Annotated in this window: 54 protein-coding genes and 1 tRNA gene (1 of these 55 only partly in view); 34 read left to right on the forward strand and 21 right to left on the reverse strand. The window is 57.5% G+C overall.

Annotated features, from left to right (window positions below; translation table 11 throughout):
- Together B3K78_RS15200 and B3K78_RS15205 are read right to left on the reverse strand one after the other, a co-directional pair.
- Positions 1–59, reverse strand: the start of a protein-coding gene (locus B3K78_RS15200) for a DUF2157 domain-containing protein (protein WP_286696112.1). Its footprint begins 1,255 nt before the window's first position; only the first 59 of its 1,314 coding nucleotides appear in the window; the start codon lies at positions 57–59; its stop codon lies off the left edge, out of view.
- 38 nt (positions 60–97) lie between these two features.
- A complete protein-coding gene (locus B3K78_RS15205; protein ID WP_286696113.1) occupies positions 98–1,669 on the reverse strand; it encodes a cation:proton antiporter domain-containing protein in 1,572 nt (523 codons plus the stop codon).
- 179 nt (positions 1,670–1,848) lie between these two features.
- Between B3K78_RS15205 and B3K78_RS15210 the strand changes: the two genes are divergently transcribed.
- Positions 1,849–2,724 carry an LOG family protein gene (locus B3K78_RS15210; RefSeq protein ID WP_286696114.1) on the forward strand — a complete coding sequence of 292 codons (876 nt, stop codon included), beginning with the start codon at positions 1,849–1,851 and terminating at the stop codon, positions 2,722–2,724.
- 70 nt (positions 2,725–2,794) lie between these two features.
- Complete coding sequence (locus B3K78_RS15215; RefSeq protein WP_286696115.1) at positions 2,795–4,249, forward strand: ATP-binding cassette domain-containing protein; 1,455 nt, start codon at positions 2,795–2,797, stop codon at positions 4,247–4,249.
- 3 nt (positions 4,250–4,252) lie between these two features.
- On the opposite strand, the gene mrcB is transcribed toward B3K78_RS15215, so the two are convergent.
- On the reverse strand, positions 4,253–6,550 hold the full coding sequence (gene mrcB, locus B3K78_RS15220) for a penicillin-binding protein 1B (RefSeq protein ID WP_286696116.1): 2,298 nt from the start codon (positions 6,548–6,550) through the stop codon (positions 4,253–4,255).
- A gap of 79 nt (positions 6,551–6,629) precedes the next feature.
- Here mrcB and B3K78_RS15225 point away from each other — a divergent pair, with 79 nt between their 5' ends.
- The gene (locus B3K78_RS15225) at positions 6,630–7,631 is read left to right on the forward strand and encodes an adenosine kinase (RefSeq protein ID WP_286696117.1); all 1,002 of its coding nucleotides are present in this window, start codon (positions 6,630–6,632) and stop codon (positions 7,629–7,631) included.
- 47 nt (positions 7,632–7,678) lie between these two features.
- Here the strand turns inward: B3K78_RS15225 and B3K78_RS15230 are convergent, their stop codons facing one another.
- The 3 genes from B3K78_RS15230 to B3K78_RS15240 are packed head-to-tail and all read right to left on the reverse strand — an operon-like array spanning position 7,679 to position 9,771.
- On the reverse strand, positions 7,679–8,272 hold the full coding sequence (locus B3K78_RS15230) for a YajG family lipoprotein (RefSeq protein WP_204996700.1): 594 nt from the start codon (positions 8,270–8,272) through the stop codon (positions 7,679–7,681).
- 3 nt (positions 8,273–8,275) lie between these two features.
- A complete protein-coding gene (locus tag B3K78_RS15235) occupies positions 8,276–9,313 on the reverse strand; it encodes a DUF2333 family protein (RefSeq protein ID WP_286696118.1) in 1,038 nt (345 codons plus the stop codon).
- The gene (locus tag B3K78_RS15240) at positions 9,313–9,771 is read right to left on the reverse strand and encodes a copper chaperone PCu(A)C (RefSeq protein ID WP_204996698.1); all 459 of its coding nucleotides are present in this window, start codon (positions 9,769–9,771) and stop codon (positions 9,313–9,315) included. Before B3K78_RS15240 ends, B3K78_RS15235 begins: the two co-directional genes overlap by 1 nt.
- Positions 9,772–9,905: 134 nt before the next feature.
- Here B3K78_RS15240 and B3K78_RS15245 point away from each other — a divergent pair, with 134 nt between their 5' ends.
- The 12 genes from B3K78_RS15245 (at position 9,906) to coq7 (ending at position 23,906) form a co-directional block, all read left to right on the forward strand.
- Positions 9,906–11,597 (forward strand): protein-disulfide reductase DsbD family protein, encoded by a 1,692-nt coding sequence (locus B3K78_RS15245; protein WP_286696119.1) that lies wholly within the window; start codon positions 9,906–9,908, stop codon positions 11,595–11,597.
- A gap of 173 nt (positions 11,598–11,770) precedes the next feature.
- The gene (gene aroQ / locus B3K78_RS15250; RefSeq protein ID WP_027874283.1) at positions 11,771–12,211 is read left to right on the forward strand and encodes a type II 3-dehydroquinate dehydratase; all 441 of its coding nucleotides are present in this window, start codon (positions 11,771–11,773) and stop codon (positions 12,209–12,211) included.
- Between the two features lie 33 nt (positions 12,212–12,244).
- A complete protein-coding gene (gene accB, locus B3K78_RS15255; protein ID WP_204996695.1) occupies positions 12,245–12,712 on the forward strand; it encodes an acetyl-CoA carboxylase biotin carboxyl carrier protein in 468 nt (155 codons plus the stop codon).
- Between the two features lie 44 nt (positions 12,713–12,756).
- Complete coding sequence (gene accC, locus B3K78_RS15260) at positions 12,757–14,097, forward strand: acetyl-CoA carboxylase biotin carboxylase subunit (RefSeq protein WP_027874281.1); 1,341 nt, start codon at positions 12,757–12,759, stop codon at positions 14,095–14,097.
- A gap of 74 nt (positions 14,098–14,171) precedes the next feature.
- A complete protein-coding gene (gene prmA, locus B3K78_RS15265; RefSeq protein ID WP_286696120.1) occupies positions 14,172–15,065 on the forward strand; it encodes a 50S ribosomal protein L11 methyltransferase in 894 nt (297 codons plus the stop codon).
- A 74-nt stretch (positions 15,066–15,139) separates the two neighbouring features.
- Complete coding sequence (locus B3K78_RS15270) at positions 15,140–16,003, forward strand: zinc-ribbon and DUF3426 domain-containing protein (RefSeq protein ID WP_286696121.1); 864 nt, start codon at positions 15,140–15,142, stop codon at positions 16,001–16,003.
- A gap of 111 nt (positions 16,004–16,114) precedes the next feature.
- Complete coding sequence (gene dusB, locus B3K78_RS15275; protein WP_483375122.1) at positions 16,115–17,098, forward strand: tRNA dihydrouridine synthase DusB; 984 nt, start codon at positions 16,115–16,117, stop codon at positions 17,096–17,098.
- The gene (gene fis / locus B3K78_RS15280; RefSeq protein WP_027874278.1) at positions 17,095–17,394 is read left to right on the forward strand and encodes a DNA-binding transcriptional regulator Fis; all 300 of its coding nucleotides are present in this window, start codon (positions 17,095–17,097) and stop codon (positions 17,392–17,394) included. The genes dusB and fis overlap by 4 nt, the downstream gene beginning before the upstream one ends.
- Positions 17,395–17,427: 33 nt before the next feature.
- Positions 17,428–19,008 (forward strand): bifunctional phosphoribosylaminoimidazolecarboxamide formyltransferase/IMP cyclohydrolase, encoded by a 1,581-nt coding sequence (gene purH / locus B3K78_RS15285; protein ID WP_204996692.1) that lies wholly within the window; start codon positions 17,428–17,430, stop codon positions 19,006–19,008.
- A 152-nt stretch (positions 19,009–19,160) separates the two neighbouring features.
- Positions 19,161–20,438 (forward strand): phosphoribosylamine--glycine ligase, encoded by a 1,278-nt coding sequence (gene purD, locus B3K78_RS15290; protein ID WP_286696122.1) that lies wholly within the window; start codon positions 19,161–19,163, stop codon positions 20,436–20,438.
- 22 nt (positions 20,439–20,460) lie between these two features.
- A complete protein-coding gene (locus B3K78_RS15295; protein WP_286696123.1) occupies positions 20,461–23,235 on the forward strand; it encodes a hybrid sensor histidine kinase/response regulator in 2,775 nt (924 codons plus the stop codon).
- A 35-nt stretch (positions 23,236–23,270) separates the two neighbouring features.
- Positions 23,271–23,906: a 2-polyprenyl-3-methyl-6-methoxy-1,4-benzoquinone monooxygenase gene (gene coq7 / locus B3K78_RS15300; protein WP_204996689.1), complete on the forward strand. Its 636-nt coding sequence runs from the start codon at positions 23,271–23,273 to the stop codon at positions 23,904–23,906.
- Positions 23,907–23,924: 18 nt separating this feature from the next.
- Here coq7 and B3K78_RS15305 read toward each other — a convergent pair whose 3' ends face one another.
- Together B3K78_RS15305 and B3K78_RS15310 are read right to left on the reverse strand one after the other, a co-directional pair.
- Positions 23,925–24,326, reverse strand: coding sequence for a VOC family protein (locus tag B3K78_RS15305; protein ID WP_239547814.1), 402 nt, complete (start codon positions 24,324–24,326; stop codon positions 23,925–23,927).
- 5 nt (positions 24,327–24,331) lie between these two features.
- Complete coding sequence (locus B3K78_RS15310; protein WP_204996815.1) at positions 24,332–24,754, reverse strand: OsmC family protein; 423 nt, start codon at positions 24,752–24,754, stop codon at positions 24,332–24,334.
- A 145-nt stretch (positions 24,755–24,899) separates the two neighbouring features.
- Between B3K78_RS15310 and crp the strand changes: the two genes are divergently transcribed.
- The gene (gene crp / locus B3K78_RS15315; protein WP_027874271.1) at positions 24,900–25,538 is read left to right on the forward strand and encodes a cAMP-activated global transcriptional regulator CRP; all 639 of its coding nucleotides are present in this window, start codon (positions 24,900–24,902) and stop codon (positions 25,536–25,538) included.
- Positions 25,539–25,571: 33 nt separating this feature from the next.
- Here crp and trpC read toward each other — a convergent pair whose 3' ends face one another.
- From trpC to B3K78_RS15330, 3 genes are read right to left on the reverse strand one after another with little or no spacing between them, the layout of a single operon-like run.
- Positions 25,572–26,369 carry an indole-3-glycerol phosphate synthase TrpC gene (gene trpC / locus B3K78_RS15320; protein ID WP_286696124.1) on the reverse strand — a complete coding sequence of 266 codons (798 nt, stop codon included), beginning with the start codon at positions 26,367–26,369 and terminating at the stop codon, positions 25,572–25,574.
- On the reverse strand, positions 26,366–27,403 hold the full coding sequence (gene trpD, locus B3K78_RS15325; protein ID WP_286696207.1) for an anthranilate phosphoribosyltransferase: 1,038 nt from the start codon (positions 27,401–27,403) through the stop codon (positions 26,366–26,368). Before trpD ends, trpC begins: the two co-directional genes overlap by 4 nt.
- A gap of 8 nt (positions 27,404–27,411) precedes the next feature.
- A complete protein-coding gene (locus tag B3K78_RS15330) occupies positions 27,412–27,996 on the reverse strand; it encodes an anthranilate synthase component II (protein WP_204996687.1) in 585 nt (194 codons plus the stop codon).
- Between the two features lie 139 nt (positions 27,997–28,135).
- Here B3K78_RS15330 and B3K78_RS15335 point away from each other — a divergent pair, with 139 nt between their 5' ends.
- From B3K78_RS15335 to B3K78_RS15355, 5 genes are all read left to right on the forward strand, one after another.
- Entirely contained in the window at positions 28,136–28,402 is a 267-nt protein-coding gene (locus B3K78_RS15335) for a Trp family transcriptional regulator (RefSeq protein WP_204996686.1), read from the forward strand.
- 13 nt (positions 28,403–28,415) lie between these two features.
- On the forward strand, positions 28,416–29,819 hold the full coding sequence (locus B3K78_RS15340; RefSeq protein ID WP_286696125.1) for an anthranilate synthase component I family protein: 1,404 nt from the start codon (positions 28,416–28,418) through the stop codon (positions 29,817–29,819).
- Positions 29,816–30,481: an anthranilate synthase component II gene (locus tag B3K78_RS15345; protein ID WP_286696126.1), complete on the forward strand. Its 666-nt coding sequence runs from the start codon at positions 29,816–29,818 to the stop codon at positions 30,479–30,481. Before B3K78_RS15340 ends, B3K78_RS15345 begins: the two co-directional genes overlap by 4 nt.
- A 227-nt stretch (positions 30,482–30,708) precedes the next feature.
- Entirely contained in the window at positions 30,709–32,103 is a 1,395-nt protein-coding gene (locus B3K78_RS15350; RefSeq protein WP_286696127.1) for an alkaline phosphatase PhoX, read from the forward strand.
- Between the two features lie 45 nt (positions 32,104–32,148).
- Positions 32,149–32,739, forward strand: a complete 591-nt coding sequence (locus B3K78_RS15355) for a DUF488 domain-containing protein (protein ID WP_286696128.1) — start codon at positions 32,149–32,151, stop codon at positions 32,737–32,739.
- Here the strand turns inward: B3K78_RS15355 and B3K78_RS15360 are convergent.
- From B3K78_RS15360 to B3K78_RS15375, 4 genes are read right to left on the reverse strand one after another with little or no spacing between them, the layout of a single operon-like run.
- Positions 32,736–33,422, reverse strand: a complete 687-nt coding sequence (locus B3K78_RS15360; protein WP_286696129.1) for a phosphoglycolate phosphatase — start codon at positions 33,420–33,422, stop codon at positions 32,736–32,738. The genes B3K78_RS15355 and B3K78_RS15360 overlap by 4 nt on opposite strands.
- A complete protein-coding gene (rpe, locus tag B3K78_RS15365) occupies positions 33,419–34,087 on the reverse strand; it encodes a ribulose-phosphate 3-epimerase (RefSeq protein WP_286696130.1) in 669 nt (222 codons plus the stop codon). Before rpe ends, B3K78_RS15360 begins: the two co-directional genes overlap by 4 nt.
- Positions 34,088–34,126: 39 nt before the next feature.
- Positions 34,127–34,783, reverse strand: a complete 657-nt coding sequence (gene murU, locus B3K78_RS15370) for an N-acetylmuramate alpha-1-phosphate uridylyltransferase MurU (protein ID WP_307682347.1) — start codon at positions 34,781–34,783, stop codon at positions 34,127–34,129.
- Positions 34,784–34,788: 5 nt separating this feature from the next.
- Positions 34,789–35,829 (reverse strand): aminoglycoside phosphotransferase family protein, encoded by a 1,041-nt coding sequence (locus tag B3K78_RS15375; protein WP_286696131.1) that lies wholly within the window; start codon positions 35,827–35,829, stop codon positions 34,789–34,791.
- Positions 35,830–35,945: 116 nt separating this feature from the next.
- Here B3K78_RS15375 and lptD point away from each other — a divergent pair, with 116 nt between their 5' ends.
- From lptD to B3K78_RS15410, 7 genes are read left to right on the forward strand one after another with little or no spacing between them, the layout of a single operon-like run.
- Positions 35,946–38,336 carry an LPS-assembly protein LptD gene (gene lptD, locus B3K78_RS15380; RefSeq protein ID WP_286696132.1) on the forward strand — a complete coding sequence of 797 codons (2,391 nt, stop codon included), beginning with the start codon at positions 35,946–35,948 and terminating at the stop codon, positions 38,334–38,336.
- Entirely contained in the window at positions 38,329–39,594 is a 1,266-nt protein-coding gene (locus B3K78_RS15385; protein WP_286696133.1) for a peptidylprolyl isomerase, read from the forward strand. Before lptD ends, B3K78_RS15385 begins: the two co-directional genes overlap by 8 nt.
- Positions 39,594–40,586 carry a 4-hydroxythreonine-4-phosphate dehydrogenase PdxA gene (pdxA, locus tag B3K78_RS15390; protein WP_286696134.1) on the forward strand — a complete coding sequence of 331 codons (993 nt, stop codon included), beginning with the start codon at positions 39,594–39,596 and terminating at the stop codon, positions 40,584–40,586. The genes B3K78_RS15385 and pdxA overlap by 1 nt, the downstream gene beginning before the upstream one ends.
- A complete protein-coding gene (rsmA, locus tag B3K78_RS15395) occupies positions 40,583–41,371 on the forward strand; it encodes a 16S rRNA (adenine(1518)-N(6)/adenine(1519)-N(6))-dimethyltransferase RsmA (RefSeq protein WP_286696135.1) in 789 nt (262 codons plus the stop codon). The genes pdxA and rsmA overlap by 4 nt, the downstream gene beginning before the upstream one ends.
- A gap of 11 nt (positions 41,372–41,382) precedes the next feature.
- Positions 41,383–41,760 carry a Co2+/Mg2+ efflux facilitator ApaG/CorD gene (gene apaG / locus B3K78_RS15400; protein ID WP_027874255.1) on the forward strand — a complete coding sequence of 126 codons (378 nt, stop codon included), beginning with the start codon at positions 41,383–41,385 and terminating at the stop codon, positions 41,758–41,760.
- Positions 41,761–41,767: 7 nt separating this feature from the next.
- Positions 41,768–42,583: a symmetrical bis(5'-nucleosyl)-tetraphosphatase gene (locus B3K78_RS15405; RefSeq protein WP_286696136.1), complete on the forward strand. Its 816-nt coding sequence runs from the start codon at positions 41,768–41,770 to the stop codon at positions 42,581–42,583.
- A 45-nt stretch (positions 42,584–42,628) separates the two neighbouring features.
- Positions 42,629–43,735, forward strand: coding sequence for a tRNA nucleotidyltransferase/poly(A) polymerase-related protein (locus tag B3K78_RS15410; protein WP_286696137.1), 1,107 nt, complete (start codon positions 42,629–42,631; stop codon positions 43,733–43,735).
- On the opposite strand, the gene folB is transcribed toward B3K78_RS15410, so the two are convergent.
- Together folB and tsaD are read right to left on the reverse strand one after the other, a co-directional pair.
- Positions 43,736–44,092 carry a dihydroneopterin aldolase gene (gene folB, locus B3K78_RS15415; RefSeq protein ID WP_204996671.1) on the reverse strand — a complete coding sequence of 119 codons (357 nt, stop codon included), beginning with the start codon at positions 44,090–44,092 and terminating at the stop codon, positions 43,736–43,738.
- Between the two features lie 5 nt (positions 44,093–44,097).
- Entirely contained in the window at positions 44,098–45,129 is a 1,032-nt protein-coding gene (gene tsaD, locus B3K78_RS15420; RefSeq protein ID WP_286696138.1) for a tRNA (adenosine(37)-N6)-threonylcarbamoyltransferase complex transferase subunit TsaD, read from the reverse strand.
- Between the two features lie 193 nt (positions 45,130–45,322).
- Here tsaD and rpsU point away from each other — a divergent pair, with 193 nt between their 5' ends.
- The 5 genes from rpsU (at position 45,323) to B3K78_RS15445 (ending at position 50,576) form a co-directional block, all read left to right on the forward strand.
- Positions 45,323–45,538, forward strand: a complete 216-nt coding sequence (rpsU, locus tag B3K78_RS15425) for a 30S ribosomal protein S21 (protein ID WP_027874250.1) — start codon at positions 45,323–45,325, stop codon at positions 45,536–45,538.
- A gap of 131 nt (positions 45,539–45,669) precedes the next feature.
- Positions 45,670–46,116 (forward strand): GatB/YqeY domain-containing protein, encoded by a 447-nt coding sequence (locus B3K78_RS15430; RefSeq protein WP_204996669.1) that lies wholly within the window; start codon positions 45,670–45,672, stop codon positions 46,114–46,116.
- Between the two features lie 64 nt (positions 46,117–46,180).
- Complete coding sequence (dnaG, locus tag B3K78_RS15435; protein ID WP_286696139.1) at positions 46,181–48,070, forward strand: DNA primase; 1,890 nt, start codon at positions 46,181–46,183, stop codon at positions 48,068–48,070.
- A gap of 123 nt (positions 48,071–48,193) precedes the next feature.
- Positions 48,194–49,981: an RNA polymerase sigma factor RpoD gene (gene rpoD, locus B3K78_RS15440; RefSeq protein WP_204996667.1), complete on the forward strand. Its 1,788-nt coding sequence runs from the start codon at positions 48,194–48,196 to the stop codon at positions 49,979–49,981.
- A gap of 175 nt (positions 49,982–50,156) precedes the next feature.
- A complete protein-coding gene (locus tag B3K78_RS15445) occupies positions 50,157–50,576 on the forward strand; it encodes a hypothetical protein (protein ID WP_286696140.1) in 420 nt (139 codons plus the stop codon).
- Positions 50,577–50,580: 4 nt separating this feature from the next.
- Here the strand turns inward: B3K78_RS15445 and B3K78_RS15450 are convergent, their stop codons facing one another.
- From B3K78_RS15450 to B3K78_RS15460, 3 genes are read right to left on the reverse strand one after another with little or no spacing between them, the layout of a single operon-like run.
- Positions 50,581–52,809, reverse strand: a complete 2,229-nt coding sequence (locus tag B3K78_RS15450; protein WP_286696141.1) for an ATP-binding protein — start codon at positions 52,807–52,809, stop codon at positions 50,581–50,583.
- Positions 52,806–53,177, reverse strand: a complete 372-nt coding sequence (locus B3K78_RS15455) for a response regulator (protein ID WP_204996664.1) — start codon at positions 53,175–53,177, stop codon at positions 52,806–52,808. Before B3K78_RS15455 ends, B3K78_RS15450 begins: the two co-directional genes overlap by 4 nt.
- Positions 53,178–53,197: 20 nt before the next feature.
- Positions 53,198–55,066 carry an adenylate/guanylate cyclase domain-containing protein gene (locus B3K78_RS15460; protein WP_286696142.1) on the reverse strand — a complete coding sequence of 623 codons (1,869 nt, stop codon included), beginning with the start codon at positions 55,064–55,066 and terminating at the stop codon, positions 53,198–53,200.
- Between the two features lie 169 nt (positions 55,067–55,235).
- Here B3K78_RS15460 and B3K78_RS15465 point away from each other — a divergent pair.
- Positions 55,236–55,312, forward strand: a tRNA-Ile gene (locus tag B3K78_RS15465).
- A 59-nt stretch (positions 55,313–55,371) separates the two neighbouring features.
- Here B3K78_RS15465 and B3K78_RS15470 read toward each other — a convergent pair.
- Positions 55,372–56,100, reverse strand: a complete 729-nt coding sequence (locus B3K78_RS15470; RefSeq protein ID WP_286696143.1) for a hypothetical protein — start codon at positions 56,098–56,100, stop codon at positions 55,372–55,374.
- Positions 56,101–56,147: the final 47 nt, after the last annotated feature.

A 56,147-nucleotide genomic window follows, 5' to 3' on the forward strand; every position in this document is an offset into this window, starting at 1 on the left:
AGGCCATCGCGCAACCACTGTGCAATTTCAGCACGCAACCAAGGTTTGTGACTGTCCATCCGTTGAAATTCGCTCCCTGCTCACTCGCCGCCGCGTGTTAGCGCGTGGCAATCTCTAACTCTTCTAATACCCGCTCGGCAAAGCCATAACCCGCCTCGGCGTACAAATTGAAGCTAATGCAGCCCATCGCTTGCAGCTCCCGCTGCTGATCCGGGAAGCGAGAAATCGCCGCAATTTTCCCGGTATAGCCAAGGCTTTGCAGCATTTTCACAACCTGAACGTTTTCACTGTGGTTGCTCAAACACACTAAAATTACCTGGCGGCGCGCCAATGCGGATCGCTCCAAAAAGTCGCGATCGCTGGCATCTCCCGCGACACAGCGCAGGCCCTCACCACGCATTTGCTGGGCTTTGTCGGCACTTTCTTCCACACCCACGATCCGCCCCGGATAGTGGCGTCCCAGATAATCGTAGGCGCCGCTGCCGATACGCCCCATGCCCAGAATCAATATATCGGCGTCGCCCAAGTCAGCCGGACGCTCAGACGGCAACAAGCAGCGGCGCTCATAACGTTGCAACAATTCGCCAAAGCGGCTGTATAGGTCACCGGCGCGACGGTTTAACGACGAGGCAATAAAGAGAGACAGCGCCATCGCCATTGCCAAAATCGTCAACCACTGCGGCTCCAGCATATTCTCCTGTACCGCCAATGCAGCAACAATCAGGCCAAACTCGCTATAGCTGCTCAACGACAGGCCGGCCAACAAGCCGGTGCGGGCTCTAAGCCGAAACAACAATAGCAAGCCGAAATAGAGAAAGGGGCGGATCAACACCAGCGCCGCCAGCAACATAGCGATCAGTGCCATGTCCCACGACGGTAGCCCGTAATAACCGATGCTGAGGAAAAACGCCGTGAGGAAAATGTCTTTAAGACTTACCAGGCTCTTATACAGCTCAACACTCTTGTCGCTATTCGCCAGCAGTATGCCAAACAGCAGCGCGCCCAAACCGGCCTTTAAATGCAGCGTCTCAAACAACCACGCCCCTGCCAGTGCCATCGACAAACCGTAGAGCACCAGCAGCTCACCGTGCCCCGCCCAGTTCAACAAACTCAGCAGAGGCCGGCGCAACAGCGGCAATGCCAGCAGCGCAAGCGCCCAAATACTGGGCGGATGGTCGGCAGAAAATAACAGGAACGCCACCGCCATCAGATCCTGAACGATCAGGATGCCCACTGCGATCTGCGCATGCAGGGCCGCGCCCTCACCGCGCTGTTCAAAAATCTTTACTGCAAAGACCGTGCTCGAAAACGACAGCGCGAAAGCAAGAATCCATGCCGTTTGACTCGGCAGTGCTGAATAATGGGGCAGTAAGTAATGCAGGCTGAGCAGCACCACGGTGGTTAACGGAACCACTAGCAGAGCGTGCAAACTGGCGCTCGCCCATATTTGCGGGGCCAATAGTTCGCGCAATTTCAGTTTCAGGCCAATGGTGAACAGCAGCAGCACCACCCCGATATCGGCCATCAGTTTTACGACATCCGGGTCTCCCAGCTCCAATGCCCCGGCGAGAAAGCCCGCAACCAGAAAGCCCAGCAACGGCGGCATATCCATCCGGCGAAAAACCAAACCAGCCAAAAATGCCAGCGCCAGTAGTAGGGGCTCAATCATTCCATCGTTCCATTGTTTACAACTCGGTGGTGCGACCCGTGCGCGGCAGCGATACGTCGCAAGACACTATCATACCGTGGTAAATCACTCCGCTCCTACCGTCCATTCTATGTCGGCTGACGTATACTCAATATGAAAGTGTGGCAATTTCGCCTCACGAGGACGACAGGAAGCACAATATGTCCGACAAACACCGCCTGCACGATGCCAATTTTCCTTCAGCACGGGAAGAGCTTGATCACAGCGAAACGGACCATCCGCCGGCCTATAAGCTCGCGTTCACCGACCAGGATTTTCTACTCAGTGAAGAGCTGCGCGGCGTGCGCTTCCACCTCGAACTGCAAAAACCGGAAATGATTCTGCGCCAACACGGCATCGAATCCACCATTGCGGTATTTGGCAGTGCGCGCTTCCCTTCACCCGAAGACGCCAAGCAAAACCTTGCAGCCGCCGAAGCCAGTGGCGACCCCGCAGCCATTCGCGCCGCCAAGCGCAACCAACGCAACAGCCGCTATTACGAACAGGCGCAGCGCTTTGCCAAACTGGTTACCGAACATTCGCTGAATTGCCCGAGCGCGGAACAGTTACATATCGTCACCGGTGGCGGCCCCGGCATTATGGAAGCCAGTAATCGCGGCGCCAGTGACGCTGGCGGTCGATCGCTAGGTCTGAATATCGTCCTTCCCCACGAACAGCACCCCAACGCCTACATCAGCCCCGAATTTTGTTTCCGCTTCCACTACTTCGGCATACGCAAAATGCACTTTATGATGCGCGCCAAAGCCGTGGTGGTATTTCCCGGCGGCTTCGGCACCCTCGACGAGCTGTTCGAAGCGCTGACATTAATACAAACCGGCAAGTCCAGAGATGTACCCATTATTCTGGTGGGACACGAGTTTTGGCAGCATGCGATTAACCTGGAGTTTCTCCGCGACGAGGGGGTGATCAGCCCCGACGACGTCAATATGATCAGCGTTGTCGACAACGCCGACCAAGCCTGGCAAACCATTATTGATTTTTACGACCTCAGCCCCGGAAAATGCCCAAGCTGCTAGCGCCTTGCCGGACAGCGACTATGGTATAGTCGCTGTCCGCTGTTTTTAGTCTGAAAGTCGCTTGCTGCCCATGTCTGACAACCTCGTTTGCCTCAACAACGTCCGCTTTGCTCACCAACTCGAGCCAGTTCTGGATGACTTCAACTGGTGCTGGCCCAAGGGAAAACACCTCGCCATTCTCGGCAGCAATGGCTGTGGTAAAACCACCCTCGCGCAGCTTATTACCGATACACTGCGCCCCAACCGCGGCCAATGCAGCTACGGCGAGCATATAGGGCCAGGGGATATTGCGCATATCTCCTTCGACCAACACCGCCAGCTGATGGAGCATGACCGCCGCTTTGACGATAGCGAAACCCGCGCAGATGCCTTTGATGTTGGCACCCGCGTGCGCGACGCCATTTTGCAGGGCGGGGTTGCCGACGAGAACTTTGATCAGCTGTGCCAACGCCTGCGCATCGAGCACATCCTCGACCGGGGAATACGTTTTATCTCCACCGGCGAGAGCAGAAAAACCTTACTTGCCCGCGCCTTGCTGGCAAAGCCCGCCGCGCTGATTATCGACAACCCGCTAGAAGGGCTGGACGCTCAGGCGCAGGCGGATATTCGCCAGTTACTTGACGAGCTGGTCGCCTCACCGACCCCGGTACTGCTGCTCACCAAAAGCGCCACAGACATTCCCGACGGCATCGACGAGGTACAGATCATGTCTCAGGGCAGCATTACCGGCCACTGCTCACCCGCTGAGGCGAGACGCAGGTTTGCACCGCGCCAACATTTCAGCCGCGCGCTGCCACTGGCAGAGATTGCGCCCTGGCCCGAAGATGAAGCGCTTTTCGAGCTGCAACATGTCGATGTGAATTTTCGCGGTACGCCGGTGCTAAGCGACATCAACTGGCGCTTTATGCCCCACCACCACTGCTGGATAAGCGGCCCCAACGGCGCGGGAAAGTCGACCCTGCTCGGGTTGCTCTGCGGTGAAAACGACAAGGCTTATGGCCAGAACATTCGCCTGTTTGGCAAGACCCGCGGCAGCGGCGAAAGCCTGTGGGATATTAAGGCGCAATTTGGCCTGCTCAATACCAGCATGCAATTGAACTCCCTCAAACGAGTAAAGGCCAGCGATGTGATCGCTTCCGGCTTCTTCGACTCTGTCGGTCTTTACGACCAACCCAGTCCCTCGCAGCAGCAATGCTTGCGCGAGTGGCTCGCCGCACTAGAACTCAGCGACTTTGCCGAGCAGCGCTTTGAACGGCTTTCCTTTGGCCAGCAACGCATGATTCTTTTGGCCCGGGCAATGGTTAAATCGCCCCGCATCTTGATTTTGGATGAACCCTGCATCGGCTTAGACGAAGAACAAAAAGCCCGCCTGCTTGGCGCCGTCGATTACATCGCCGAGCACAGCCAGACTCGCATCTTGTTTGTCAGCCACCGGGAAGAGGAGATTCCGGCCTGCATCAATCAACACTTGATGTTACAAGCCGCCGAGGTGGGTGGCTACACCGCGGTTATTCGCGAGCGCTGAACATCAATCAAAGATACCCTTAAACCAATTCCACATCTTCTCGCCGTCGGGTGCGCAGCCGCCACTTTGCCGTGGCTCACTGCCTTTGATGAACGGCACATAGCGGGCGTTCTCGCACCACGATTGCGTGCGCAGGCCCGACTCGGCATCCACCCATAGGTACTCCATATTGCTACGCTGAGCGAAGGGCATTTGCTCCGTGCTGGCCTCGGCCATAAATTGCCGCCACACACGCAGGGCGCCACTGGCGCCGGTCAGGCCGGTTGACGCATTGTTATCCAGCCCCATCCACACAACCGCCAGATAGTCACCGGCAAATCCGGCAAACCAGCTGTCGCGCGTGTCGTTACTCGTGCCGGTTTTGCCGGCCACGCGGTAGTCTTTGGGAAGAACCCGGTAAACCGACTTACCAGTTCCCTCTCGCACCGTTTCCAGCATGGCGTATTGCAGCAAGTGCACCGGCGCGGCGTCGATCACCTGCTTGGGTTGCTGAGGATAGCGCGCCAGCGGTTTGCCCTTGGCGTCGGATACGGCGTAGATCGTACGCAACGGCGTATAGCGTCCATCGGCGGCAATGGTTTGATACATCGCGGCCACCTCAATCGGAGCCAACTCAGCCGCGCCCAGCAGCATGGACGGCACCTCCAGTAGTGGCCGGTGTACACCCAGGCGCTGAAACATATCCATAACATCACTCAAGCCCAGGTCCAGGCCCAAGTTTGCTGTTGCCAGGTTGTAAGAGTGCGACAAGGCCTTGTGTAAGGGCACCATACCGTGCGCTTTGCGACCGTAATTCGACGGTCGCCACAGCGTGCCATCGGCATTGGGAACACTCAGTGGCTCGTCGCGTAACTTGGTTAACAAGGTGTATTTATCAGGCTGGTTTAACGCGGTTAAGTAGACCGCCGGCTTCGCTAGCGAGCCTATCGGTCGCAGCGCGTCAAGGGCGCGATTAAACCCGGCATAGCGAGGTTGCCGGCCGCCGATCACTGCCACCACATCACCACTATCAACGGCGGTCACCACCATCGCGACTTGCAGATCTTTCTTGCGTTCAGCCAATTGCGAGAGCGCCTTGGCGGTTGCCGCTTCAGCGCGGCGCTGCAACAGCGGGTCGAAGGGCGTAAAGATCCGCAGGCCATTTTTCTGTAAATCCTGACGCGCGTAGTCACGACTCAGCTGACGCCGAACCAAGTCGACATAGGCAGGGTACACACCGGCCAGCGCCGAACTTTTGGAGAGGCTCAGCGGTTCTTTTTTCCACGCTTCAAGTTGCTCGGCGTTCAGCCAACCCTCTTCGGCCAGCTCGGCCAATACGGTGTTGCGGCGCGACGTGGCGCGCTGCGGATGACGCCAGGGGTCGTAATAGGAAGGGCCTTTCACCAGCCCTACCAGCATCGAGACCTGGGCGAGATCCAGCTCTTGCAGGGGGCGGTTAAAATAATGCCTGGCCGCGAGGCCAAAACCATGAATCGCGCGATTGCCCTCCTGCCCGAGATAGACCTCATTGATGTAGGCTTCAAGGATGCGGTCCTTGCTGTAGTGCAGCTCGGTGAGCAATGACATCGCCGCTTCTTTGAATTTACGCCACAGGCTTCGCTCATTGGTGAGCAGGGTGTTTTTCACCAGCTGCTGCGTCAGGGTGCTGCCGCCCTGCACCGTGCGCCCGGCTTTAATATTCACAATCAGGGCGCGGGCAATACTGCGCGGCGACAAGCCAAAGTGGGAATAGAAATGCCGGTCTTCCACCTGTAACAGGGTTTCCACCAACATCTCCGGCACCTCGTCCAGAGACAGCATCAGGCGGTCTTCGTGACGCCCGGGATAGACGCCACCGATAACCGTTGGGTCCAGCTGTTCTTCAGCAATACGCTCGCCCAGCGCGTTGCGCACGACGCGCACCGTGGTCGCCGCCATTTCCACGGTGATTTTTTTCGCTTTGCGATGACCATCAGCAAAATCGAACGGCCGCAGGTAAATCGTAAACATGTCGCCTTGACGCAAATAGCTGCCGGGCTCATTCACCAGGCGCAGCTGGCGGTAGCCTAAATTTCGCAGCTCTTCTTCCAGCTCGTAACTGGTAAGCACCGCCCCGGATGCCAACACCAAGGGCCGGGCATATACCTTTGCCGGCTGGTCATAGCGCTGAGGGTCGAAGGCGCCGCGCACCTTGGCGTCGCAATAGGCAAAGAAGACAAGCAGCGGAACCAGTCCGGCGATTGCCAGTTTGACAAACAGCCCTCGCCAGCTGGTGGGGCGAGGTAGCCGAAAGCGGCGCCGATGGTTATTTTTCTTGGGCATGAAAACTCTCGTTGAATTGCAAATCCCACGTGGGCGCGGATAATAGCGCGCACTTTACTGCAAGTTATTGGCAAATAAGATGAAAAAATATCACGTTTACGGCATCGGCGCGGCATTGGTCGACACGGAAATTCAAGTCCAAGACAGTGAACTCACTGAAATGGGCGTTGAAAAAGGCTTGATGACACTGGTCGATGAGGCCCGCCAACAGGAATTGTTGGACAAGCTTGAAGGCCACCTAGTTCACTCTCGCCAGGCCAGCGGTGGCTCGGGCTGCAACTCGGTTGTTGCCGCTGCCTACTTTGGTGCCAAGGGCTACTATTCCTGCAAGGTCGCCGCCGACAGTCACGGCGACTTCTTCCTAAACGATATACGCGACGCCGGCGTTGATTCAGGTTTCGACGCTGAGCGCGATGGCGGTATTACCGGAAAATGCCTGGTATTGATCAGCCCGGATGCCGAGCGCAGCATGAATACCCACTTGGGCGTTAGCGCTGAGCTCTCGATCAAAGAGCTCAACGAAGCCGCCCTTGCCGACTCTGCCTACTATTACATGGAAGGCTACCTGGTTACCTCTGACTCAGGGCGCGCGGCGGCAATTCGCGGCCGTCAGGTTGCAGAACAAAACGGCGTTAAAACCGCGCTGAGTTTCTCTGACCCGGGCATGGTGGAGTTTTTCCGCGACGGCCTCAGCGACATGCTCGGCGACGGCGTCGACCTACTTTTCTGCAACGAAGCCGAGGCCTTGCAGTGGGCCGGTAGCGAATCACTTGATGACGCGGTCAGCGCAATCAAGCAGGTTGCCAAACAATTTGCCATCACCCTGGGTGCCAAGGGTGCATTGGTTTTTGATGGCGAGCAGCTGCACTCCATCGCGCCCTGCAAGGTCAACGCGGTAGATACCAACGGCGCCGGTGATATGTTCGCAGGCGCCTTCCTCTACGCTATCAGCCACGGCCACAGCGCTGAAGCGGCCGGTAAACTTGCCAGTCGCGCCGCAGCGGAGGTGGTGTCTGACTACGGCCCTCGCCTGCCTGGCCCCAAGCACGTTGAGCTGCGCCAAGAAGTACTTGGCCAGTAACAAAAAAAGGCGCCTCGCGGCGCCTTTTTTTATTTGTTTCCCGGCAATCATTTGCCAAGCAGAAAACTCTGCAACTGCGGGTCGGCAAGCATGCTTTCCAGCACATCAACCACCAGGCTGTTCACCAGTTCTTCATTGTGTGGCTCGCTGGGAGCATTGAAAAACTTCTCCTTGCGTTTTACCCGGTAACGCCCCTCGTAACGGCTGTCACTGCGCGTTGCCTCGGCCTTTACCACCGCCAACATATCCATGTCGTGCCCAACCCCTTCCTGCTCTGGGTGGTTGTAAACCAGCGACTCAAACACAATATGCAGGTCGACGGTGTCGGCACTCAGGCTATCGACTTCAAAACCCAGCGCCTTCATTCGCGCCTTTAACACCGGCTGCACAGCCAGCGACAGGCTGTTTTCCAGGGTGATCAACGCCGTCTCCCGGTAGGCACCGCCGCGGCTGCCAAGAACCTTATTGCTGCGTCCATCGCTCACGCGTACATGTACTGGCTGGCCCTGGGCAAGCTGCTGCTCCGGCGCCTGCTCAAAGCTGGGCGCAACGGTAATTTTTTGCGGACTTTGCGCACACGCGGCCAATACCAAAACGGCGAGCACCGTCGATGCGTTTACTACTGCACGAGAAAGAACCATGACTTATCCTTGAGCTAACAGATCGCGTAAATCAATAATGGCGGCGTTGGCGCGAGAAATGTACGACGCCATTACCAAAGAGTGATTCGCCAATAGGCCGAAACCACTGCCATTCAACACCATTGGGCTGAACAACAATTGTTGAGTTCCCTCCAGCTCACGAATAATTTGTCGCAAGCTGACGGTCGCATTTTTATTTTCCAGCACATCGGCAAAGTCTTGTTCGGCCGCTTTCAAAAAATGAATCAGCGCCCATGCACTGCCCCGCGATTCAAAGAACACATTGTCGATCTGCAGCCACGGCGTTTTCACCCGCTGCTCAGAGGCCGACGGCGTAGACTGGCGCGCGCTGGGATCATTTGCCAGGTCGGTGTTAACCCGCGGACGCCCGACGCTGGCGCTGAGTCGCTGTGAGAGGCTGCCCAAGCGCGACTCAACCACGGCAAGCCAGTAACGCAGGTTATCGGCGCGCGCATAGAATTGTGCCTGGGGCTGGTCGACATCACTGAGGCGGCTGCGGTAGGCCTTGAGGTAGCGAATGCCCTGGCGGTACTCCGATTCGGAAGCCGGTACCGCCCAACTGTTCGAGGAAAAATTAAAACGCGGCTCCGCCTTCGCAAGATCGGGGTCTTCCTGAGACTGGGACTGCGAACGGCTGTAACTTTCTCGCATGGCTCGACTCAGGTCGCGCACCTGCATCAACACGCCGTATTCCCATGCGGGCATATTGTCCATCAGCACGCCCGGGGGAGTAATGTCGTTGCTGAGGAAACCGCCGGGCTTGTCGAGCAATACTTCAGCAACGTCAATCAGCGCAGAGGTGGTCGCGGTGCCAACCACCGCGCGACTGCCATTGTCACGGTCGTATTGCAGGGGCGGATGATCCGGCGTCAGGCTCCAATACATACCGAAACCGGTTACCAAAAGAACATAAACGAGGCCGACAATACCGGCCAAACGCGCGACATTACGATTGCCAAGCCAATCCTGCAGCGCCTCCTTGGCAGCAAAATAACCGTCGCTTAAACGCTGTTTTAACATTAGTGCGCTCCTCCATGATGATGGTGATGCCCCGATGCAGGCTCGTTCAGTACGCTGCGCACCGGCGCTTCCACCTGCACGACATCGCCATCAATCAGTAAACTGAAATGCACCCGCTCGCCATGGCGCAGCGGCTGCTTCAAATTAATCAACATTAAATGGTAACCACCGGGCACAAAGTCCAGTGTTTGCCCCGGCGCAATCGCCACACTGTCTTCTTTGCGCATCGCCATCATACCGTTGCGCTGCGAGTTGCTGTGAATTTCCACGCGGCCGGCAACGTCACTGGTTCCGGCCCGCAGCGTCACCGTTTGCGACGACGGATTGGTAACCGAAAAAAACGCCGCAGTGTTTTTTTGCCCCGGTGGCAAGCCGCGCACCACCGGATCGCGCAGCTCAACAGCCGCTGCACTAAAGGGCAAAATTGCGGTGAGTAAAAGCAGCCATTTGCGGGTCATAACGTTCTCCAGGTTTCGCGGTGCGAGACAGCACCCTCGATCTGACTTACCATGGGCGCCGTCGGAGGCTTACGCCGAGAGGCAACGCCGCGTATTGCGCCCTATGATAACGCCACTTTGCAGCGATAGTATTTATGAACCGGTTTTTATTACTGTTTTGTATAGTCAGTGCCAGCTTCTTTAGCTACGCCAGCGACCCCTTCAGCCCCGCCAGCAATACCGACTTTAGTGCGAACGGCTTTGCTCAAGGCGCGCAGTTTTTACCGGTAGAACAAGCCTACAAAGCCAGTGTTAGCAGTGACGGCGGGCTTCGCATCGATTGGCAAATCGCCGAGGGCTACTATCTTTACCGCGAGCGTTTTTCCGTAAGCCTCAGTCGCCAAGGCCAGCCCGTCGATGCCACGGTAGAGTTTTTACCAGGCAAGGTCAAAGACGATCCGTATTTTGGTAAAACCGAAGTCTACTATCACGGCACAACACTGCAGCTGGACGTCGCCGACACCGCCAACCTCCAACTCACGGTGGTCTCTCAGGGCTGCGCTGACGCAGGCCTGTGCTACCCGCCTCGCAGTCAAACCTTCAGCAGCGATGCCCGGGGCGTGTTCACTGAAGTTGATACAGCGGCGTCTACGCCCGCCGCCCTCACTGCACCTGCCGAGAACCGCGGCCTGTTGATCACCCTGATCCTTGCCGCTATTGGCGGCGCGATCCTCAACCTGATGCCCTGCGTATTTCCGGTACTCGGATTAAAGGTGCTGAGCTTCAGCAATGCTCACCAGGGCAGCCCGGCCAGTCACGGCCTCATCTACAGCGCCGGTGTGGTACTGAGTTTTGTACTGGTCGCCGCACTATTAATCACACTTCAAAACGCCGGACAAGCAATTGGCTGGGGCTTTCAACTGCAGTCCCCGCTATTTGTTTCGCTGCTGGCCAGCCTCTTTTTTGTGCTGTCACTCAACCTGCTCGGACTCTTTGAATTGGGCGGCAAATGGATGAATGTCGGCGCCGACATCAGCCGCGAACCCGGCTATCGCGGCAGCTTCTTCACCGGCGTGCTCGCCACACTGGTTGCCAGCCCCTGTACCGCGCCCTTTATGGGCAGCGCTATCGGCTACGCCGCCAGCCAACCACCCGGCGTCGCGCTGCTGGTGTTCGCGAGCTTGGGGGCCGGTATGGCAGCGCCAGTATTGCTATTAACCCTCTTTCCGCAATGGCTGAAGCTGCTACCCAAGCCCGGCGACTGGATGTTACATCTGCGCCAGTTTATGGCCTTTCCCTTGCTGGCCACGGCCATTTGGCTGGCCTGGGTGGTAGGCCGCCAGAACGGCACCGATGCCATGGCAGCCACGCTGATTACCTGGCTACTGCTGGGCTTTGGTATCTGGCTGTGGCCCCTGGGTAAACGCGGGAAAGCGCTGGCAGCCATCACCGCGCTGGCCATCCCACTGCTGCTTCACAGCGGCCTGCAACGCCCAGCGCCCGCAAGCAGCCAAACCGGTTTCGACCGCAGCCAAATCCAAAGTCTGCGTGAATCAGGCCGCAATGTTTTCCTCGATGTCACCGCCGACTGGTGTATCACTTGCGCGGCCAATGAGGCGTTGGTTCTCAATACCGATGACATCCGCGACGCATTCGAGCGCGCCAACGTGAGCTATGTGGTTGCCGACTGGACCCGCTACGACCCTGTGATTACCGAGCTGCTGGCCGATTTCCAACGCAATGGCATCCCGCTGTACATCTACTACCCCGCCGATCTCAGCCAGCCGCCGAAGGTCTTGCCACAGATTCTCAGCAAAGACACAGTAATGGCCATTTTGCATCCTTAAAGGCGTGTTTTCAGTGTTAGCACTGAAAACACTTACTTCGGGGAAAAACCTGCCATTGTCTGCAATCTTGCGGGAAACTTGCGGCCATCTTAAAAAATTCATCAAATTCGTTGGACTCGCATTTTCAATTGCGGCAAACTACGCGAAATTTCTCTAGCAAACCCCGGTGAAACATGGCATCGATACTCGTGCTGCACGGCCCTAACCTCAATTTACTTGGCACCAGAGAGCCCGAGGTCTACGGCCACCACAGCCTCGAGGACATCAATCAGCAGCTGCAAGACGCTGCCAGCGCCGCGGGCCATCACCTCCAATGCTTACAGAGCAATGCCGAAGTAGAGCTGATCGAGCGAATTCACCAGGCCCGGCCCGAAGGCATTAATTTTATTATTTTCAATCCGGCAGCCTTCACCCACAGCAGCGTGGCCCTGCGCGACGCACTGTTGGGTGTGGACATTCCGTTTATCGAAGTGCACCTGTCGAACGTTCACGCCCGTGAACCCTTTCGCCAGCACTCCTATTTTTCAGATATTGCCCGTGGGGTGATTTGCGGTCTGGGGCCACAGGGTTACCTGCTGGCACTGCAGGCCGCACTGTCACAACTGCAGGACTAGCCCTTCACAACACATTAAAAAAAGAGAGTGACTATGGACATCAGGAAAGTAAAAAAGCTGATTGAACTGCTCGAAGAATCCAACATCGACGAGCTGGAAATCAAGGAAGGCGAAGAATCGGTACGCATCAGCCGCAACAGTGGTAGCGTGCAGATGGCGGCGCCGCAGTACGTGAGCCAGGCGGTACCGGCAGCGGCGCCTGCCGCACCAGCCCCCGCTCCCGCAGCAGCGCCTGCACCGGCCGCCGAGGCTGAGCCAAAAATTAACGGCCACGTTATTAAGTCGCCCATGGTCGGCACTTTTTACCGCTCGCCGTCACCGGGCTCTCCCGCTTTTGTTGAAGTCGGTCAGCACGTTAAAGCCGGCGATGTCGTTTGCATTGTCGAAGCAATGAAAATGATGAACCAAATCGAAGCCGACAAATCCGGTGTGGTAGAAGCTATTTTGCTGGACGACGCGCAACCCGTGGAGTTTGACCAGCCTCTGATCACCATCGTGTAAGCACACCATTCACGCACACACGATCACTGCACAGAGGACAGCACATGCTTAAAAAAGTCGTTATCGCCAACCGTGGCGAAATCGCGCTGCGCATTTTGCGCGCCTGCAAGGAGCTGGGAATAAAAACCGTGGCCGTGCACTCCATCGCCGACCGCGACCTGATGCACGTTCGCCTCGCCGACGAGTCGGTTTGCATTGGACCAGCCCCCTCACCCGCCAGCTACTTGAATATTCCTGCCATTATCAGCGCAGCAGAAATCACCGACGCCGTCGCCATTCACCCCGGCTACGGCTTCCTTGCTGAAAATGCCGACTTTGCCGAACAGGTTGAGAACAGCGGCTTTACCTTTATCGGCCCGACTGCCGACGTCATTCGCATGATGGGCGACAAAGTGTCGGCCATTCAGGCCATGAAAAAAGCCGGCGTGCCCACGGTGCCGGGCTCCGACGGCCCCATTACGCAGGACAATGACCGCACCCTGAGCATCGCCCGCAAAATTGGCTACCCGGTAATTATCAAAGCGGCTGCCGGTGGTGGTGGGCGCGGCATGCGAGTGGTGCACAGTGAAGCCGCTCTGCTTAACGCGGTATATGTTACTCAGTCGGAAGCTAAGGCGGCCTTTGGTGACGATACCGTATACATCGAGAAATTCCTGGAAAATCCACGGCACGTGGAGATTCAGGTACTCGCCGATGGCCAGGGCAACGCCATTCACCTCGGGGATCGCGACTGCTCTTTGCAGCGCCGCCACCAGAAGGTGCTGGAAGAAGCTCCAGCCCCGGGTATTCCCGATGACGTGCGCAACGAAGTAGCAATGTCTTGTGTTGAGGCCTGCAAAACCCTCAACTATCGCGGCGCAGGCACCTTTGAGTTTCTCTACGAGGACGGCCAGTTCTTCTTCATTGAAATGAACACCCGTATTCAGGTTGAGCACCCGGTTAGCGAAATGGTCACCGGCGTCGACCTGATCAAAGAGCAACTCAAGATCGCCGGCGGTGAGCCCTTAAGCCTTCGTCAGGAAGACATCGTGGTTAGCGGCCATGCTTTCGAGTGCCGAATCAACGCCGAAGATCCAAAAACCTTTATGCCCTGCCCGGGTAACATCAAGCACTTCCACGCACCCGGCGGTCTTGGTGTGCGCGTCGACTCCCACCTCTACAGCGGCTATACCGTGCCTCCCCACTACGATTCGATGATCGCCAAGATCATCACCTGGGGCGACGACCGCGAGTCGGCGTTAAGCCGCATGCGCACCGCGCTGGACGAGCTGGTCGTAGACGGCATTCGCACCAACACCGAGCTGCACCGCGATTTGGTGCGCGACAATGCCTTTGCCAAGGGCGGCGTCAGCATCCACTATCTCGAAAAGAAACTGAAAATCTGATTTACTCCGGTTTTCATTGACACCGACAAGGGGCCAACAGGCCCCTTTTTTATTTTTTGCTACCGAGACCTGACATGAGCTGGCTACAGATTCGCCTCGACGCCAACCCCGACTCCGCCTCTGCCCTCGAGGATGCCCTACTGGACTGCGGCGCCGCATCGGTGACCCTTGAAGACAATGCCGATCAACCGCTTTTTGAGCCCCCCATCGGTCACACCCCAATCTGGCAGCACACCCGCGTCACCGGCATGTTCCAGGCCGACACAGACATGGTCACGGTCCTCGCTCAATTGAACGCTCTGGTGGGCGAGCTACCCAAGCATCGCATCGAGATTCTTGAAGACCGAGACTGGATTCGCGAGTGGATGGACAGCTACCAACCACTGCAGTGCGGCAAGCAGCTTTGGATTTGCCCTAGTTGGCGCGAGCCCGTTGACCCAACAGCAGTAAATCTGCTGCTGGACCCCGGCCTGGCTTTCGGAACCGGCACCCACCCGACGACCTGGCTGTGCCTAAACTGGCTAGACAGCCAGCCGCTGACCGGCAAGACCGTCATCGACTACGGCTGTGGCTCGGGCATTCTCGGGATTGCGGCCTTGCTACTGGGCGCAGAGAAACTGATTGCCGTCGACACCGATCCACAAGCGCTGCAGGCCACCAGCGAAAATGCCAAGCGCAATAATATCGACAGCGACAAGCTGGCTTGTTACCTCCCCGAGGAGGTTCCACCTGGCCTTCACGGCGACGTGTTGCTCGCCAACATTTTAGCCGGGCCGCTGATGGAGTTGGCGCCGACCCTCGCCGCCTGCCTGGATCCTGGCGCGCCTATTTGCCTGTCGGGCATACTGGACAGCCAAGGCGACACGATTAAGCAGTGCTACCAGCGTTGGTTTGTCGGCCTGGCTAGCGAGCAGCGGGAAGAATGGCTCCGTATCAGTGGCCAGCGCAACAGCGAGTCGGCCAAGTAGCATCGACTGAAGACAGCCCCTATACTCTGCTCCACGAATTGCAGTGAGGACTGCCCAGCCCCGGCACAACCGACATGCCAGACGCCCATAACGCAAACGACAACTTGCTCGACAGCGTGTGTTGCCCAGCCTGCGACACCCGCTTTCGCTGTCAATTTTCCGACCTTGCCATCGCCGATGGCCTGCTTCGCTGCGGCGTCTGCCAACACGTGTTCAATGCCACCGAACAGCTCACCCCCGCTCAGCGCGAGACCTTTGACGCGCTAGTGGCGCCCACAGCCAACACGACACCCGCGCAGGATTCACCGGAACCGGACTCAAACGATTCGGACGAAACCGGCGCCGCTGGCTGCGATAAAAAGCTCGGCCCCGAGCTGCTAGAAGGCTTGTCCACCAACGACCATGGCTTTGAATTTCACCAACCGCGAGCGCGACGTCGCTGGCCCTGGCTACTGGTAAATAGCCTGGCGCTGATAGCCCTAGTGGCTCAGTGGGCGTACTGGCAGAGGAGCGACATACTCAGCCACCCAAACCTGCCGCCAGAGATTAAGGCGTTTGCGTTATCCCAGTGCGCGCAGCTGTCGCTGACCTGCCTGCCGAATCAAACTCCACCGGGGCCACAACCAAGTAGCGACATTATTAGCCAAAAGCTCCTAGTTCGTCCCCATCCCGACGTTGCCGATGCCCTCAAGGTAGATGCCATTTTGCTCAACAAGGCGGATAGCGCGCGCGACTTCCCCCTGCTACAACTGCGTTTCAGTAATATTCACGGTATTGAGTTAGCCAGCCGCCTGTTCTATCCAAGCGAGTACCTGGCCGGTGAGCTAAACGCCCTGTCCCAGCTCGATAGCGGCCAGCCCGTGCATATCGCCTTGGAAATCGCCGCCCCGGCGGCCGATGCGGTCAACTACGAACTCCGCCTTTTCAGTCGACCTTAGCGGGGTCGTTACACTGGTTATTTTCTGAGCGCAAGACTACCGAAAGCAAAATCTAGCGAGTAGAATAGCTGCCCTGTTTTCCCACGGTCTCTCCTTTAACGGGGCATGGCGATGATCCGGATTGGTCCTCACAAGCTCCCCGCTCGCGCTGTTTTGGCGCCGATGGCGGGCATTACCGACCTCCCCTTCCGGCAACTGTGTCTGCAGTTTGGCGCTGGCTTGACCGTATCGGAAATGCTGATTAGCAATAGCGACTTGTGGCACACACGCAAAAGCCACCTGCGCCTCGCTAAGGACGACGATGCTCTGCGCTCGGTACAAATTGCCGGCGCCGAGCCGGCCATGATGGCCGACGCCGCACGTCGCTGTGCAGACGATGGCGCCCATATTATCGATATCAATATGGGTTGCCCGGCAAAGAAAGTTTGCAAACGCGCGGCGGGGTCCGCCCTGCTACGTGAACCCGAACTTGTCGAGGCGATTCTTCGCGAAGTCACCGCCGCCGTCTCGGTGCCGGTAACGTTGAAGATTCGCACTGGCTGGTCACCCGAGCAACGCAACGGCGTTGATATAGCCCGCCTGGCAGAAGACTGCGGCATTGCTGCACTGGCCGTACACGGCCGCACGCGCGCCTGCCGCTTCAATGGCAGTGCCGAGTACGACACGATAGCGGCGATCAAGCAGGCCGTATCAATGCCGGTACTGGCCAATGGCGATATCGACAGCCCTGAAAAGGCACTCGCGGTCCTGCAGCACACCGGCGCCGACGGTGTCATGCTGGGGCGCGCCGTTCAGGGTAAACCCTGGCTGTTCCGGGAGATCAATGCAGCATTGGAAGGGGGCGAATACACCCCCGTTCAAACTGCAGAAATGCGCGAGGTCATGCTCTCGCATATCAAAGCATTACATCACTTTTACGGTGAACATCAGGGCCTGCGCATCGCACGCAAACACTGCGCGTGGTATTTGCAGGACTTTAATAACGTGGATTTCAGGCGCCACTTCAACCGCTTGGAAGACGCGAGTGCACAACTAGATGCTGTACAGAGCTTTTTTGAACAGCACAGCGACAAATTACAGGATGCAGCAGCATGAACCTCAGCCCATTAAGCGCTGCCGAGAGCAGCCCAGTCAGCACCGCTCCGGCCGATGATATTTCGCAAGCCAAAACTCTGCGCGACAGTGTCGCTATCGCCCTGAACAATTACTTCTCAAACCTCGACGGCCAGGATGTCAGCGACGTCTACAACATGGTGTTGTCTGAGATTGAAGCGCCACTGCTCGAAGAGGTGATGAAGTACACCCGCAATAATCAAACCCGCGCTTCGCAAATGCTCGGTCTCAACCGCGGGACGCTGCGCAAAAAATTGAAACAATACGACCTGCTATAAACCCGCCATCGCACCCAGAGGAACACCGCCCGGATGACTACCGAGACGACTTCACGCCCCGTTAAACGCGCGCTAATCAGCGTATCCGACAAATCTGGCATCGTCGATTTTGGCCGCCAGCTTACCGAGATGGGGGTAGAACTCCTGTCCACCGGAGGCACCTACCGCCTACTGCAAGACAACGGCATTAGCGTGACGGAAGTTGCGGACTACACGGGCTTTCCTGAAATGATGGATGGCCGGGTGAAAACCCTCCACCCGAAAGTTCACGGCGGTATTCTCGGCCGCCGCGGCACCGATGATGCTGTCATGAGCGAGCACGGCATTGACGCTATCGATATGGTAGTTGTTAACCTCTACCCCTTTGAGGCCACCGTTGCCAAGCCAGATTGCAGCCTGGAAGATGCGATCGAGAATATCGATATCGGCGGCCCGACCATGGTTCGCGCAGCGGCCAAGAACCACCGCGACGTTGCCATTGTGGTAAACGCCGGCGACTACGACGCCATTATCGAGGAAATGCGTGCCAACGACGGTGCAACCCTGCACAGCACCCGTTTCGACCTCGCCATCAAAGCCTACGAGCACACGGCATCGTACGACGGCGCCATCGCCAATTACTTCGGCAGACTCGTTCCCGGCGGCAGCGACAAATTCCCTCGCACCTTTAACAGCCAATTCGTTAAAGCCCAGGAAATGCGCTACGGCGAAAACCCCCATCAAGACTCAGCGTTTTATGTTGAGCGCCACCCCAGCGAAGCCTGCATTGCCACCGCAACGCAGCTGCAGGGCAAGGAGCTGTCATACAACAATATTGCCGACACCGATGCCGCACTTGAGTGTGTGAAGAGCTTTACCAAGCCCGCCTGCGTGATTGTTAAACACGCCAATCCCTGTGGTGTCTCGGTGTCGCTCAACGGGATCGGCGAAGCCTATGACCTGGCCTTCGCCACCGACCCTGAATCGGCCTTTGGCGGTATTATCGCCTTCAACCGCGAGCTCGATGCCGCAACGGCGCAAGCCATTTGCGACCGCCAGTTTGTGGAAGTGATTATCGCCCCAAGCGTCAGCGAAGATGCGCGCGCCGTTGTGGCCGCCAAGAAAAACGTGCGCCTGCTGAGCTGCGGAGAGTGGGATAGCCCACAAGCTGCCTTTGACTATAAACGCGTCAACGGCGGCCTGCTGGTGCAAGACCGCGACCTCGGCATGATTACTGCCGGTGAGCTGAAAGTAGTGAGCAAGCGCCAGCCCAGTGAAGACGAGATCAACGATTTGATCTTCGCCTGGAAAGTCGCCAAATTCGTTAAGTCGAACGCGATTGTCTACGCCAAAAATCGCCAGACGATCGGTGTCGGCGCCGGGCAGATGAGCCGCGTGAACTCCGCGCGCATCGCCGCTATTAAGGCCGAGCACGCGGGCCTGCAAGTTGAGGGAGCCGTGATGGCATCCGACGCCTTCTTCCCCTTCCGCGATGGCATCGACAATGCGGCGAAAGTTGGCATTAGCTGCATCATTCAGCCGGGCGGTTCAATTCGTGACGAAGAAGTCATTGCCGCCGCCGACGAGCACAACATGGCAATGGTATTCACTGGCATGCGCCATTTCCGCCACTAACGCCGATACCTCGCCGGCAGCTATCTGCCGGCGACGCCAGCACCGAATCGATAGAAAAAAGATAATTTCTTCGGCCTTGAAGCAAACATGAGTCAAGGCCGTTTAGCTAAATCACGCAGCCGTGATGGCCGTAGAAATAGGACGCAGTTGAAATGAACGTATTGATTATTGGCTCCGGTGGCCGTGAGCACGCTCTGGCTTGGAAGGCGGCCCAGTCTGCCAATGTTGAAACCGTTTATGTCGCACCAGGCAACGCCGGCACTGCGCTGGACACGGGCATAGAAAATGTCGAAATAGATGTAGGCGATTTCGAGGCACTGGCAAACTTTGCCGAGAGCAACGATATCGCGCTGACCATCGTTGGCCCCGAAGCGCCACTGGTAGACGGCGTGGTGGATTTCTTCGCCAAACGCGGCCTGCCCTGCTTTGGCCCCAGCCAGGGCGCGGCACAACTGGAAGGCTCCAAAGCCTTTACCAAGGACTTCCTTGCCCGACACAACATCCCCACTGCGGCCTATGGCAACTTCACCGAACTTGAGCCAGCGCTTGCCTACCTTCGCGAGCAAGGCGCACCGATTGTCGTCAAGGCCGACGGTCTGGCAGCGGGCAAAGGCGTTATCGTTGCAGAAACACTGGAACAAGCTGAAGACGCCGTGCGCGACATGCTGTCCGGCAATGCATTCGGCGACGCCGGCTGCCGCGTAGTGATTGAAGAGTTCTTAGTCGGCGAAGAAGCCAGCTTCATCGTGATGGTCGACGGTGAAGACGTTTTGCCGATGGCAACCAGCCAGGATCACAAGCGTGTTGGCGATGGCGACACTGGCCCCAACACCGGTGGAATGGGCGCTTACTCACCCGCGCCAGTGGTAACGCCAGACGTTCATCAGCGCATTATGGAACAGGTTATTATGCCAACCGTTCGCGGCATGGCAGAAGAAGGCAACCGCTACACGGGCTTTCTGTATGCCGGCTTGATGATCAGCCCCGAGGGTGAACCAAAAGTTATTGAATACAACTGCCGCTTTGGCGACCCGGAAACACAACCCATTATGCTGCGCTTGCAGTCTGACCTAGTCGCTCTGTGTCAGGCGGCGCTTGCTGGCACGCTGGCCAACGCTGAGGCGCAATGGGACCCACGCCCTGCGGTTGGTGTTGTACTCGCCGCCGGCGGCTACCCCGGCAGCTACAACAAGGGCGATGAAATTACCGGTATCCCCGCAGAAACCGCCAGCACCAAGGTCTTCCACGCCGGCACGCAATTAGACGGCGACAAGCTGACAACCAACGGCGGGCGAGTACTGTGCGCTACCGCCATGGGCAATAGCGTAAGCGAAGCCCAGGCACTGGCCTACGACGTCGCCAAACAGATCGACTGGCAAGGTGTATTCTTCCGCAGTGATATCGCCTATCGCGCCATCGCTCGGGAATAGCGGTCACTTGATTATGTGCAGGATGCCCATCGCGATACGCCTTGATTTGAGGCTGCTGCTCAGCAGCCTGCTACTGTTTCTTGCCACAAGCCACATCGGCCACGCCGCCGTCATCCTGGATCCGGCCGTGGCGCGGGTCGACATCAGTCAATCCGGCGAAATATACGAAGATCGCAGCGGTCAGTTGTCCATCGACGACCTGCTTCAGCCAACCTTTCAGCGCAGCTTTCGGCCACTTGAAAATGGCGATTTAATGCTCGATGGCAGCACCCAAACCTACTGGCTGCTGTTTCGCTTTCGCAACACCCACAACGAAACCCTGCGCCGCATACTGGAATTGCGCCCGGCGCATTTGGGCGAGGTAACCGTCTACGCCCATCGCAGCGGCACGCCCGCCGAAGAGCGGGCCACGGTTTTCCCTCCGCAAGATATGCTGCGACCCCAGCGAATCTACCGCTTAAACCTGCCCGCCGGCAGCGCTACCAATATTTATGTGCGCATCGACAAGCACGCTGATATCCGAGTGTCTGCCAAACTCTTTAGCGATATCGCGTTTATTTCAGAAAGCAGCCAACGCGATATTGGAAATTTCTTTCTGCTTGGCGTACTCAGTACCGTCAGCATCTACTGTCTGGTTGCCTTCCTGATATACCGGGAACCGCTATTTGCCAATCTGTGCATATTTGGCGTCTTGGTGATGGGCTCACAGCTGATGGCCTGGGGCTACCTTGGCCAACCCCGAGGTATGCTGCCCCCCTGGGACAGCCCAATTATGATCATTTCAGCGATCGGCATCTTGCTGACCGAAGTGATCTTTGCGCTAGGCTTCCCCGTGTACCCCAAGCAGCGCCCGGGCCATTGGCCAAACATATTGCGCGGAATCCTTTTCCTGCTCGTGGCAGCGCTGCCCTTCAGTATTATCACCGACGCCCATTACAGCGGCATTCTGTTGAGCATTTTGGTGCCACTCACCGCCGCGTCTACGCTGTTTGCGGGCTTGAATGGCTACTTTGTCAGCTACAGCCGGCTCCTGTTGTTTTACCTGCTGGGTAAAAGCCTCACCCTGGTCATTTATCTGTTGGCCCAGCTCAGCTACTTGCTTGGCGTTCTCGATATCTATGACATGAATGCCTTACTCTCGCTGGCCGCTGTGATCGTTGCTCTCGCTCACGCCACACTGCTGATTACCCGCAGCCGCAAGCGCTGGCGTATGCAGCACGAGGATGCTCAGCGCATCGCCGTGGTCGATGAGGTAAACCGCGCGAAAAGCGAAGTGCTGGCGCGCATCACTCACGATATCCGCACCCCGATCAGCGCAATGCTGGGCGTGACAGAGCTGCTTCAAGAGACCCAACTGACCGCCAGCCAGGAAGACTATTTGCGCAGCCTGCAACGCTCCAGCCATGAGTTACTGCAGCTGCTCGAAGAAGCGGGGCAAGCCGCGCGATTTAGCGACAGCGATATCGACCTCAACAGCCAGCTCATCGCACTGCCTGAATTGGTCAGCGACGCCCTGTCCAGTTTCCGAAACATGGCTGCAGAACGCGACCTGGAGTTGATCAGCGACTTATCAAACACCCTGCCAATGCAGCTGCTTGGGGACCTGTCGCGGCTGCGCCAATTGCTTATTCACAGCCTGAACAGCGCCTTCGAACACGCCGAAGGCGGCTTTATTCTGTTAAAAATTGGCCCGGCCTCCCCTCGCCCCGGTCACCTTCAGGTGGAAGTCTCCCACCGTGGCAGCAATTTCACTGGCGATGAGCGGCAGGCGCTTCAGCGCCCCAAGGTTGATAAAAAAGACAGCGCAATGAGCACGCGATTTGCCATTATCGCTCGTCTCGTCAGCCTCATGGGCGGGCAAATTAGCTTGCGTAGCAGCGCCAGTCGCGACGTACACACCCTGTGTATGACACTGCAGCTGGGAGTGATCAGCAATAAGCTGCCAAGCCCCGAAGCAACAGACTTGCTGAACAATAAACGCCTTCTGGTGGTGGACAGCAACCGCACCTTTTGCGAGGTGGTCAATAAACAATGCTCGCCCTGGGGGGTGGGTGTCTTCTCCGCCACCAATGAGCAGGCCGCGCTGGCCATCATGCGTAACCAGCGCCTGATCAATGCCCCCGTCGATTTTGTATTGATCGACCACAGGCAAAGCGATAACGGCCTGCTGCTGGCACGCCGGGTAAAAGAAGAATTCGCCAACGCCGACCATCAACCCAGCGTGCTGCTACTTGCCCATGCGAATATTTCGTATCGCCGGGAAGAGCTGCAAGCGGCAGGGGTGCAACGGGTACTGAGTAAACCGCTGGGCAATATTGCCCTGCGCAGCGCACTACTGGGCGAATCGCGTGTTGCCGAGCGCGGTCACGACATAGATCAATACAGCAGCGACGCCTTAAATTATCATTCTCTGCGCTGCCTGATCGCCGAGGACAACCCCAGTAACGCACTGGTGCTGTCGCGTATGCTCAAAAGCCTGGGAATCACTGTTCAACATGCGGAAAACGGCCAGCAAGCCCTGAACTTTTTTATTCGCGACCACTACGACTTGGTTATACTCGATGTGGAAATGCCGGTGATGGACGGCATTGAAGCGGCGCGCCAAATTCGGCAATTTGAACAGGAAGAGGAGCGCGAGCGCACACCGATTTTCGGGCTGACGGCAAACGCCCTGGACGAGCAGCGCGACAGCTACCTCAACGCCGGCATGGACCTTCACTTGGTGAAACCGATCCGCCTGTGGGAGCTGGCCGAGTCGATACAGCGCTGGACGGGCTACCAGCATCAGAAAGACTGAGTTTGCCGTACAATAAGGCGAGATTGGAGGATACGATGACCAGAAGCTTTTCCGCCTTGGATCGACTGCTGATTGGTGCAGACCGCAGCCTGAAAACCCTGGTTCGCGGCAGTGCCACACCGCAACGCGAAAACCCCGCCAGCGGCCGCCGCGACAGCCAACATCAGGACGCCCGTCACACAGCGGGTCTCATGCGCATCAACCACACTGGCGAAGTGTGCGCCCAGGCGTTGTACCAGGGGCAGGCGCTGACGGCCAAGCGCCCCGATATTAAACAAGCCATGAGCCACGCCGCCGACGAGGAAATTGATCATCTAGTGTGGTGTGAGCAACGCCTAAAGGAGCTGGGTAGCCACACCAGCCTGCTCAACCCCCTGTTCTATGCCGGCTCCTTTGCCATCGGCGCGACAGCGGGGGCGATCAGCGACAAAATCAGCCTGGGGTTTGTTGCTGCCACCGAGGATCAGGTATGCGAGCACCTGCGCAGCCACCTGGACTCCCTGCCCAACGACGATGAAAAATCGCGAGCCATTTTGGAACAAATGCTGGAGGACGAAGCGGCCCACTCCACCGCAGCGATAGAAGCCGGCGGCGCCGTTTTTCCAAAGCCGGTCAAGAAGGCCATGACCCTTCTCTCAAAAGTCATGACCCGAACAACCTACTACGTGTAAAGGCGTGCCAGCCAGCGACTAGACAGCGCTGGCGATAGGTGGGTGGTGAATGATTTGTACAAGATTGCCATCGGGATCGAGGCAATAGAAGCTACGCGCACCATCGCGGTGGGTTCTTGGTGCGGCTTTAATGCTAACGCCATTCGCAACAAGGAACTCGTGCCAGGCATCGACATCGTCGGCTTCCCTAACGATAAAACCCAAGTGGTCTAAGCGCTGGCCCGCGGCCGGCCGCTCAGCACCGTGATAACGGTGAATGGCCAGGTTGTCGCAACCCGAGCAAAGGTAGTAATTATCCTCGTCGGGCTGCCACTCGACCGCCATACCCAGCAGGTCAGTATAAAACTGTACGGTCTCTTCCAGCTTTTCTACAAATAACGCCAAGTGGCGCATGCCCGCATGGGGATTGGGGCGCTGCATATATCCTACTCCGCTTCAATAATCTCGTGACTATGCTCGATCACCACGCCGGCCTTTTCCATCATAATGGACGCCGAACAGTATTTTTCAGCCGACAGTTCAACTGCGCGCTTCACGTGGCTCTCCTTCAAGGCAGTGCCGGTAACAACAAAGTGAAGGCGTATTGTTTCAAAGACGGCGGGGACCGCATCAACACGTTCGGCCACCAGCTCGCACCGGCAATCTTTCACCTGCTGGCGTGACTTCTTCAGCATACTCATCACATCGAATGAGGCGCAGCCACCCATGCCCAACAGCAACATTTCCATAGGCCGAACGCCCATATTACGGCCGCCGTGGTCTTCCGGACCATCCATAACCACGCTGTGGCCGCTTCCGGATTCACCTAAAAACATTGCACCGTCAACCCACTTTACCGTTGCTTTCATCATTACCCCGATAGAATTTGTCAATCCGCTAAGCTTATCACAGCACCTGCATCCAGGCTCGCCATTGACGGCAAAGCGCGGCATACTAATACACACGAATGAAACAGCGCTTTGCCCATAACCAAATTAAAAAAGAGAGTGGCCCGTGTTCCAGGCACCGAAACCCGACATCCCAAATCTCGACGACTTTCTCGCGCACTGCCATCGGCGCCGACACCCTAGCAAGAGCACGCTGATCTACGCTGGAGACGACAGCGACGCGCTCTACTATATTATCGACGGCTCGGTGACGGTGATTATCGAAGACGACGACGGCCGTGAAATGATTGTCGCCTACTTAAACAAGGGCGACTTCTTTGGTGAAATGGGCGTATTCGACGAAGACATCCCGCCGACTCGTAGCGCCTGGGTAAAAAGCCGAACCGACTGTGAGATTGCCGAGATTAGCTACAGCAAGTTTCGCGAACTCCAGGACCAATACCCGGATATCCTGCTGGCCCTCGGCAAGCAAATGGCAAAACGCTTACGCCTCACCACGCGCAAAGTTGGCGACCTGGCCTTTTTAGATGTTACTGGCCGCGTCGCGCGAACACTTCTCGACCTATGCAAACAGCCAGACGCTATGACCCACCCGGATGGTATGCAGATCAAAATTACCCGTCAGGAAATCGGCAGGATTGTTGGCTGCTCCCGCGAGATGGTTGGTCGCGTACTCAAAACCCTGGAAGAACAGGGTCTGGTCCACGTAAAAGGCAAAACGATGGTGGTGTACGGCACCCGCTGAGCAGCGGCTGCCAGCACCCCGACCCGTAGCACCCTATTTAGCAAACAGCTCTGCTAATTTTTCCCCGGGCTCTGCCGCGCGCATAAAGGCCTCGCCAACGAGAAAGGCATCGACGTTGTGCTGGCGCATTGCCGCAACGTCGTCAGCGCTGTGAATACCGCTCTCGGTAACCACAATACGGTTTTCGTCAATTTGTGCCAGCAGCGAGAAGGTATTGTCCAAGCTGGTCTCAAAATTGTGTAGGTTGCGGTTATTGATGCCGACCAAGCGATTGCCGAGCGGCAAAATACGCTGAAGCTCCTCAGCGTTGTGTACCTCGATCAACACATCCATTCCCAACTCGTGGGCCAGGGCATTGAGCTGCGCTAACTGTGCATCGTCCAATGCGGCTGCTATTAACAAAATACAATCAGCTGCAATCGCCCGCGCTTCGTAAACCTGATAAGGGTCGACAATAAAATCCTTGCGGATCACTGGCAGTGAACAAGCCTCACGCGCCTGCTGTAAATATGCCTCGCTACCTTGAAAAAAATCGGCATCGGTCAGCACCGACAAACAGGCAGCGCCGCCGTGTTCATAGCTTCGGGCGATCTCTGCGGGATGGAAGTCTTCGCGAATAACGCCTTTGGAGGGCGACGCTTTTTTGATCTCTGCGATAACCGCCGATTGACCCGCCGCTAACTTAGCCTCCATGGCGGCAACAAAACCTCGTGGCTGCGATGCACTGGCTATCTCCGCTTGCAGCTGGGCGATGGGGCGCCGCGCACTGCGCTCGGCCACTTCTTCAAATTTTCGATCAATGATACGGTTCAAAACCGTTGGTGTTGTCATTGCGTCATACCCTGTGTGAAGGCCGCTAACTCTTGCATTTTTTCCAGCGCACGACCGCCGTGAATCACATCTTCAGCGAGGGCCACCCCCGCCTTCAAATCGCCGGTAACACCGGCGACATACAGCGCCGCCCCCGCATTTAGCGCGATCATATCCGCGGCTTTTTCTGCAGCGGCAGAGTCCCGCTTGCTCAGCGCATTGCGGATCAATGCCAACGACGCTTCACTGTCGTCCACATCAAGACCAATCAAGCTCTGGCTGGCAATACCTACATCTTCCGGCTGTAGACGGTATTCGCGAATCTCACCGTTTTTCAGCTCCGCCACCTGCGTTGATGTTGCCAAACTAATCTCATCCAGGCCGTCGCCTGAGTGCACCACCATTACGTGCTCAGCACCCAAGCGCCCCATCACCTCGGCTAGCGGGCGACACAAGTCGGCACTAAACACACCGAGCAGCAGGCGCTTAACCCCTGCCGGGTTGGTCAGTGGGCCAAGAATATTAAAAATCGTGCGCTGGGCCAGTTCCTTGCGCGGGCCAATGGCGTGTCGCATCGCACTGTGGTGGTTTACGGCAAACATAAAGCCAACACCCACCTCGCGTATGCAGCGCGCGACCTGTTCGGGTGTCAGGTCAAGCACAATACCCGCTTTCTCCAGCAGGTCGGCACTGCCACTGTTTGACGACACAGAGCGGTTACCGTGCTTAGCCACATGCGCCCCGGCAGCAGCTACCACAAAACTACTGGCAGACGACACGTTGAACAAGTTGGCGCCGTCACCGCCGGTGCCAACAATATCGACCGCGTGTTCGACTCCCTCAATATCGACTGGCGTCGCCAGCTCTCGCATCACCCGCGCAGCACCTTCTATTTCGTCGAGGCTTTCGCTTTTCATTCGCAGGCCCATCAGGAAGGCGCCAATCTGCGCATCGCTGCACTGCCCGGTCATCACGGCGCGCATCACATCGGCCATCTCATCTGTGGTCAAATCAAGCTGTTTAACCACTCTCGCCAGTGCCGCCTTAATGTCCATTTTCTCACTCATGCCTTGCGCTCCAAAAAATTGTTCAAAAGTTCACGCCCCTGTGCACTCAGGATGGCCTCCGGGTGAAACTGCACCCCTTCAACATCCATACTGCGGTGCCGCAAACCCATAATTTCGTCGACATTCCCCTGCCCGTCCTCGGTCCACGCAGTCATCTCCAGACAACTGGGCAGGCTGTGCTTTTCGACCACCAGAGAGTGATATCGCGTCGCAACTAACGGCATGTTCAGGCCTGCGAAAACCCCTTCACTGCGGTGGTAAACCGCAGAGGTTTTGCCGTGCATGACTTGTCGCGCACGCACCACCTTGGCACCAAATACCTGGGCGATGCTCTGGTGCCCAAGGCAGACGCCCAACACCGGACACCTGCCGGAAAAGTGTTTGATCGCCGCCATCGAAATGCCCGCCTCATTCGGCGTACACGGCCCGGGAGAAATCACCAGATGACTCGGCGACATTTCCGCCAGGCGCTCAATGCTCAACTCATCATTGCGATACACTGCCACCTCAGCTCCCAACTCGCTGAGATATTGCACCAAGTTGTAGGTGAAGGAATCGTAGTTGTCGATCATTAACACCACAACAGCAGCGCACCTCAAACAGTTCGTGATTGGCAATAGGCAGGGCCTACCGAGCAGGGCATTGTACGCAAGGCTGCTATCTAAAACACCTAGGACGAATGCTTTGACCCACCAGCATTTTGTGATAGTGTACTAGTACATGAATACGACGCGCAAGACACAAGATGACCGTCATCGGCAGGAACTGCTGGAACACCTCTTTGCCGCAACATCCGAAAGTGAGTTAGATCAGCGCTTAAACGATCTGCTCACACCGTCGGAGTTCAGCGAGGTAAGCAAGCGGCTACAAATTTTCAAGCTGCTCGATGCCGGAATACCTCAGCGCCAAATCGCCGAGCAACTGGGTGTTGGCATTGCCACCGTCACCCGTGGCTCACGCGCCCGCAAACGACACTCCCGAGGCTAAGCACCGACATCCTATGAGCCAACTACCCCCTCGACTGCGCCTGCCCCGCAAGCCGCATTACATTACCATTAGCGCCGACTGCGATTTTTTTAAACTGTTTAAGAAAATCGAGAAGCGCTACGACAACTGCTTCTATCTGGAGTCGCTCGGCGAGGACAGCCATATGGCCCGCCACTCCATTATCGGCTTCGACCCCGAGCAGCTGCTCTACGCCAACGGCAACACGCTCACTATTGAGGAGCGCGACGGCAGCAAGGCCGATTACCCCAGCGACAATCCCTATTCCCTGCTCCGCGAAATCGTCCCGCAGGACATTATTTCTCGAAAATACGCCGGCGGCCTCACTGGCTATCTCGGCTACGACGCGATGAATTACTTCGAGCCCAGCCTTAGCATCCAGAGTAGTGAGCTGTTTGATGCCTTTCGATTTGGGCTCTTTAAAGATGGCTTGATCCTCGACAAGATGACCGGGGAACTCATTTATTTTTACTACCACGACAGCCGCCTGGATGATGTTGAAGCCCTGCTCGCCGAAGACGATGTCGCAAACGGCCCCTTGAAAATATATTCCTGCGGCGAAACCATGAGCCGCGACGATCACCGCGCCGCCGTCATGAAGGTGAAGCAGGACATTATCGACGGCAAAATTTTCCAGACGGAAGTCGGTTTTAAAAAGCGCTTTCGCCTCGAAGGCGACACCATCAATATTTACGAGGAAATGCGTGAGATTAACCCCTCGCCGCAGATGTACTACGTAAAATTTGGCGAGCAAAAACTGATCGGTGCCAGTCCCGAGTTGTTGTTTAGGTTGCGCCAAGGCGAGATGGAAACCTTCCCACTGGCGGGCACCACCCGGCGCGGCGCCGACCCACAAGAAGATACCGCACTGGCCCGCGCACTGCTCAACGACCCCAAAGAAATCGCCGAGCACAATATGATTGTCGACCTGCATCGCAATGATATTGGTCGTGTGGCCCAGTTTGGCACGGTGAAGGTGCGCAGCCTGATGGACATTAAGCGCTTCAGCCACGTGCAGCATATTTCCAGCGAAATTGTCGGCATTATCGCCGAGGGCGAAGACATGTTCTCGGCCCTGCCCAGCAACTTCCCGGCGGGAACGCTAACCGGCGCCCCCAAAATTGAGGCCATGCGGATCATCAACGAACTGGAAGGCGACGGACGCGGCCCCTATGGCGGCGCGGTCGGGCACTTTTCATTCAACGGGGACTGCACCTTTGCCATCCCTATTCGAACGGTATTCGCCAATGGCGAAGAAGCCTATGTGCAAACCTGCGGCGGCAATGTGTACGACTCCAACCCCGACGATGAATACGAGGAAATTCGGCGCAAGTTCGCCGGCACCAAAAAGGTCCTGGATAAGTTTATGGTCGATGACCGCGAAGGAGGCGAATCGTGAAAGTCCTCATCATTGATAACTACGACTCCTTCACCTACAACCTCTACCAATATATTGGCGAGATATTGAGCAGCGAAAAAAGCCGCGGGCGGCTCGACGACTTTCGTATTGTCGTTAAACGCAACGACGAATTAAGTTTGGATGAGATCCACCAGCTCAACGCCGACCGCATTATCGTTTCACCCGGCCCGGGCTCACCGGATGACGAACACTACTTTGGCGTGTGCTCACAGGTGATCGCCGAGCTCGGCAAGCACACTCCGCTACTCGGCGTCTGCTTAGGCATGCAGGGCATCGTCCACGTATTCGGCGGCAATGTGGTCAAGGCGCCACTGCCCATGCATGGCAAAATCAGCCCGATCACCCACAATGACCAAGGCATGTTTGCCAATGTCCCGGACCAGCTGGAAGTCATGCGCTACCACTCGCTGATCGCCGAGGCAGAGTCTCTACCCGATTGCCTGCAAGTCACTGCGCTAGTCGGCGACATCCCGCCCAATGCCTTTAGCGACCCCAGCCAGGTGCGGCGCGGCGGTGAGTTCGAAATTATGGGGGTTCAGCACCGCGAACACCCAATCCATGGCATTCAGTTTCACCCCGAGTCCTTTGCGACCGAGGGCGGTAAAGAGCTGATTCGCAATTTTCTGTTTGGCGACCACTAGCCCAAGCGAGCACGGCAGCTGCAGGGTGGTATTGGCCCTTCAGCCGCCCCGTCGATAGCCCCACCCTGTCACGCCTTCTGCAAAGTACCTACGCCGTTATCTGCGACACAAACGCGCCCTCCGTGTCATTAAACTGCCACAGTTTTGCTCTACCTTTCGCGGCCTAGTGAATCTTTGCCTAAGGCCTGCTGCCCCCACGCAGACGGGCCAGTAAAAGGAGTAGACAGGTGACACAGCCACCCCTTATCAAGAGCCGCCGCGACGTGCTGCGCGCAATGTTTCTCGGTGCCGCCGCCGCTGGCCTCGCCGCATGTGGTGGCGGCTCGAGTCGCAGCACAAGCAACACCACGCCAGATAACGGCGACACACCCCAGCCACCACAACCGCCCGTTCCCCCGGCAACCGAGCTGCCGCTGTCACCCGGCCCGCTAGCCAATATCGGCGACTTATTCACCTCTGACGTTGACGACATATTGATTCCCGAAGGCTTCTCCATACGCCGCGTGGCCCGCGCCGGCTTCTCGCCATCACTCAACTTCACGCTCTGGCACAGCAACCCCGATGGCGGGGCGGTATTCCAAAGCGACGACGGCGGCTGGGTTTACGTATCCAACAGTGAATCCACACCTGGCGGAGTGGGTGCTCTGCGTTTTGACGCCAACGGCAGCATTACCGACAACTACCGTATTCTTAAAGATACCCGCAACAACTGCGCAGGCGGCGCGACCCCCTGGCAAACCTGGCTGTCCTGCGAGGAAGTCCGGGATGGCCTGGTGTACGAATGCGATCCCTTTGGCGATGCAGACAGCGCCGTGGCTCGGCCAGCGCTGGGAATTTTCAACCATGAGGCAGTGGCCGTAGACCTGCCCACTCGCACCGTGTATCTCACCGAGGATGCCGGCGATGGTCGGCTCTACCGCTACACCGCCTTGGGAGATGCCCCATCGATGAATGGGCGGCAGGGACTCAACTTGAATAACGGCCTGCTGGAAGTGCTGGAAATCGAGGGCTTCGAAAATGGCGGTTATCAGGACGCACTCAGCGAGGCGCGACAGCTGCACAAAGTGAAATGGGTGGAAGTCCAATCGCCCGAACGCCCCCAGGCTGACGTTCGCGCCGATATTGCGTCAACCGGCGCCGGTGCACCGGGAACCGTCTTCAAAGGCGGAGAGGGAATATGGATACAAAGCTTTACCGACGGCCGCACCGTCGCGGGCAGCAGCCACCCTCTGCGGGCGGTGGTGTTCTTTGCCTGTAAAGGCGACAACCGGGTATATGCCTTGGATATCGACAACGATCTTATCGAAGTGGTATTCGACAACGAACAGCTCACCGCCGTTGACGAAACCCCCTATGACGATGTCGACAACCTGGTTGTCAGCCCCGCCGGCGACGTTATCGTCGCCGAAGATGGCGATGCGATGCGCTTGATGGTAATGGTCCCCAATGCCAATGCGAAGATCTTGCTGCAAGTCCCCGGCGGTAAAAGCGAGCTGACTGGCCCGGCATTTACCGCCGACGGCAGCCGGCTGTACTTCAGCTCTCAGCGCGGCCCGGTAAATTTCGGCATACCGTGGTTTGGCACAACCTACGAGCTAACCATTCCGGAAAACTTCCGCTAGAGCCAAGCCCAAGTGGGCGTGTAAACTGGTGGCTTTGAGCACGCTATGCACGCCCTCTACTCCATTGGCTACGCAACAAAACCGCTAGAGGAATTTTTGCGCCAACTGCGGCAACACCGCATTGATGCCATTGCCGATGTTCGCTCTGTTCCCTACAGCCGCGCCTTCCACGACTACCACCGCGAACCACTGGCAAAGCGTTTGCGAGAGGCAGGCATTGCCTATGTCTATTTGGGCGAGGAGCTGGGGCCGCGCTCAAAAGACCCCGCGCACTACAACGAGCACGGTCAAGTGCAATTCAGCCGCCTGCAAACAGCGGCGCTTTTCCAGCGCGGTATCGAGCGAGTATTTAACGGCCTGAATAAGCCTATGCGCATTGCACTGATGTGTGCAGAAAAAGACCCGGCAAGCTGCCATCGCAGCCTGTTAATTGGCCACCACCTTCTCCATCAACACACTGTGGACACCCTGCACATTGGCCACGACGGCGAACTGGAGAGCGAAGATGAGCTGGAAAACAGGCTGATAGAACTCAACGGCATTCAGGCTGATATGCTCACCCCAGCGTGTGAATGCCGATCATTGGCGTGGCAGGCTCAGTGCCGGCGCTATGCCTATATCAAGCCGCAAAATTAACGCAGCGACCCAAAATCATCCACCAGTAGATCGGCTCCGGCCTCGGCAATCGGGGCGCCGTGGTTATAGCCGTAGCTAACACAGGCAGCAGGCATGCCAGCGGCGTGGGCAGCGTCTATATCGTTAGAGGAATCGCCCACCATTACAGTATTGCCCGCGGCAACGCCCAGCCGCTCACAGGCGTGCAGCAAAGGCTCGGGGTCGGGTTTTCGCTGGGCAAGTGTATCGCCCCCCACCACCACCGGCAGTAACGACTGCAGGCCAAATTCCGCAAGAATTGGGTGCGTAAAACGCTCGGGCTTATTCGTGACGCACGCCAGTTTGATACCGGCTTGCTGCCAGTATTCCAGCGCCGCTATCACGCCCGGAAACAGCTGACTGCGGGAGCTGCTGTCCTCGGCGTAGGCCAGATAAAATGCATCTAACAAAACACTGTGCGGCACTGGCGGCCCCGAGCGCTGGGAAGTACTCTCCGCCCAATCGAGCGCGCGTTCGACCAGTTTGGCAGCGCCGTTGCCCACCCATGTTCGCACCCGCTCCTCCCCCGCGCCGGGATAGCCACAGTGAATCAAGGCGGCATCCATTGCGGCAGCGAGATCAGGCACCGAGTCCACCAAGGTGCCATCGAGGTCGAATAAAATAGCCTTCAGCGGCGCCTCGCCGAGCAACTGCTGGAGCTTCATACGCCGGCCAGCTCGCTGCGCATATTGTCGATCACTGCGGTGTAGTCGTCTGCATTAAAGATCGCCGATCCCGCAACGAATGTATCGGCACCTGCGGCGGCAATCTCGGCAATATTCTTAGCGGAAATTCCACCGTCTACCTCAAGGCGAATATCGCGACCACTGGCGTCGATCAGCGCCCGCACTTCGCGGACTTTATCCAGGGTAGAGGGAATAAATTTCTGTCCGCCGAACCCTGGGTTCACCGACATCAGCAACACCATGTCGAGCTTGTCCATGACGTATTTCAATACGCCTGGGCCGACCGCTGGGTTCAACACCAAGCCGGCTTTACAGCCCGCGTCGCGAATCATTTGCAGCGATCGGTCAACGTGGGTGGAGGCATCCGGATGGAAGGTGATAATACTGGCGCCCGCCTCGGCAAAATCACCGATCAAGCGATCCACTGGAGACACCATCAGGTGCACATCAATCGGCGCCTTAATACCGTGATTACGCAGGGCCTTGCAGACCATCGGGCCGATAGTCAGGTTGGGGACGTAGTGGTTATCCATGACATCGAAATGCACAACGTCTGCGCCAGCCTCAAGTACCGTGTCGACCTCTTCGCCCAGGCGGGCAAAATCAGCAGAGAGAATTGAAGGAGCTATCCAGTAATCGGCCATAAAAATTCCATTAGCTATAGGGGAATAACGTGTCCTAGTTTACGCAGAGCGCAGGTAGGCATCCAGTTCAGCGAGCCGTTGCGGCGTTCCAATATCCCACCAGCGCCCGCTATGCAGCCTACCTCGCAGGCTGCCCTGTGACATAAGATTTTGCATAATCGGCTTTAGCGGCCGTCGACCCGCCGCGAGCCCGGCAAAACACGCAGGCTGCCAGACACTGATTCCCGCAAAGGTATAGCGCGGCGAGCCCGATTCACTCAGCTTGCCATCGGCACTCAGGGAAAAGTCGCCGTCGGGATGATGGGGCGGATTCTCGACCATTAGCAGCTCCGCACTCTGTGGCCGGCATGACAAAAAATCCCCAAAGTCGACATCACAGAACACGTCACCATTGATCAGCAAGAAAGGCTCCGAGCCCAACAGCGGTAAAGCGTTAATGATACCCCCGGCGGTCTCCAGCGGCTCACTTTCCACTGAGTGGCTGATCTGCAAACCGTAGCGCTCGCCGCGCCCGAGGTAGTCGCATAGTTGTTCAGACAGCCAGGCACTATTCACCACAACATCGGCAAAGCCGGCGGCGGCCAGTTTCTCTAAGTGATAGTCGATCAGCGGTTTGTCGGCGGCGGTCAGCAAGGGCTTGGGGCAGTGGTCCGTCAACGGCCGCATTCGCTCCCCCAGCCCCGCGGCCAGGATCATTGCCTTCACAAGCTAACCTCGCGGAACCACGACTGCCGACGCGCCAGAGGCAACAGGGTATCGCTAAACCACGCCACAAATTCGCGGCAGTCCTCGTATTGCTCCGCCACGCTATAGGTGTAAGCCATCACCAGGGGAAGATCATCCAGGTACGCCGACTTGCCGTCCCGTAATTTGAGGCGAGCAAAGATGCCCAACACCTTGATGTGGCGTTGCAAGCCCATCCAGTCGGCGTCCCACAAAAAGGCGTCTTCGTCAGGCACCGCGATCCCCGCCGCCACCAATTGTTGGCGGTACGCCAGCAACCAGGTTTTTACAGAAGCCGGCGGCCAGTGCACGTAGCAGTCGCGCAGCAAGGACATGACGTCATAGGTGAGTGGGCCGCGCACCGCATCTTGAAAATCAATCAGCCCTAACTCGCCATCGTTCAACAACATAATATTGCGGCTGTGAAAGTCGCGATGGACAAAGCCCTGCGGCTGCGCCTCGGCGCGCGCGGCAAGGCGATCAAACAAACGCGCCAGCATCTGCCATTCGGCATCGCTCAGTGAGTGGCCCAGCAATTGCTCGACAAACCAGTGGGGAAACAGTGCCATCTCTTCCAGAAGGCGCGCGCGATCGTAGTCGGGCAGATCGCCGTCGGCCAGTGGCATCGACTGCATATTTAGCAGGCAGGTAAAGGCCTGGCGATAGTAGCGGTCGGCAGCATCTATGGAGTCCAGGCACGGCAACAATAGCCGGTCGCCAAAGTCTTCCTGCAAGAGAAAACCGCGCTCCAAATCCCAGCCCAGCATTCCGGGAACCCGCAAGTTGGCGGCCATCATACGTTGCTGAACCGCGATAAATGCCGGATTGTCTTCTTTCTCTGGCGGCGCGTGCACGGCAATAAAATGCATGTCGCCAGGCAAGCTCAGGCGGTAGTAACAGCGGAAGCTCGCATCCCCCGACACCACCGACAGCGTCGCGGGCTCTTCAGGGGGTAGGCCTAGCTGCTGCAGGCTCCAACGTTTCAGCTCGTCAGCTATCTGTGTCTTATCTGCTGTCATCAAGGGCGAGAATTTTCGTCAATATCGCTGTGAAACGGGCATCCTAGCAGAGAATGCTTTATTATTCGCCTTCGCCAATTCAGGCCTACAGCAATAAATATTAAAGCCAGTATCGCATGCCCGTGTTCCGCACTCTCATACTGCTGATGATCAGCAGCTACGGCGCCGCCAGCCTCGCGCAAGGCGCGGCAGAACAACGCTGTGGGCCGATCAGTAGCGAACAACTGGACGCTGACACCTCCCAGCTGCCCGCCTACTACCAGCACTGGAACTGGCTACCTCAGGAATACCTGCCCGAATCGGTGCGCTGCAATATGGCGCCGGGCTGCGCCGGTCGCTTTGTGGAACCCGCTCGCGACTGGAGCGGTTCGCAGTTAAGCCCCACTGAGGCGCCATTAGTCGTCTCTGCCGATACCATCGAGTCGGTGGGTGACCGCGCCACCATGTCCGGCGACGTACAACTGCGCAAAGGCAATCTCAGCCTGGACGCCGGCTATGCCCGCTACCGACGCAGCGACAGCAGCGTGATGCTGCGAGACAGCGTAGTGCTGCGACAGCCCGGCTTTATGCTGCGCGGCCAAAGTGCCGAGCTAGATACCAATCAAGGCCTGGGCGAACTGCTCGAAGCAGAAATTCTCAGCTATCAAACCGGCGCACGAGGCAGTGCCGGGCGCATAGCACGTCCCGCCTTCGACCGCTTTGAACTGGAAGCGGCCAGCTATACCCAGTGCACACCCGACAACGAGACCTGGTCACTGCACGCCAAAAGCATCGAGCTGGACTACGACAGCGGCCGGGGGGTAGCGCGCGGCGCAACCGTGCGCATCTATGATGTACCGGTGTTCTACACCCCGTATTTAAACTTTCCCGTTGACGACCGCCGCAGCACCGGCTTTTTGTTTCCGACGCTGGGCTTCTCCAACAATAGCCTGGATATTTCGACCCCCTACTACCTCAACCTCGCGCCAAATTATGACCTCACCCTGGCACCTCGCTATATCGAGACCCGCGGCGAAGCTTTAGAGGGTGAGTTTCGTTACCTGAATAAATACTCCGAGTGGTCCATCAATGGCAGCTATTTGCCAGACGACCAAACCAAGAAAGATGATCGCTGGCTACTCGGTATTGCCGAGCAGGGCTTTATGGGTGAGAGCTGGTATAGCAAGGTCGATTACACGCGGGTAAGCGACGACAGCTATTTCGACGACCTCGGTCTCGCTAACCTCGCCGTTAAGCGCAGCACCCACCTCAACCAAAAAGCGGAACTGGGCTATCTCGGCGACAATTGGAGCGGGCATTTGGAAGTGCAGCGCTACCAAACCATCGCCGCCGTAGACGACCCCTACCAAAAACTTCCACAGCTCACCCTCAACTATCAATCACCAGCGCGAAACTTCCAGCTTGAGCCCTCGTTGGAATTTGAATATTCGCGCTTTGATCACCGAGATGCGGTGAGCGACGGCGGAAATAAAATTACCGGCCAGCGCGTATACGGTGCGGCTGGGGTCAGCCTCCCGATGCGCTGGCGCTGGGGCTTTATCGAGCCGGCGCTGAAAAGCCGCCACGTCGCTTACGAACTGGAAGACGCCGACAAGATCGGCGTCAACGACAACCCCAGCGCCAGCTCTAATCAGTTGAGTGTCGACGCCGGCTTATTTTTTGAGCGCGAACTCCAACTAGCGGACAAAGCGCTTACCCAAACGCTAGAGCCACGCATTTACTACCGCAATGCAGAATACGAAGACCAGAGCGATCAGCCGGACTTTGACAGCGCCGCGTTAACCTTTACCTACCAGCAGCTGTTTCGCGATACCCGCTTTACCGGCCACGACCGCCTTGGCGATGCCGATCAATTGGCGATTGGCGTGAGCAGCCGCTTTATCGATAACAATCTCGGCAGAGAATTTCTCAGTTTTAGCCTCGGCCAGCTCTACTATTTTGAAGAAGGCCGCGTTCAGCTACCCGGCGACCCCGAACGCAAAAGCAGTAACTCCGACATTGCCAGTCAGTTGCGCTGGTCGCCGAGCAATCGCCATAGCGTCAATGCCGACCTGCTTTACGACGCCCGCCAAGGCACACTCAATCAAAGCAATCTGCGCTACCATCGACGCAATGACGACGGCAGCGTCATCAACCTCGGCTACAGCATCCGCCGCGAAGGCAACCAATTTGGCGGCCTGGAAAATGATGTACGGCAGGTAGACGCCTCAATCGCCATGCCGCTGAACAATCAGTGGAAGCTGTTTGCAAAAACCCAATACGATTTGGAAGATAACCGCTCGGTCGAGAACCTGATTGGCGCGGAGTATCAAAACTGCTGCTGGCTGACGCGCATCGTCTATCAGCAGGCACTGGAACCCGATGACAATAGCAGGTCTAATACCAGTGACACTGAAACAAATTCTGCCATCTTAGTTGAATTTCAGCTCAAAGGGCTGGGTGGTCTGGGCACGGCCGTTACCAGCGTACTTAAAGAAAGCATCCTTGGTTACCAATCGAATGAATAAACTGAAAACACCCCTGCTCGCTTCTCTGTGCATGCTGCTGTTTAGCATGGTTAGCCATGCCGAAACCCAGTGGCTGGACCGCATCGTCGCTATTGTCGACGAGGATATTATTCTCGCCAGTGAAGTGGATGAGCGGCTCACCAGCGTCCAGCAGAACATCGCCCGCTCCGGCCAGCAAGGGCCACCGGAAGATCAGCTGCGCCGTGAAATTCTCGACCTGCTGATCCTGGAGAATATCCAGCTACAAATGGCCGACCGCGTCGGTCTGCGCATTGACGACGAGCAACTCACCGCTGCCGTCGGCCGCGTGGCCGCCAAAAACAATATGACGCTTGAGCAGTTCCGCCAGGCCCTGCTCGACAGCGGCGCATCGTACCGCGATGTGCGCGAGCAAATACGCCGCGAAATGCTTTTGCAACGCGTGCAGATGGGCAATGTTAACCAGCGTATCCAAATTACCGACCAAGAAGTCACCAATTACTTAAACTCCGAAGAAGGCCGCGCTCGCACATCGCCCGAGTATCGCCTGGCACACTTATTGGTGCCGGTAGCGTCTGATGCCAGCGACGCCGATCGCGAGCGTGCACGTCAACAAGCCCAGCAATTAGCGGCCAAACTGCGCAAGGGCGCTGACTACACCAGCCTCGCCCAAGGCAGTGTCAACGCCAGTGACCTCGGCTGGCGGCGTGAGACTGACCTGCCCTCGCTGTTTGCCAGCGTGGCACCCAATATGAGCGACGGCGGCGTGTCAGAGCCCCTGCAAAGTGCCAGCGGCTACCACGTCATTCAGCTGCTGGAGAGCCGTGGTCTTAACGAGACCGTCGCACAAACTCGCGCCAGCCACATCTTGTTAAAACCATCGGCGATCCGCAGCGAGGCGCAGACCCTGAGCCTGGCGAAAGAGCTGCGCCAGCGCGTGCTCAATGGCGACTCCTTCCGCGACCTCGCCAAGGAGTACTCCGAAGACATCGGCTCCGCCCAGGAAGGCGGTGACTTGGGCTGGACATCGCCGGGGCAATTGGTTCCCGAGTTTCAGCAAGCCATGGAAGACACCGCCATCGGCGATATCAGTGCGCCAGTGAAAAGTGACTTTGGCTGGCACATTATTAAAGTGGTGGACAGACGCCAGCAAAACGTCAGCCAAGACCTGCGCAAGCGCATGGCTCGCAATGTCTTGCACGAGCGCAAATACCAAGACGAACTGGATATCTGGCTGCGTAAAATCCGCGCTGAAGCTTACGTCGATATCAAGCTCTAATGTTGCCGCGTATTGCCATCACGCCGGGCGAGCCTGCAGGGGTTGGCCCGGAGCTACTTATTCAAATTGCTCAGCAAGAGTGGCCAGCAGAGTTGGTCGCCTACGCCGACCCAGCGCTGCTCACTGAGCGCGCCTCGGCGCTGGGCTTGCCCATTTCGCTCAGCCCCTTCGACGCCGCATCACCCCGCCCCCATCAGCCGGGACACATCAGCATTGCCCCCGTTGCGTTAGCGGCACCGGCGCAACTGGGGGTATTGAATACTGCAAACGCCGACTATGTTTTAACCTGTCTGCGCGCGGCAACCGATGCCTGTTTGCACGGCGAGTGTCAGGCCATGATGACGGGGCCGGTGCAAAAATCGGTCATTAACGACGCCGGCATCGCCTTCAGCGGCCACACAGAGTTTCTCGCCGAACGCTGCCAGGTAGAAAAAGTGGTGATGATGCTGGCCAGCACTGCAATGCGCGTGGCACTGGTGACAACCCATCTGCCGCTGAGCGCCGTGCCAGCGGCGGTCACCCCCCGTGAACTGGAGCGCACCCTGGATATTCTTCACCGCGAGTTGCGCGAACGCTTCGGCTGCCAACAACCGAGAGTGTTAGTGCTGGGCTTAAACCCCCACGCTGGCGAAGGCGGCCACATGGGACGGGAAGAAATAGAGACGATAGAGCCGGTATTGGCGAGCTATCGCGCCAAAGGCTGGCAATTGATTGGCCCGCTTCCCGCCGACACGGCCTTCACACCGCGCCACCTGGAACAGTGTGATGCGGTATTGGCGATGTATCACGACCAAGGGCTGCCGGTACTGAAATATCAGAGTTTCGGCCAAGCCGTTAATATCACCCTGGGCCTGCCCATTATTCGTACCTCTGTCGACCACGGCACGGCACTGGACCTTGCCGGCAGCGGTCGCGCAGACCCGGGCAGCATGGCAACAGCCATGCGCTATGCTATTGACATGGCCGGCCACGCAGCGAGCAACACACTATGAGCACTCATCGCGCCCGCAAGCGCTTTGGCCAAAACTTCCTGCACGACCGCGGTATTATTCAAGGGATCGTGCGTGCGGTTACACCGCGAGAAAATCAGCGCTTACTGGAGATCGGCCCTGGCCAAGGCGCCATCACCGCCGAGTTGCTCGCCAGCGGCTGCCAACTGCATGTTATTGAGCTGGACCGCGATTTGATCCCGATTCTGGAAGAGAAGTTCGCAAGCCGCGACAACTTCCACCTGCACGAAGGCGACGCACTCAAATTTGATATTGCCGCGCTGGCTGGCGATGAACCGCTAAGGGTGGTCGGCAACCTCCCCTACAATATTTCAACGCCGCTGATCTTCCACCTGCTCAGCGCCCAGCACCGCATCACCGACATGCACTTCATGCTGCAAAAAGAGGTTGTTGACCGCCTGGCCGCGCAGCCGGGCAGCAAGGCCTACGGACGGCTCGGTATCATGGCGCAGTATTACTGCGAGGTAGAGGCCCTGTTTGATGTGCCCCCCGAGTCGTTTTCGCCGCGCCCCAAGGTGATGTCCTCCATTGTTCGGCTCACCCCACACAAAACCCTGCCCTGCCCGGCAGACGACGTTAACGTCTTGCAGCGGGTGCTCAGAGAGGCCTTTACCATGCGCCGCAAGACGCTGCGCAACAACCTCAAGAACACCCTCAATGACGAGCAACTGCAAGCGCTGGGTCTCAACCCCGGCGCTCGCCCCGAGACACTCCAGTTGGCAGACTTCGTCGCCATTGCCAATTACATTAGTCGCAACCCCGTTTAATCAGGACCCGCATGCCAGACAGCAACCCCGTACACATTCAGGTTGAAAGCGAGTTTCTCGCTGACCAATCCGCACCGGAAGAATCGCGCTACGCCTTCGCCTATACCATTACCATCAACAATACCGGCGACGAGGCCGTGCGCCTGCTCAACCGCCACTGGATTATTACCGATGGCGACAATCAGGTTCAGGAAGTGCAGGGCGAGGGCGTGGTCGGCAAACAACCACTCATCGAGCCAGGCGAGTCCTTCAGCTACACCTCGGGCGCGGTTATCGACACCGCTGTCGGCACGATGGAGGGCAGTTACGAGATGATCAGCGCCTCTGGTCGGCGTTTTATCGCCCCCATCGGCATCTTCTCCCTCGCCCAGCGCTCGGCGCTGCACTAAGTCGCCCGTGGCGCGCTACGCAGTTGGAGACTTGCAGGGTTGCCTACAGCCACTGCTGTGCCTGCTCGATGAAGTTGCCTTTAACCCTGCCCGCGACGAGCTTTGGCTCGTTGGCGATCTGGTCAACCGCGGCCCCGACTCGCTAGACACCCTGCGCTATCTGTACCGCATTCAAGACAGCGTAAAGGTCACTCTGGGGAATCACGACCTCCACTGCCTGGCGCTGGCCCGCGGCTTCACTCAAAAAGGGCGTCACCCCAGCCTGGAGGCCTTACTCAAGGCTCCAGAACTCGCCACGCTGATGGACTGGCTACAACAGCAGGCGCTGGTGCTGCGCAGCGATGACGGGCGCTATGTCATGAGTCATGCCGGGATACCGCCGCTATGGAGCACACAGCAGGCACTTGCGCTGTCGGCAGAGCTGGAAAGCACCTTGCGCAACCCCACTGAAGCGGCCCGGTTTTTCCACCACATGTACGGCAACGCACCCGCCCTCTGGCACGACGACCTACAGGGCCATGACAGACTGCGCTGCATTACCAATTACCTGACCCGCATGCGAATTTGTAGCGAGCAGGGTGAGCTGGAACTGACATTCAAAGGCGCGAGGCAGGACATCCCGCCGCCCTACCGCCCCTGGTTTGAATGGCCGCAACCGGAGCGCACCGAAATACAACTATTCGGCCACTGGGCCGCGCTGGAAGGCCGCACCCACAACCCTAACATCATTGCCTTAGACAGCGGTTGCGTCTGGGGGCGGCACATGACGCTGCTGAATATGGAGAGCGGCGAGTATCACCGCTGCGACTGCCCCAGCCATTAAGCCCCCACTTCCCAGCAACCAAGAAATAGCGGAGTATGCCACTCTATGGACATCTATTTAGTCGGCGGCGCAGTCCGCGACGAACTGCTGGGTTACCCCTTCCATGAACGCGACTGGCTGGTGGTCGGTGCTACACCCGAGACCTTGCTCAAACAGGGTTATGAGCAAGTTGGCAAAGACTTTCCAGTGTTTCTGCACCCCGAAACCAAAGAAGAGTATGCGCTGGCGCGCCGAGAGCGCAAAACCGCCGTGGGCTATCACGGCTTTCAGTGCGAATTCGGCCCGGAAGTCTCCCTTGAAGACGACTTACTGCGCCGCGACCTGACCATTAACGCCATCGCCAAAAGCGCTGCCGGCGATATTATCGACCCCTACAATGGCCGCAAGGATATTGAGCGTCGCCTGCTTCGCCATGTTTCACCGGCCTTCAAAGAAGACCCCTTGCGTATCTTTCGCGTGGCGCGCTTTACCGCCCGCTACGCCCACCTGGGCTTCACAATCGCCGATGAAACCCGCGCGCTAATGCGCGAAATGTCGACGCCGCAGGAGCTGCAGGCCTTAAGCCCGGAACGCATACTGGTAGAGATCAACAAGGCGTTAAGTGAACGCACACCCTCCGCCTTCTTTAACGCTTTACTGGACTGCCAGGCACTGCCTACCTTGTACCCCCAATGGGCCTCCAGCCTGGACCGCGACCTGCTCGATGCACTGAACACATCCGCCGGCGCCTCACTCCAGGGCCCTGAGATCCGCTTTGCGCTGAGCTGCAGCAAGCTCGACACCACCGCCTGTACGCAATTGTGCAAACAGCTCCACGCCAGCAAAGCGGCCAGCCAATTGGCACAGCTCGGCGCGAGCTTGCTGCCACTCTCTACGGCACTGGGCAGTCAGCCCAGCGCAGAGTGTGTGTTGGCGATACTGGAGAAGCTGGACTATCTGCGACGCCCACAGATATTGATGGAATTTTGCCAGCTTGCCGACCTGCGCGGCGAAAACGGTCACTACCTGAATTTACTGACTCAAGCGGCTGATAGGTTGGCGAAAATTAACGCTCAAGACTTTATCGCTAAGGGGATAACCGGCGCCGCATTGGGCAACGCCCTGAGAAACGCCCGACTGGACCAGTTGCAGCAGCTTATCAACGAGGCTTAATCAGGCGCGATCACCGCGCTCGATCACAATGCCAACTTCCTCGGCGTAGTGCAGCGCGTCGGGCTTGGCTAACCGCAAGCGCAACCACGGCACACCAAATTCTTCGCGCACCAGCGCGGCGCAGCGCTCAGCGAGGGTTTCCACCAGCTTGAATTCACTGCCGCGAATAAACTCGCACAGACGTTCGCTTATGGCCTGATAGTCCAGCGTCAAGGCAATATCTTCGGAGGCCGCGGCAGCGCGGATGTCATAGCCCAGTTCAAGGTCCAGAATCACGGTCTGACGGTGCGCACGCTCGTAGTCGTGGATGCCAATAATGGTATCCACCTGCAACCCACGCACATACACAGTATCCATGACGACTAGCGCTCCAAACCCGGCAATTCATTCATTGGCCAACGCGGCTTAACCTGCACCGCCAGCGTTTCGCTCTGCCCCGCCAACAGGCGACAACAACCGGCGTAAGCGATCATTGCACCATTATCGGTACAGTAAGCAGGGCGCGGATAATACACAGCTGCGCCAATTGTCGCCAGCCGCCCTTCCAAACGCTCACGCAGCGCGGTGTTGGCACTTACTCCGCCGGCAATCACCAAGCGCTTCAAGCCCTCCTGCTTCAGTGCGCGCAGGCATTTAATCGTCAGCGTGTCGACCACAGCCTCCTGAAAAGCGGCAGCAATATCGTTGCGATCGCCGTCGCTTAGCTGCCCATCGGCACGGCACTCGGCCACGGTATTTAAGGTGTAGGTTTTCAGGCCACTAAAGCTGAAATCTAAACCGGGGCGATTGACCATTGGCCGGGGAAAGGTAAAGCGGGACACATCACCTTGAGCAGCGGCCTTCGCCAACTGGGGGCCACCAGGATAGGGAAGACCGAGCATCTTCGCGGCCTTGTCGAATGCTTCGCCGGCGGCATCGTCCAGCGACTCGCCTAACAAGCGATAGTTACCAATGCCATCCACACGAACAAGTTGCGTGTGACCACCAGACACCAATAAGGCAATAAAAGGAAACTCCGGCGCGGTGTCCTCTAGCATGGGCGCCAATAAATGCCCTTCCATATGGTGTACCGCCAATGCCGGCACGCCCCAGGCGTACGCCATTGCGCGCCCGGCGCAGGCGCCCACCATCAGTGCGCCGGCAAGCCCTGGGCCAGCGGTATACGCCACAGCATCGATATCGCTGCCACGCAAATTGGCGCTATCCAGCACCTGTCGCACCAGCGGCAGCAATTTGCGAACATGGTCTCGGGACGCCAATTCGGGGACGACACCCCCAAATTCCGCATGCAGCGCAATCTGGCTATAGAGCGCATCGGCCAACAAGCCCCGCTCACTGTCGTAAATCGCCACACCTGTTTCATCACAGGAGCTTTCTAGTCCCAGTACCCGCACAGCCTACCTATTTGCTCCACCGATTGAGCGCGCATGATACTGATTTCCACACAATGGCACCAGATAAGGCGCTTTTTACTTTGCATTTTCACAAATGAGCGTTTAGAATTCTGCGCCCTTGGAGTGCCACCTTTAGTTATTGGGTGGACCGATTAGAATTCATTGCCAAATATTATCAGGACAGGTTTAACGAATGCCTTCAGTCAAGATCAAAGAAAACGAGCCCTTTGATATCGCTCTGCGCCGCTTCAAGCGCTCTTGCGAAAAAGCCGGTGTACTCGCTGAGGTTCGCCGTCGCGAATTCTACGAGAAGCCCACAGCGGTTCGTAAGCGTCAGGCTGCGGCGGCGGTTAAACGCCACGCGAAGAAAGTCTCTCGCGAAATGAAAAAGCAGCAACGCCTCTACTAAGTTGCTCAGCGGGTGCGGCAAGCACCTGCTTTCAGTGCGACAACGCGCTACCATAAATGGGCGGCTAAAAGCCGCCCGTTTTTGTGCCTGACACATTTACCCATTCCGCCCCACTGCAGAGGACTGACACCATGAGCCTTAAGCAATCGCTGACTGACGCCATGAAAGCGGCTATGCGGGCGAAAGAGAAAGAGCGCCTGGGCGCTATTCGCTTGGTACTCGCTGAATTCAAGCGTATAGAGGTGGATGAGCGCATTGAGGTCGACGACGCGCGCGGCCTGGCCGTGCTCGACAAAATGTGCAAACAGCGTCGCGACTCCATTAGCCAGTATGAAGAAGCCGGGCGCACAGAGCTTGCCGAGCAAGAGCGCTTTGAAATGGCCATCATTCAGGAATTCATGCCCGCGCCGCTCAGCGACGAGGAGCTGGACGCACTGATCGATAAGGCTATTGCCGACAGCGGCGCGGACTCCGTCAAAGCCATGGGCCAGGTGGTCGCACTGGTCAAGCCCGCCGCCCAAGGCCGCGCAGACATGGGCAGCGTGAGCCGCAAAATCAAAGAGCGGCTCAGCCAGTAATCGCCAGCTGGCTAGCCGAGCACGTGCCTGCTAGGCTAGCCATTCCGCCTTCGGAATAACGCCAGTGGCCGCAAAAGGACGCATCCCGCAATCTTTTATCGACGACCTGTTGTCGCGGGTGGATATTGTCGATGTTATTAATCGGCGCGTATCGCTAAAGAAGACAGGCCGCAACTACACTGCCCGCTGCCCGTTTCACGAAGAGAAAACCCCCTCTTTCAGCGTTAACCCCGACAAGCAGTTCTACTACTGCTTTGGCTGCGGCGCGGCCGGCAATGCCATTGGCTTTATCATGGACTACGACCGCCAGGACTTCCCCTCGGCGATCGACAGCCTCGCCCACAGTGCAGGCCTGGAAGTCCCCCGCGAAGAGCTTAGCCCCCAGCAGGCACAGCGCCAGCAGCGCCGTAAAACGATTTACGACGCCATGGAACAGCTGGCCGCGTTCTACCAAAACCAGCTGCGCCAGCACCCTCAAGCCCAACGCGCCGTCGACTACCTAAAACAACGCGGCCTCAGCGGGCAAATCGCCCGCGACTTTGGCATCGGCTTCGCACCGCCGGGCTGGGACAATGTACTAAAGAGCTTTGGCAGCAACGATGAGTCACGCCAACAACTGCTGGATGCCGGCATGCTGGTGGAAAAAGAGGACAGCGACAAAGTCTACGACCGCTTCCGCGACCGCATTATGTTCCCGATCCGCGACAACCGAGGCCGCGTCGTCGCCTTCGGTGGTCGCGTACTGGGCGACGACAAACCCAAGTACCTGAACTCTCCGGAAACCGACATCTTCCACAAAGGCCGCGAGCTCTATGGCCTCTATGAAGCCAGACAGTACAACCGCCAGCTCGAGCGGGTGATCATTGTCGAAGGCTATATGGATGTGGTCGCCCTCGCGCAGTACGGCATTCGCTGCGGCGTGGCGACCCTGGGCACCGCCAGCAATAGCGACCATTTGCGCACCGCTTTTCGCTACTGCAGTGAAATCGTGTTTTGCTTCGACGGCGACGACGCCGGCCGCCGAGCGGCGTCGCGCGCGCTGGAAAATGCGCTGCCCACTATGGAAGACGGCCGCCGCATTCGCTTTTTATTCCTCGCCGAGGGCGAAGACCCCGACGACACCGTCAGACGCGTCGGCGGCCCCGGCTTTGAAGCACTGATCGCCCGCGCCGCACCGCTGGAGGAGTACTTTTTTGACGCCTTCAACGACCGCCTCGACCCAGCCACCCTTGAGGGCAAAGCGGCACTGGCCAAGCTCGCCACACCGCTGCTGGTTCAATTGCCAGACGGCGTGTTTCGCGAGCTTATGTTCGATGAGCTGGCCAAACGCAGCGGTCTGAGCCGCGCCGCACTCGACAAACTGCGCGAGCGCAGCGAGTCAGAGGCCCAGAGCACGGCGCAACCCGGTACCGCTGACGAAACGCCCTCTCCCGAACAGCGCCAACCGAAAAACACGGACACTGAGCGCCTGCTCGGCAGCCTGCCAGACAATAAGCGCGACCCGGCGCTGTTCGCACTGGCTATGCTGCTGTACGCCCCGGGAACCATCGCCGCCTCCACCACCGCACTGAAGGCCGCGCCGCCCTCGCGCACGAGCGAGCTGCTGGAAGAAATATTATCCCTGCTGCAAAAACGCCCGGAGTCCTCCACGGCCATGCTGCTCGGCCACTGGCACGGCCAGCCGCAATATTTACTGCTGACCGAAGCACTAAAAACCATCGAACTGCTGGGCGCCACCCTGGATGACCAGCGCGCCAAAACGGCTTTTTTTGACACCCTCAACTACTTCGAGGAGCGCCAGCGCGATCGCGACCTAAAAGCCCGCCTGGAGAGCCTTCGCGAGCGCGACGAAGTCGACAAAGGCCCCGACGGCAACTACGCTGAACTCAGTGATGACACCAAAGCTCAGCTCAAACACGTACAGCAACTGCTGGCCAATAAACACCAGCGCTAAGCAACGGCGGTAGAAATAGACAGGCAATTCTGAACAGAGCCTGTTTTTGCTGGTCGTAGACCATACAGCTGAGGTATAATACGCGGCTGTTTTTTCACCTGCACCTACGAGTATTTTGCAAGAATGAATGATTCCACTCATCAATCGCGCCTCAAACAACTCATTGCCAAAGGCAAGGAGCAGGGATACCTGACCTATTCCGAGGTTAATGACCACCTTCCCGAGGACATCTCCGATCCGGATCAGGTTGAAGAAATCATCCAGATGATCAACGACATGGGCATCCAGGTCTTTGAGCATGCACCGGATGAAGACACACTGATCATGACCGGCGGCGACTCCTCTGACGACATCGCCGCCGCCGAAGCTGCCGCCGCACTGGCCGCGGTGGAAACCGAAACGGGGCGCACCACCGACCCTGTTCGCATGTACATGCGCGAAATGGGCACCGTCGAGCTGCTTACGCGCGAAGGCGAGATCGTTATCGCCAAGCGCATCGAAGAAGGCATCCGCGATGTGATGGCCGCACTGGCCTACTACCCAGGCATCGTCCCAAGCGTGCTGGCTGAGTACGACAAAGTTGCCGCCGAAGAGCGCCGCTTAGGCGATATCATGAGCGGCTACCTCGACCCCGCCGACAACGTGCCCTCGCCGCAGGCACAGGCCGCTGCCGCAGCAGAGTCCAGCGACGACGATGAAGAAACCAGCTCTGGCCCCGACCCAGAAGAGGCGCGCGTCCGCTTCACCGCCTTGCAAAAACAGCAAGATAAAGTCGAAAAGAGCATCGCCAAACACGGTCGCTACAGCAAGCAAACCGCGAAAGAGCTGGCGGCACTGGGCGAACTGTTTAAGTTCTTCAAACTGACGCCCTCCATGTTCGATCCGCTGATTGAAGAAGTGCGCACCACGCTCAGCTCAATTCGCGCGCTCGAAAAAGAAATTATGCTGATCTGCGTGAAAAACGTCGGCATGGATCGCAAGGAGTTTATCCGCAGCTTCCAGGGCAACGAAGCCAATGCTGACTGGGTGGACGAGCACAGCAGCAAATACCCGGCACTGGCCGACTACAAGCCGACGCTGGCGCGCATCCAGTCGCGCATTGCGGCCATTGAAGAGCGCCAGGACCTGACAATTTCCGACATTAAAGAGATCAACCGTCGCATCTCCATCGGCGAGGCGCGAGCGCGTCGCGCGAAGAAGGAGATGGTTGAGGCGAACCTGCGTTTGGTTATCTCTATCGCGAAGAAATACACCAATCGCGGACTGCAATTCCTGGATCTGATTCAGGAAGGCAATATCGGCTTGATGAAGGCCGTAGACAAATTCGAATACCGCCGCGGCTATAAGTTCTCAACTTACGCCACCTGGTGGATTCGTCAGGCGATTACCCGCTCAATCGCCGACCAAGCGCGCACTATCCGTATTCCTGTGCACATGATCGAAACCATCAACAAGCTAAACCGTATTTCTCGGCAGATGCTGCAAGAGATGGGCCGTGAGCCGACCCCAGAAGAGCTGGGCGAGCGCATGGAAATGCCTGAGGATAAAGTTCGCAAAGTGCTCAAGATCGCCAAAGAGCCGATCTCCATGGAAACGCCAATTGGCGACGATGAAGACTCGCATCTGGGCGATTTCATTGAGGACACCACGATCTCCTCGCCGGTAGACTCGGCCACGGGTGAAGGCCTGCGCGAAGCAACCAAAGATGTATTGGCAGGGCTTACCGCCCGCGAAGCCAAGGTGCTGCGCATGCGTTTCGGTATCGATATGAACACCGACCACACTCTGGAAGAGGTTGGCAAACAATTCGATGTTACCCGTGAGCGGATTCGTCAGATTGAAGCCAAGGCACTGCGTAAACTGCGTCACCCTACGCGCTCAGATCATCTGCGCAGCTTCCTCGACGAGTAAAGCTCTGTAGCGGCGGCTCCTGCGAGCCGCCCTTGTCAGCCCCGAAAACAGCGGAAGAACGACCTTGTTAGCTCGCACATTACGCCATGTTACCGTTTGCCTGACGCTCGCTATTACCGCTTGCGGATCAACGCCGGAAGAAGCACCCGCTCCGCCAGTTATGGATGAGCATGCAGTGCAAGCAAAGCAGCTGGAAGAGGCCCTGCAAACCGCAATCAACTTCGTCAACAAAGGTCATTTTTACGTGGCCGAAGACCAACTCAGCACCCTCGCACACGAGCCGCGCAACGCCACCCGCATCCGCCAGCAAGCACTGAGTTATCTAACCCTGCTTTACCTGAACAAAGACAACCCACGCGCCAGCACCGCGCGTGCCACCCGCAGCCTCGATCAGCTCAATGTGTTGCATAACGGCCGCCAGAACGAACAGACCGTCTTGTTTGAAGCACTTGGCTATGCCCTTGAAGCCCGCATTTTGCTGGAGCAGGCCCAGCGGCAGGCAGACATTTCTCAGCAGCGCCAGCAACAGCTTGAGCAAGAAATTCAAGCCCTGCAATTGGCCTTGGACAAGCTCCGCCAGCTGTCGCTGCAATAACGCCCTACTGCCCCGCGCGTCGTAAATAAAGCGCCAACTGCTGCTCAAGTACACAGGTGTCTTCTTCGGTTCGCGCAAGCATAATCGGCACAGACCGCCACTGACCGCCTCGCAGCTCTGACAAAAACTCACCAACGCCTTGCTCGTCGGCATGTGGCCCCACCACAAATAACTGCCACGGCCGCTCCGCCAGCATACTGCGAGCCTGTTCAACCGACTCCGCTTGATACACTCGCCAATATTGCGCACCTGGCGACTTGGCGATCACCTTCGCCAACACTCCGCCCTGCTCCAACAGCATTAGGTTACCGGCCGCGCCCGCAGGAATCAGCTCGCGCACCGCCGCCGTCAGTTCGTCGCGCTCCACAGGCTTCACCAAATACTCATTGGCCCCCAGCAACAGGCCGAGGTCGCGCTCGTTCAACATCGACTGCATGAGCACCGGCACCGAGCTCAGCTCTGCGTCGCTGCGCAGCGCATGCAGCACTTGCCAGCCATCCATAACCGGCATCATCACATCGAGCACAATCAGGTCCGGGCGCTGCTGGCGAGCCTGCGCCAAGCCATCTGCACCGGAGCTAGCGAGGCGCACACCGTAGCCCTCTCGCTGCAGGTGGCGGCGAACAATCTCCTGAGTATTACTGTCGTCATCAATAACCAGCACATCGGCCAATTCCTCACCGACCACCGCAGCCTGCATCGCGCTGCTTTGCTCGCCGTTAACAGGCAGTTTAAGCAAAAAGCGACTGCCCTCCCCCTCGCGACTCTCCGCGCTCAGGCTGCCGCCCAGCAGCTCGGCAAATTTGCGCGAAATGGTTAAGCCCAGGCCTGAGCCGCCATATTGTTTCGTTGTCGACAAGTCAGCCTGTACAAACGCGTCGAAGACTTTTTCCAACTGCTCCTGGCTCATACCTATGCCGCTGTCAGACACTTCAAAGCACAGCTCGTCGGGTGCCTCTTGCTCCGCCCAGACTTTCAAGCGAATATCGCCACCGCGGGTGAACTTGGCAGCGTTACTCAGCAAATTCAGCAACACTTGGCGCAGGCGCGTAACGTCAGTGCGCAGCGGCGTTTCCTCGACGTGATAACTGCAGTGAAGGCGGTTATTATTTTTTGCGACCAATGGCTGAGCGGTTACCTCAACATCGCGCAGCACCGAGGTGAGTTCCACCGTCTCCCAAAACACCGCCATGCGGCCGGACTCGATCTTGGATATATCCAGTACATCGTTGATCAACGTAAGTAAGTGCTTACCGGCCAGCTGCACCTTCTCTAAATCCGCTTGAAGTTGCTCGGCCGGGAGCTGGGGGTCGTCCTCGATCTCCTCAAGCAACATCTCCGAATAGCCAATAATCGCGTTCATCGGCGTGCGAAGCTCGTGACTCATATTCGCCAGAAAACCACTTTTCGCCTGGTTTGCGGCATCGGCGCGGCGGCTGGCCTCGCGCACCCGCGCCATGGCATTGCGCAGGTTGGACGCCATCTCGTTAAAGGAGGTTGCCAACTGGCCGAATTCGTCATACCCCATATCCGCAATGCGGTAGTTAAAGTTGCCGCTACCCCATTCAGCGGTGCCTTTCTGCAATTGGCGGATAGAACGACGGGTATAGCGCGTCATGTAATACCCGAGTACGAAGGTCACGATCAGTGCCAGCAAAAACACCGCCAGCGCCACTTTGTTAGTGAGGCTAACGATGTCCTTCAATTTGGCATTGATCTCATCAGAGCGAATAAGGAGCAGGAGTTCGTTTTCACTCAGCTGACGGCTGATGCGCAGGTAATACTCCGCCAGCTCACTGGGGGCCTGCAGGGCCTCGGCATCGCCGTCACCACGCTCTGTCGCCATCACATAGCGCTGCCACCCATCCAGCAGCGTATCCACGCGCAGCGGCGCAAAATCCTCAGGCCGCATAAATTCCTTCAGGTCGCGACTAAGCTGGCGCTGCAAAGCGCGCAATTGCTCAAGGGCCTGCAATATCTCGTTGCGCTCATCTTCGCTCAATTGCTGGTTGGCTGCAGACTGATTAAGCGCTTCGACCACGCGCATTTTTCGCTGCAGGCCGTAGAGCTGCTGGCTGAAGGCATTCATTTCTGCCTGGGTATTGATCACGCTTTGCAGCAGCCAGACATTGCGGCGGCGGCTATCGTTGCCCCACACCTGCACGAGTACGCTGCCAAGAGACAGCAGCAAAATTGCGACGAATGAAAAGGTCAGGCGGCGTGTAAAACTCATTCGCCGGACCCGAGTAAGGCATCAATCTTCGAGAGTAAGCGAGGCAGATCAACCGGCTTAGTATCGTAGTCGTCACAACCGGCCTCCATTGCCCGCATCCGGTCGTCGGCCATGGCATGAGCTGTGAGCGCTATTAATGGAATGCCCTGCAGCGCCGGATCGGCCTTCATTTCTCTGGCCACCTGCCAGCCATCTTTTACCGGCAAGCTCATATCCAACAGCAACAGGTCCGGCCCATGCTCCCGGCTCATATCAATACCTTGCTGGCCATCTACCGCAAGCAACACGTCGTATCCGCGACGCTGCAAACGCCGGCTCAGCATATCCCGGTTCATTTCATTGTCTTCTACCAACAACAGGGTGGCCATATCACATCTCTTTAATCGGCTTACTTGGTATTGCGGCTGTCCAGCGCCAACAACTGCGCGTGCAAACTGGGGTTAACGGTCATTCTTAATTCGTAGTTTCCCGCCTCTTGACCGACAATCTTGCCGTACAGAGAGAGCGTATCGTCGGGACCAAACAAGCAGACATCGACCGGCAATTGCAGCGCTGTGTCGCAGGCCACTAACAGCGCATTATCGCGACAAGCGTGCAGGCTTACCGGGAGGCGCTCAGCCCCCAAACGCTTGTCCACCAGCACGCTCATATGCATTGCTATCGGTTGCGCATACTGGTGCCAGGGCTCGTCTCTGCCCTCCAGCAACAGGTCATAAGGCAGGCCAACACCCAGCACCTCACTGAGCTCCAACGGCTCATCGAGCCCCTTCACCGATACGCTAATGCGCTTGCCGCACAGTACTTCAACACGGCTAAATGCCAGGGTTCTGGGCGATGCGAGGATCTGGCCAGCAGCCGTGCAAGACTCAATACGCGAGGTCAGGTTAACATTGTGCCCCACCACACCGTACTTACTGCGCAACTCGGAACCGATATTGCCAGCAATAACATCGCCGGTATTCAAGCCGATGCCAATTTCAATCGCGGGCAGGCCCTCGGCCACATTGCGCGCATTCACCTTAGCCATTCCCTGCTGCATGGCCACTGCGCAGGCCAGCGCTCGGTCGGCGTCGTCATCTTCCCGCAGCGGCGCGCCGAAAACGGCCAGAATGCCATCGCCAACAAACTCATCCACCGTGCCGCGATAGGCTTGGATCACCTCAGTCATCACCGCCAGATAGTTGTTCAGCAGGCTTACACATCGCTCCGGCTCCAACTGCAAACTAATGGTGGAAAAGTCGCGAATGTCAGCCATCAACACCGTCACACGGCGACGCTCGCCACCCAGTGTCAGCCCATCGTTGTCATCCAGCAGGCGCTGAACGATCTCATCAGATAAATAGCGGCCAAAGACTTTGCGGATAAACCGCTGGCTCTTCTCCAGCTCGGCAAGATACTCCCGCTCGCGATCCTGCCAGGCCTTGCGCTCCAGCAGTGCCGACACCCTGGCGTTCAGCAGCGTGGCATTAACGGGCTTGATCAGGTAATCACTGGCGCCAGCATCGATGCAATGAATCGCGCCAACTTCATCCTGCACACCACTGATCACCACCACCGGAATGCGTCGCAGCTCCTCATCATCGCGAATTGCCTGCAGTACCTCGTAGCCATTCAAGCCCGGCATCACCAGGTCCAGTAACACGAGGTCAGGCCTGGCGCTGCGCATAACCTCCAGGCAGCGCTCGCCACTCGCCGCCTCCACCACCAGATAATCCTGGCGCTGCAATTGCTGCGCGATAAGCTCTCGCCCACTGTCGTTATCATCGACCACCAAAATCGTCGCCGGCTCGGCGCTGCGCGGCCCCGACGACAAACCTCGGCGAAAGCTCTTAAATATTGCCGAGACCGGATCCGTATCATCGCTTTGCTGGTTGGGGCGGCGAAATTTTTCCAGCGCTACATGGAATTGTCGGGATAAGTCAGCAATTTCTCGCAATGCCACTGCCTGCGGTGCATCGTCGACCAAGTCATCCAATACAATTTCAAGGTAGCCTTCAACCACGCCGATATGATTGCGCTGGTCGTGGCGAAGCCTCGCCAATGCAGTGTCGTCATCGTGTTCGCCAGCAGCGCTGAGGGAAGCCTCCAGCGCTTGCAGAGCACCGACCACTCGCTCCAGGTCTGCCAGCACATCGGGCTGTCCTTGCAACTCAGCGACCACCGAAGACAAGCGGCTGCGCATCGCCGCCAAAGAGGCATACAAGCTTTGGCGAACATCGTCCAGGTACGCCTTCTCTATGCGTTGTTGATCTTTCAAAATAGACTCCGCGCCAGCGTGGTTAGGCCAATTATGGCAGCACCGCTGTAAAATTACACAGAGAATAACGCCAGCGCACGACTGTCGCTGGCATTGCAGACAAGGCCTCTTTATAATGCGCGCTTGGTCAAAAGCCGGCATCAATGGCGGCTTGGCAACCACCCTCTCAGGGCCCGTAGCTCAGTTGGTTAGAGCATCCGACTCATAATCGGCAGGTCGACAGTTCAAGTCTGTCCGGGCCCACCATCCACATCCAATCTCTTTAGGCGAGCGCCCTGTTAAAACTTGCGACTCACCCAAATACGCTAGTGAATTGCTCTGGACACATGCAGGCGAAAATTGTGCTGATCCGCGGCGTCTGACGCGCCCATCAAATAGCTGGCGGTAATGGAGAAGCCTGCCGCTTTAACTTTAAGAATGGGGCCTATTTGATGGTCTTGCTCGTTGTAGGCAATCACGCCGCTGTCATAGTTAAAATCGTTAAAGGCTTCTACGCCCACGCGCATGCCCTGCCAGGGCGCGGTAATCTGGCTGCGCGCTTCCAGCAACGTTTCATCGTCGGCATTGCTACCAAACTCCTTACCCACCAGCAGGTTCGCTCTGAACTGCCAGCCATTGGTAAAGTCCCATTTTCCCGTCGCGGCAATGCGGAACCGATCGGGCGCATTGCGATTGGCGCCCAGTTGCAGTTCATAACGCAGCGCGGCATCCCAACCGGCATGCTCGCTTTCCAGCAACTGCTGCTGTAGCTCCAGCCTGCTGTAGTCGAAGGCGAAATCCTCACCGGCATCTTTACTTTGAGCGCTGATAAAGCGCAGCCGCCAAGTGTCGTTAAAAGCATGCTGCAGGTGTACGCGCTGGCTGAATTCACTGCCACGCGAACCGTCAGTGGGCACATGGCTGGCGCGGTATTCGGCGCTGGTGTCACCGCGCTTTACATCGGGACTAAACACCGACGAGGTGTTGGCATATATCGACGTACTCGCGAGTGCACTGACGAGCAAAAAACTAAGCTGGGGGAGTTTACTCTTCATCACGTCACCGGTTTCGCTACTTGAAACACCCCGCATAGCAAGTATGC

Source organism: Spongiibacter sp. UBA1325 (assembly GCF_002306875.1).
Taxonomy (GTDB): Bacteria; Pseudomonadota; Gammaproteobacteria; order Pseudomonadales; family Spongiibacteraceae; genus Spongiibacter; species Spongiibacter marinus.

Excerpts from the sequence above, each read along its gene's own strand:
- B3K78_RS15205 (WP_286696113.1), bottom strand. The coding sequence starts at position 1,669 with ATGATTGAGCCCCTACTACTGGCGCTGGCATTTTTGGCTGGTTTGGTT.
- B3K78_RS15210 (WP_286696114.1), top strand. The coding sequence starts at position 1,849 with ATGTCCGACAAACACCGCCTGCACGATGCCAATTTTCCTTCAGCACGG.
- B3K78_RS15215 (WP_286696115.1), top strand. The coding sequence starts at position 2,795 with ATGTCTGACAACCTCGTTTGCCTCAACAACGTCCGCTTTGCTCACCAA.
- mrcB (WP_286696116.1), bottom strand. The coding sequence starts at position 6,550 with ATGCCCAAGAAAAATAACCATCGGCGCCGCTTTCGGCTACCTCGCCCC.
- B3K78_RS15225 (WP_286696117.1), top strand. The coding sequence starts at position 6,630 with ATGAAAAAATATCACGTTTACGGCATCGGCGCGGCATTGGTCGACACG.
- B3K78_RS15230 (WP_204996700.1), bottom strand. The coding sequence starts at position 8,272 with ATGGTTCTTTCTCGTGCAGTAGTAAACGCATCGACGGTGCTCGCCGTT.
- B3K78_RS15235 (WP_286696118.1), bottom strand. The coding sequence starts at position 9,313 with ATGTTAAAACAGCGTTTAAGCGACGGTTATTTTGCTGCCAAGGAGGCG.
- B3K78_RS15240 (WP_204996698.1), bottom strand. The coding sequence starts at position 9,771 with ATGACCCGCAAATGGCTGCTTTTACTCACCGCAATTTTGCCCTTTAGT.
- B3K78_RS15245 (WP_286696119.1), top strand. The coding sequence starts at position 9,906 with ATGAACCGGTTTTTATTACTGTTTTGTATAGTCAGTGCCAGCTTCTTT.
- aroQ (WP_027874283.1), top strand. The coding sequence starts at position 11,771 with ATGGCATCGATACTCGTGCTGCACGGCCCTAACCTCAATTTACTTGGC.
- accB (WP_204996695.1), top strand. The coding sequence starts at position 12,245 with ATGGACATCAGGAAAGTAAAAAAGCTGATTGAACTGCTCGAAGAATCC.
- accC (WP_027874281.1), top strand. The coding sequence starts at position 12,757 with ATGCTTAAAAAAGTCGTTATCGCCAACCGTGGCGAAATCGCGCTGCGC.
- prmA (WP_286696120.1), top strand. The coding sequence starts at position 14,172 with ATGAGCTGGCTACAGATTCGCCTCGACGCCAACCCCGACTCCGCCTCT.
- B3K78_RS15270 (WP_286696121.1), top strand. The coding sequence starts at position 15,140 with ATGCCAGACGCCCATAACGCAAACGACAACTTGCTCGACAGCGTGTGT.
- dusB (WP_483375122.1), top strand. The coding sequence starts at position 16,115 with ATGATCCGGATTGGTCCTCACAAGCTCCCCGCTCGCGCTGTTTTGGCG.
- fis (WP_027874278.1), top strand. The coding sequence starts at position 17,095 with ATGAACCTCAGCCCATTAAGCGCTGCCGAGAGCAGCCCAGTCAGCACC.
- purH (WP_204996692.1), top strand. The coding sequence starts at position 17,428 with ATGACTACCGAGACGACTTCACGCCCCGTTAAACGCGCGCTAATCAGC.
- purD (WP_286696122.1), top strand. The coding sequence starts at position 19,161 with ATGAACGTATTGATTATTGGCTCCGGTGGCCGTGAGCACGCTCTGGCT.
- B3K78_RS15295 (WP_286696123.1), top strand. The coding sequence starts at position 20,461 with ATGCCCATCGCGATACGCCTTGATTTGAGGCTGCTGCTCAGCAGCCTG.
- coq7 (WP_204996689.1), top strand. The coding sequence starts at position 23,271 with ATGACCAGAAGCTTTTCCGCCTTGGATCGACTGCTGATTGGTGCAGAC.
- B3K78_RS15305 (WP_239547814.1), bottom strand. The coding sequence starts at position 24,326 with ATGCAGCGCCCCAATCCCCATGCGGGCATGCGCCACTTGGCGTTATTT.
- B3K78_RS15310 (WP_204996815.1), bottom strand. The coding sequence starts at position 24,754 with ATGAAAGCAACGGTAAAGTGGGTTGACGGTGCAATGTTTTTAGGTGAA.
- trpC (WP_286696124.1), bottom strand. The coding sequence starts at position 26,369 with ATGACAACACCAACGGTTTTGAACCGTATCATTGATCGAAAATTTGAA.
- trpD (WP_286696207.1), bottom strand. The coding sequence starts at position 27,403 with ATGGACATTAAGGCGGCACTGGCGAGAGTGGTTAAACAGCTTGATTTG.
- B3K78_RS15335 (WP_204996686.1), top strand. The coding sequence starts at position 28,136 with ATGAATACGACGCGCAAGACACAAGATGACCGTCATCGGCAGGAACTG.
- B3K78_RS15340 (WP_286696125.1), top strand. The coding sequence starts at position 28,416 with ATGAGCCAACTACCCCCTCGACTGCGCCTGCCCCGCAAGCCGCATTAC.
- B3K78_RS15355 (WP_286696128.1), top strand. The coding sequence starts at position 32,149 with ATGCACGCCCTCTACTCCATTGGCTACGCAACAAAACCGCTAGAGGAA.
- B3K78_RS15360 (WP_286696129.1), bottom strand. The coding sequence starts at position 33,422 with ATGAAGCTCCAGCAGTTGCTCGGCGAGGCGCCGCTGAAGGCTATTTTA.
- rpe (WP_286696130.1), bottom strand. The coding sequence starts at position 34,087 with ATGGCCGATTACTGGATAGCTCCTTCAATTCTCTCTGCTGATTTTGCC.
- murU (WP_307682347.1), bottom strand. The coding sequence starts at position 34,783 with ATGATCCTGGCCGCGGGGCTGGGGGAGCGAATGCGGCCGTTGACGGAC.
- B3K78_RS15375 (WP_286696131.1), bottom strand. The coding sequence starts at position 35,829 with ATGACAGCAGATAAGACACAGATAGCTGACGAGCTGAAACGTTGGAGC.
- lptD (WP_286696132.1), top strand. The coding sequence starts at position 35,946 with ATGCCCGTGTTCCGCACTCTCATACTGCTGATGATCAGCAGCTACGGC.
- B3K78_RS15385 (WP_286696133.1), top strand. The coding sequence starts at position 38,329 with ATGAATAAACTGAAAACACCCCTGCTCGCTTCTCTGTGCATGCTGCTG.
- pdxA (WP_286696134.1), top strand. The coding sequence starts at position 39,594 with ATGTTGCCGCGTATTGCCATCACGCCGGGCGAGCCTGCAGGGGTTGGC.
- rsmA (WP_286696135.1), top strand. The coding sequence starts at position 40,583 with ATGAGCACTCATCGCGCCCGCAAGCGCTTTGGCCAAAACTTCCTGCAC.
- apaG (WP_027874255.1), top strand. The coding sequence starts at position 41,383 with ATGCCAGACAGCAACCCCGTACACATTCAGGTTGAAAGCGAGTTTCTC.
- B3K78_RS15410 (WP_286696137.1), top strand. The coding sequence starts at position 42,629 with ATGGACATCTATTTAGTCGGCGGCGCAGTCCGCGACGAACTGCTGGGT.
- folB (WP_204996671.1), bottom strand. The coding sequence starts at position 44,092 with ATGGATACTGTGTATGTGCGTGGGTTGCAGGTGGATACCATTATTGGC.
- rpsU (WP_027874250.1), top strand. The coding sequence starts at position 45,323 with ATGCCTTCAGTCAAGATCAAAGAAAACGAGCCCTTTGATATCGCTCTG.
- B3K78_RS15430 (WP_204996669.1), top strand. The coding sequence starts at position 45,670 with ATGAGCCTTAAGCAATCGCTGACTGACGCCATGAAAGCGGCTATGCGG.
- rpoD (WP_204996667.1), top strand. The coding sequence starts at position 48,194 with ATGAATGATTCCACTCATCAATCGCGCCTCAAACAACTCATTGCCAAA.
- B3K78_RS15450 (WP_286696141.1), bottom strand. The coding sequence starts at position 52,809 with ATGAGTTTTACACGCCGCCTGACCTTTTCATTCGTCGCAATTTTGCTG.
- B3K78_RS15455 (WP_204996664.1), bottom strand. The coding sequence starts at position 53,177 with ATGGCCACCCTGTTGTTGGTAGAAGACAATGAAATGAACCGGGATATG.
- B3K78_RS15470 (WP_286696143.1), bottom strand. The coding sequence starts at position 56,100 with ATGAAGAGTAAACTCCCCCAGCTTAGTTTTTTGCTCGTCAGTGCACTC.